45 protein-coding genes (1 of these 45 running past the window's edge) are annotated in these 57671 nt (G+C 71.6%); 25 read left to right on the forward strand and 20 right to left on the reverse strand.

Annotated elements, in window-relative coordinates; genetic code table 11:
• Positions 1-134: 134 nt before the first annotated feature.
• The 5 genes from ABZ208_RS21185 to ABZ208_RS21205 all read right to left on the reverse strand — a co-directional run bounded on the left by ABZ208_RS21185 (position 135) and on the right by ABZ208_RS21205 (position 4718).
• Positions 135-1424 carry an aldolase/citrate lyase family protein gene (locus ABZ208_RS21185; RefSeq protein WP_356911007.1) on the reverse strand — a complete coding sequence of 430 codons (1290 nt, stop codon included), beginning with the start codon at positions 1422-1424 and terminating at the stop codon, positions 135-137.
• A 158-nt stretch (positions 1425-1582) separates the two neighbouring features.
• Positions 1583-2545: an electron transfer flavoprotein subunit alpha/FixB family protein gene (locus tag ABZ208_RS21190; protein WP_356911008.1), complete on the reverse strand. Its 963-nt coding sequence runs from the start codon at positions 2543-2545 to the stop codon at positions 1583-1585.
• Positions 2546-2603: 58 nt separating this feature from the next.
• Entirely contained in the window at positions 2604-3389 is a 786-nt protein-coding gene (locus ABZ208_RS21195; protein ID WP_328403433.1) for an electron transfer flavoprotein subunit beta/FixA family protein, read from the reverse strand.
• A 209-nt stretch (positions 3390-3598) separates the two neighbouring features.
• Entirely contained in the window at positions 3599-4105 is a 507-nt protein-coding gene (locus ABZ208_RS21200; RefSeq protein WP_356911009.1) for a flavin reductase family protein, read from the reverse strand.
• A gap of 199 nt (positions 4106-4304) precedes the next feature.
• Complete coding sequence (locus tag ABZ208_RS21205) at positions 4305-4718, reverse strand: thioredoxin family protein (protein ID WP_356911010.1); 414 nt, start codon at positions 4716-4718, stop codon at positions 4305-4307.
• Positions 4719-4793: 75 nt separating this feature from the next.
• Between ABZ208_RS21205 and ABZ208_RS21210 the strand changes: the two genes are divergently transcribed.
• Together ABZ208_RS21210 and ABZ208_RS21215 are read left to right on the forward strand one after the other, a co-directional pair.
• Complete coding sequence (locus tag ABZ208_RS21210) at positions 4794-5210, forward strand: DUF4395 domain-containing protein (protein WP_356911011.1); 417 nt, start codon at positions 4794-4796, stop codon at positions 5208-5210.
• Positions 5211-5370: 160 nt separating this feature from the next.
• On the forward strand, positions 5371-6093 hold the full coding sequence (locus ABZ208_RS21215) for a lysophospholipid acyltransferase family protein (protein ID WP_328403425.1): 723 nt from the start codon (positions 5371-5373) through the stop codon (positions 6091-6093).
• A 3-nt stretch (positions 6094-6096) separates the two neighbouring features.
• Here ABZ208_RS21215 and ABZ208_RS21220 read toward each other — a convergent pair whose 3' ends face one another.
• From ABZ208_RS21220 to ABZ208_RS21240, 5 genes are all read right to left on the reverse strand, one after another.
• Positions 6097-6789 carry a phenylalanine--tRNA ligase beta subunit-related protein gene (locus ABZ208_RS21220; protein ID WP_356911012.1) on the reverse strand — a complete coding sequence of 231 codons (693 nt, stop codon included), beginning with the start codon at positions 6787-6789 and terminating at the stop codon, positions 6097-6099.
• Positions 6790-6802: 13 nt separating this feature from the next.
• Positions 6803-7381 (reverse strand): transglutaminase family protein, encoded by a 579-nt coding sequence (locus ABZ208_RS21225; protein WP_356911013.1) that lies wholly within the window; start codon positions 7379-7381, stop codon positions 6803-6805.
• Between the two features lie 75 nt (positions 7382-7456).
• Positions 7457-8536, reverse strand: a complete 1080-nt coding sequence (locus ABZ208_RS21230; RefSeq protein WP_356911014.1) for a low specificity L-threonine aldolase — start codon at positions 8534-8536, stop codon at positions 7457-7459.
• Complete coding sequence (locus ABZ208_RS21235; RefSeq protein WP_328406068.1) at positions 8515-9264, reverse strand: SDR family oxidoreductase; 750 nt, start codon at positions 9262-9264, stop codon at positions 8515-8517. The genes ABZ208_RS21230 and ABZ208_RS21235 overlap by 22 nt, the downstream gene beginning before the upstream one ends.
• Before the next feature lie 26 nt (positions 9265-9290).
• Positions 9291-10688, reverse strand: a complete 1398-nt coding sequence (locus ABZ208_RS21240) for a DUF6421 family protein (protein ID WP_356911015.1) — start codon at positions 10686-10688, stop codon at positions 9291-9293.
• 371 nt (positions 10689-11059) lie between these two features.
• On the opposite strand from ABZ208_RS21240, the gene ABZ208_RS21245 reads away from it, so the two are divergent.
• Positions 11060-11743 carry a glycerophosphodiester phosphodiesterase family protein gene (locus ABZ208_RS21245; RefSeq protein WP_356911016.1) on the forward strand — a complete coding sequence of 228 codons (684 nt, stop codon included), beginning with the start codon at positions 11060-11062 and terminating at the stop codon, positions 11741-11743.
• A gap of 256 nt (positions 11744-11999) precedes the next feature.
• On the opposite strand, the gene ABZ208_RS21250 is transcribed toward ABZ208_RS21245, so the two are convergent.
• Positions 12000-12551 (reverse strand): GNAT family N-acetyltransferase, encoded by a 552-nt coding sequence (locus tag ABZ208_RS21250; RefSeq protein WP_356911017.1) that lies wholly within the window; start codon positions 12549-12551, stop codon positions 12000-12002.
• A 194-nt stretch (positions 12552-12745) separates the two neighbouring features.
• On the opposite strand from ABZ208_RS21250, the gene ABZ208_RS21255 reads away from it, so the two are divergent.
• From ABZ208_RS21255 to ABZ208_RS21275, 5 genes are all read left to right on the forward strand, one after another.
• A complete protein-coding gene (locus ABZ208_RS21255) occupies positions 12746-13306 on the forward strand; it encodes a DUF5134 domain-containing protein (protein WP_356911018.1) in 561 nt (186 codons plus the stop codon).
• A gap of 131 nt (positions 13307-13437) precedes the next feature.
• Positions 13438-14373 carry a M56 family metallopeptidase gene (locus ABZ208_RS21260; RefSeq protein ID WP_356911019.1) on the forward strand — a complete coding sequence of 312 codons (936 nt, stop codon included), beginning with the start codon at positions 13438-13440 and terminating at the stop codon, positions 14371-14373.
• Positions 14374-14404: 31 nt separating this feature from the next.
• Positions 14405-15103 carry a phosphatase PAP2 family protein gene (locus ABZ208_RS21265; protein ID WP_356911020.1) on the forward strand — a complete coding sequence of 233 codons (699 nt, stop codon included), beginning with the start codon at positions 14405-14407 and terminating at the stop codon, positions 15101-15103.
• 19 nt (positions 15104-15122) lie between these two features.
• Positions 15123-15860 carry an HAD family hydrolase gene (locus ABZ208_RS21270; protein ID WP_356911021.1) on the forward strand — a complete coding sequence of 246 codons (738 nt, stop codon included), beginning with the start codon at positions 15123-15125 and terminating at the stop codon, positions 15858-15860.
• Between the two features lie 141 nt (positions 15861-16001).
• On the forward strand, positions 16002-16655 hold the full coding sequence (locus tag ABZ208_RS21275) for a helix-turn-helix domain-containing protein (RefSeq protein WP_328403407.1): 654 nt from the start codon (positions 16002-16004) through the stop codon (positions 16653-16655).
• Here the strand turns inward: ABZ208_RS21275 and ABZ208_RS21280 are convergent.
• Positions 16631-18142: a hypothetical protein gene (locus ABZ208_RS21280; RefSeq protein ID WP_356911022.1), complete on the reverse strand. Its 1512-nt coding sequence runs from the start codon at positions 18140-18142 to the stop codon at positions 16631-16633. The two genes, ABZ208_RS21275 and ABZ208_RS21280, sit on opposite strands and share 25 nt — an antisense overlap.
• 177 nt (positions 18143-18319) lie before the next feature.
• On the opposite strand from ABZ208_RS21280, the gene ABZ208_RS21285 reads away from it, so the two are divergent.
• The 6 genes from ABZ208_RS21285 (at position 18320) to ABZ208_RS21310 (ending at position 24493) form a co-directional block, all read left to right on the forward strand.
• A complete protein-coding gene (locus ABZ208_RS21285; protein WP_356911023.1) occupies positions 18320-18979 on the forward strand; it encodes a DUF305 domain-containing protein in 660 nt (219 codons plus the stop codon).
• 91 nt (positions 18980-19070) lie between these two features.
• Positions 19071-20423, forward strand: coding sequence for an FAD-dependent oxidoreductase (locus tag ABZ208_RS21290; RefSeq protein WP_356911024.1), 1353 nt, complete (start codon positions 19071-19073; stop codon positions 20421-20423).
• 256 nt (positions 20424-20679) lie between these two features.
• Entirely contained in the window at positions 20680-21765 is a 1086-nt protein-coding gene (locus tag ABZ208_RS21295) for an exo-alpha-sialidase (protein WP_356911025.1), read from the forward strand.
• Positions 21766-21813: 48 nt separating this feature from the next.
• The gene (locus tag ABZ208_RS21300) at positions 21814-22491 is read left to right on the forward strand and encodes a uracil-DNA glycosylase (protein WP_356911026.1); all 678 of its coding nucleotides are present in this window, start codon (positions 21814-21816) and stop codon (positions 22489-22491) included.
• Positions 22488-23477, forward strand: coding sequence for a BadF/BadG/BcrA/BcrD ATPase family protein (locus tag ABZ208_RS21305; protein WP_356911027.1), 990 nt, complete (start codon positions 22488-22490; stop codon positions 23475-23477). The genes ABZ208_RS21300 and ABZ208_RS21305 overlap by 4 nt, the downstream gene beginning before the upstream one ends.
• A 95-nt stretch (positions 23478-23572) precedes the next feature.
• The gene (locus ABZ208_RS21310) at positions 23573-24493 is read left to right on the forward strand and encodes a hypothetical protein (RefSeq protein WP_356911028.1); all 921 of its coding nucleotides are present in this window, start codon (positions 23573-23575) and stop codon (positions 24491-24493) included.
• A 512-nt stretch (positions 24494-25005) separates the two neighbouring features.
• Here the strand turns inward: ABZ208_RS21310 and ABZ208_RS21315 are convergent.
• The 3 genes from ABZ208_RS21315 to ABZ208_RS21325 form a co-directional block, all read right to left on the reverse strand.
• Entirely contained in the window at positions 25006-26055 is a 1050-nt protein-coding gene (locus tag ABZ208_RS21315) for a lactonase family protein (protein ID WP_356911029.1), read from the reverse strand.
• A gap of 79 nt (positions 26056-26134) precedes the next feature.
• Positions 26135-27283: a nitric oxide synthase oxygenase gene (locus ABZ208_RS21320; RefSeq protein ID WP_356911108.1), complete on the reverse strand. Its 1149-nt coding sequence runs from the start codon at positions 27281-27283 to the stop codon at positions 26135-26137.
• Between the two features lie 278 nt (positions 27284-27561).
• Positions 27562-29070, reverse strand: coding sequence for an FUSC family protein (locus tag ABZ208_RS21325; RefSeq protein ID WP_356911109.1), 1509 nt, complete (start codon positions 29068-29070; stop codon positions 27562-27564).
• A 438-nt stretch (positions 29071-29508) separates the two neighbouring features.
• Here ABZ208_RS21325 and ABZ208_RS21330 point away from each other — a divergent pair, with 438 nt between their 5' ends.
• Positions 29509-29991: an Lrp/AsnC family transcriptional regulator gene (locus ABZ208_RS21330; protein WP_356911030.1), complete on the forward strand. Its 483-nt coding sequence runs from the start codon at positions 29509-29511 to the stop codon at positions 29989-29991.
• Between the two features lie 115 nt (positions 29992-30106).
• Here ABZ208_RS21330 and ABZ208_RS21335 read toward each other — a convergent pair whose 3' ends face one another.
• The 4 genes from ABZ208_RS21335 to ABZ208_RS21350 all read right to left on the reverse strand — a co-directional run bounded on the left by ABZ208_RS21335 (position 30107) and on the right by ABZ208_RS21350 (position 33637).
• A complete protein-coding gene (locus ABZ208_RS21335) occupies positions 30107-30799 on the reverse strand; it encodes a class F sortase (RefSeq protein ID WP_356911031.1) in 693 nt (230 codons plus the stop codon).
• 129 nt (positions 30800-30928) lie between these two features.
• Positions 30929-31984 (reverse strand): hypothetical protein, encoded by a 1056-nt coding sequence (locus tag ABZ208_RS21340; RefSeq protein WP_356911032.1) that lies wholly within the window; start codon positions 31982-31984, stop codon positions 30929-30931.
• Between the two features lie 289 nt (positions 31985-32273).
• The gene (locus tag ABZ208_RS21345; RefSeq protein ID WP_356911033.1) at positions 32274-33488 is read right to left on the reverse strand and encodes a helix-turn-helix domain-containing protein; all 1215 of its coding nucleotides are present in this window, start codon (positions 33486-33488) and stop codon (positions 32274-32276) included.
• Entirely contained in the window at positions 33485-33637 is a 153-nt protein-coding gene (locus ABZ208_RS21350; RefSeq protein ID WP_356911034.1) for a hypothetical protein, read from the reverse strand. Before ABZ208_RS21350 ends, ABZ208_RS21345 begins: the two co-directional genes overlap by 4 nt.
• A gap of 184 nt (positions 33638-33821) precedes the next feature.
• On the opposite strand from ABZ208_RS21350, the gene ABZ208_RS21355 reads away from it, so the two are divergent.
• From ABZ208_RS21355 to ABZ208_RS21395, 9 genes are all read left to right on the forward strand, one after another.
• Positions 33822-34805 carry a DUF3068 domain-containing protein gene (locus ABZ208_RS21355; RefSeq protein ID WP_356911035.1) on the forward strand — a complete coding sequence of 328 codons (984 nt, stop codon included), beginning with the start codon at positions 33822-33824 and terminating at the stop codon, positions 34803-34805.
• 171 nt (positions 34806-34976) lie between these two features.
• A complete protein-coding gene (locus tag ABZ208_RS21360) occupies positions 34977-36143 on the forward strand; it encodes a glycosyltransferase family 4 protein (RefSeq protein ID WP_356911036.1) in 1167 nt (388 codons plus the stop codon).
• Positions 36140-36859, forward strand: a complete 720-nt coding sequence (locus tag ABZ208_RS21365; protein ID WP_356911037.1) for a class I SAM-dependent methyltransferase — start codon at positions 36140-36142, stop codon at positions 36857-36859. Before ABZ208_RS21360 ends, ABZ208_RS21365 begins: the two co-directional genes overlap by 4 nt.
• Positions 36856-41073, forward strand: a complete 4218-nt coding sequence (locus tag ABZ208_RS21370; protein ID WP_356911110.1) for an alpha-(1->3)-arabinofuranosyltransferase family protein — start codon at positions 36856-36858, stop codon at positions 41071-41073. Before ABZ208_RS21365 ends, ABZ208_RS21370 begins: the two co-directional genes overlap by 4 nt.
• Positions 41070-42380: a condensation protein gene (locus ABZ208_RS21375; RefSeq protein ID WP_356911038.1), complete on the forward strand. Its 1311-nt coding sequence runs from the start codon at positions 41070-41072 to the stop codon at positions 42378-42380. The genes ABZ208_RS21370 and ABZ208_RS21375 overlap by 4 nt, the downstream gene beginning before the upstream one ends.
• Positions 42377-43093 carry a class I SAM-dependent methyltransferase gene (locus ABZ208_RS21380; protein ID WP_356911039.1) on the forward strand — a complete coding sequence of 239 codons (717 nt, stop codon included), beginning with the start codon at positions 42377-42379 and terminating at the stop codon, positions 43091-43093. Before ABZ208_RS21375 ends, ABZ208_RS21380 begins: the two co-directional genes overlap by 4 nt.
• A 4-nt stretch (positions 43094-43097) precedes the next feature.
• Entirely contained in the window at positions 43098-43979 is an 882-nt protein-coding gene (locus ABZ208_RS21385) for a hypothetical protein (protein ID WP_356911111.1), read from the forward strand.
• A 25-nt stretch (positions 43980-44004) separates the two neighbouring features.
• Entirely contained in the window at positions 44005-44214 is a 210-nt protein-coding gene (locus ABZ208_RS21390; RefSeq protein WP_356911040.1) for a Trm112 family protein, read from the forward strand.
• 305 nt (positions 44215-44519) lie between these two features.
• Positions 44520-56531, forward strand: a complete 12012-nt coding sequence (locus ABZ208_RS21395) for an amino acid adenylation domain-containing protein (protein WP_356911041.1) — start codon at positions 44520-44522, stop codon at positions 56529-56531.
• 391 nt (positions 56532-56922) lie between these two features.
• Here the strand turns inward: ABZ208_RS21395 and ABZ208_RS21400 are convergent, their stop codons facing one another.
• Complete coding sequence (locus ABZ208_RS21400; protein WP_356911042.1) at positions 56923-57312, reverse strand: helix-turn-helix domain-containing protein; 390 nt, start codon at positions 57310-57312, stop codon at positions 56923-56925.
• 59 nt (positions 57313-57371) lie between these two features.
• On the opposite strand from ABZ208_RS21400, the gene ABZ208_RS21405 reads away from it, so the two are divergent.
• Positions 57372-57671 carry the beginning of an NAD(P)H-binding protein gene (locus ABZ208_RS21405; RefSeq protein ID WP_356911043.1) on the forward strand. It continues 306 nt past the right edge of the window, so 300 of the gene's 606 nt are visible here — the first part of the coding sequence; its start codon is at positions 57372-57374; its stop codon lies beyond the right edge, outside the window.

Here is a 57671-nt window from a genome sequence, read left to right on the forward strand (position 1 = left end):
CGACCTTCCAGGAGAAGGACGAGTGTGCGCACCGCTTCGTGCTGGCCCCCCGCGGCAAGGAAGTACGCGGCCAGGGCACGGCGAGTGCGGCCGTGCTCCCGTGCTGCGCGGCCGCGTTGATCAACAGACGGTTGTCACCGTGCTGTTGCCGTCAGGTCTCCGCGGCGAGGTGCGGCGTACGCGTCGAGCTCCGCGCGCGACAAGCCGGTGAGCCGGGCGACTTCGGCGGTGTCGAGTGCGCCGCAGTCGATGCCGCGCAGCAGATAGGAGCTGAGCGCCTTGGCGGTCGCCGGCTCGTCCATGACGTCGCCGCCGGCCTGGTTGGCGTAGGCGGCGAGGCGCGCCGCGGCCTGCTCGAAGCCTTCGCGGTAGAAGGCGAACACGGCGGCGTAGCGGGTCGGGAGATGCCCCGGGTGCATGTCCCAGCCCTGGTAGTAGGCACGGGCCAGCGCCCGCCGGGTGAGGCCGTAGTGCAGCCGCCAGGCGTCGTGGACCTTCTCGGCCGGGCCGACCGGCAGCACGTTGGTGGAGCCGTCGCTGACCCGCACGCCGGTGCCGGCGGCGGCGACCTGCATGATCGCCTTGGCGTGGTCGGCAGCGGGGTGGTCACTGGCCTGGTAGGCGGCGCTCACTCCGAGGCAGGCGCTGTAGTCGAAGGTGCCGTAGTGCAGCCCGGTGGCGCGGCCTTCGGCGGCGTCGATCATCCGGGCGACGGTGGCGGTGCCGTCGGCGGCAAGGATGGACTGGCTGGTCTCGATCTGGATCTCGAAGCCGATCCGGCCGGCCTGGAGGCCGCGGGCCTTCTCGAACTCCTCCAGCAGCCGCACCATCGCGGTGACCTGCTCGACGTAGGTGACCTTGGGCAGGGTGAGCACCAGCCCGTCCGGCAGGCCGCCGGCCTCCATCAGACCGGTGAGGAAGATGTCGAGGGTGCGGATCCCCCGGTCGCGTACGGCGGCTTCCATGCACTTCATGCGGATGCCCATGTACGGGGCGGCAGTCCCCCGGTCGTACGCGTCGGAGATCAGATGTGCGGCGCGCGCGGCGTCGGCGTCCTCCTCACGCCCCGCGTAGCCGTCCTCGAAGTCGACGCGGAGATCCTCGACCGGCTCGCGCTCCAGCTTGGCCCGTACGCGTGTGTACACGGGCCCGGCGAGTTCGTCGGACAGGCCGAGGACGCGGGCGAGCGAGGCCGCGTCAGGAGCGTGCTCGTCGAGCGCCGCGAGGGCCGCGTCGCCCCAGGAGCGGATGGTGTCCGCCTCGAAGGCGTTGCCCGGTACGTAGACGGTGTGGACCGGCTGGCGAGTGCCGGGGTCTCCCGGGTAGCGGCGGGCGAGCTCGGCGTCCACCGGCGCGAGGGAGGCGCTGATGCCTTCGCTGACCGCACCGGCGAGGCTTGTCGCCACCTTCTCCTGCTGCCCCATGCCCGCACCCTCCGCACACTCTGTTTCCGCTCAGCGGAATCAACATTCTGTTGAACGAAGTTAACGGGCGGCTATGACCTGCGTCAATGGTCCCTCACAACGGCCAGGGGCCGCGCGGTGAAGATCACCGTGCGGCCCCTGTCGCGGACATGTGCGGGTCAGCCCTTGCGGGTGTTGACCTCGTCGGTCAGCTGCGGGACGACCTCGAAGAGGTCGCCGACCACGCCGTAGTCGACCAGGTCGAAGATCGGGGCCTCGGCGTCCTTGTTGATGGCCACGATGGTCTTCGAGGTCTGCATACCGGCCCGGTGCTGGATCGCGCCGGAGATGCCGGAGGCGATGTACAGCTGCGGCGAGACCGACTTGCCGGTCTGGCCGACCTGGTTGGTGTGCGGGTACCAGCCGGCGTCGACGGCGGCGCGGGAGGCGCCGACGGCGGCACCGAGCGAGTCGGCCAGCGCCTCGATGATCGCGAAGTTCTCGGCACCGTTGACGCCACGGCCGCCGGAGACCACGATCGCGGCCTCGGTCAGCTCGGGGCGGCCGGTGGACTCACGCGGGGTGCGCGAGACGACCTTGGTGCCGGTGGCCTTCTCGGAGAACGACACGGCGAGCGCCTCGACCGCACCGGCGGCCGGGGCGGCCTCGACGGGAGCCGAGTTCGGCTTGACCGTGATGACCGGGGTGCCCTTGGAGATGCGGGACTTGGTGGTGAAGGAGGCCGCGAACGCGGACTGCGTCGCCACCGGGCCCTCGTCGCCAGCCTCGAGGTCGACGGCGTCGGTGATGATGCCGGAGCCGATGCGGACCGCGAGACGGGCCGCGATCTCCTTGCCCTCGGCGGAGGACGGCACGAGCACGGCGGCCGGGGAGACGGCCTCGTACGCGGCCTGCAGCGCGTCCACCTTCGGCACGACGAGGTAGTCGGCGAACTCGGCGGCGTCCGCGGTCAGGACCTTGACCGCGCCGTGCTCGGCGAGCGTGGCGGCGGTGGCCTCGGCGCCGGCGCCCAGGGCGACGGCGACGGGCTCACCGATGCGGCGGGCCAGCGTCAGCAGCTCCAGGGTGGGCTTGCGGACGGCGCCGTCCACGTGGTCGACGTAGACGAGAACTTCAGCCATGGGACTTCTTCTCTCCTGCTTGCGAAGTGTGAGGGGCGGTTGGGGTGATGACCGAAGCTCAGATGAACTTCTGGCTCGCGAGGAACTCCGCGAGCTGCTTGCCGCCCTCGCCCTCGTCCTTGACGATCGTGCCGGCGGTGCGGGCCGGACGCTCGGCCGCCGAGTCGACCTTGGTCCAGGCGCCCTCGAGGCCGACCTCGTCGGCGTCGATCTCGAGGTCCTCGAGGTCCAGGGACTCGACCGGCTTCTTCTTGGCGGCCATGATGCCCTTGAAGGACGGGTAACGGGCCTCACCCGACTGGTCCGTCACGGACACGACGGCCGGCAGGGACGCCTCGAGCTGCTCGCTCGCGGTGTCACCGTCACGGCGGCCCTTGACGACACCGTCCTCGACCGAGACCTCGGACAGCAGGGTGACCTGCGGGACACCCAGACGCTCGGCGAGGATCGCCGGCAGCACGCCCATGGTGCCGTCGGTGGAGGCCATACCGGCGATGACCAGGTCGTAGCCGGTCTTCTCGATCGCCTTGGCCAGCACCAGCGAGGTGCCCATCACGTCGGAGCCGTGCAGGTCGTCGTCCTCGACGTGGACGGCCTTGTCGGCGCCCATCGACAGAGCCTTGCGCAGCGCGTCCTTGGCGTCCTCGGGGCCGACGGTCAGCACGGTGACCTCCGCGTCGTCCGCCTCGTCGGCGATCTGCAGCGCCTGCTCGACCGCGTACTCGTCGAGCTCGGACAGAAGGCCGTCCACGTCATCACGGTCGACGGTCAGGTCATCGGCGAAGTGCCGGTCGCCGGTGGCGTCGGGCACGTACTTCACACAGACAACGATCCTCAGGCTCACGCCGGCTCTCCTACTGCATCGTCTCTACTGGAATGCCTTGTGAACGCAGCATAGGCGTCCGATGGGGCGGATCCCGGTCGGGGCGGGCCGCGCTCCGATCGAAATATTACTCGTCAGTACATCGGGTGTTTTCAAGGTAAGCAAGCGCTTGGCGCTGTGACCTTGCCAACGCCCCCAGCGTGCCATTCTCCGGCGCCGCGGGGGAACTTTCAGTCCCTCAGCGCGTTGAAGCGTCCTTGGTGGTAGAGCAGGGGCCGGCCCGCCCCGGCGGGGTCGCCGACGACGGCCTCGGCGATCACGAGCCGGTGATCCCCGGCAGGTACGCGGGCGACGACACGGCACACCAGCCAGGCGAGCACGCCGTCGAGCACCGGTACGCCCTCCGGGCCCGTACGCCAGGTCGTCGGCGGAGCGAACCGGTCGGCCCCGCTGCGCGCGAAGGTGGCCGCCAGCTCCTGCTGGTGCTCGCCGAGTATGTGGACGCCGATGTGCTCGGCCTCGGCGAGCACGGGCCAGCTGGAGGAGGAGGTCCCCACCCCGAAGGACAGCAGCGGCGGGTCGGCCGCGACGGAGGTGAGCGAGGTGGCGGTGAACCCGACCGGGCGGGCGCCCTGGGCCGTGATCACCGCGACGCCGGCGGCGTGCCTACGGAAGACCGACCGGAGCAGATCGGGCGAGGCGAGCTGTGTCGTGCCGAGATCGGGCGAGGCCGTCATCGAGGAGTCCTTCTGCGGGAGATGCGAACGGGGTGGCTGCGACTGCCCGGTCAGCCGGACAGCGCGCACTCGCGTTCCGGGCGAGGTCCACATGAGCCCGCCCGTGGAGAAGGAGAATCGGTGGCACAGCGTCAGACTGACGATTGCCCGCGTGTGCAGTCAAGTGCGCACCGGAATGTGGGACCAGGGTCACGCAAAGTCAGAACACCCGGCCGAGGGCGGCGATCACATCCGCCTTGCGCGGCTGGCCGGCGGCCCTGGTGACGATCCGTCCGTCGGCGTCGAGCACGAGCACGGTGGGTGTCTTCATGACTCCCAGCTCCCGTACGAGCTCGAGCCGGTCCTCGGCGTCCAGCTCCACATGGGCGACGCCCTCGACCATGCCGGCGATGTCGGCGAGGGTGCGCCGGGTCGCCCGGCACGGCTGGCAGAACGCGCTGGAGAACTGCACCAGCGTCGCCCGGCGTCCGAGCTCCGCACCCAGTTCGCCCACGCCCAGACACCGCTCCGCGTCCCGCTCCCGCACCTTCAGCCTCCCGTTGCTGCGCCGCTGCCACAGCCCGAAGGCGCTCGCCGCCGCGAGCACCGCCACACACACCATGAGTCCGGACATCCCCAGCTGCAGCGTTCACAGGACCGCAAAGATTCCCGGCGCCCGGGCCGGATCCGGTGCGCGATGCTGTGCGGCATGGACATCGACGTCAGGGGGCCGCGCTTCGGGGCCGCCGTCACCGCACTCGTACTCGCCGTCGTACTCGTCACGGGCAGCGATCTGCTGCTGGCCTGGCAGACGCTCTGCTTCGCCGTGGGCACGGCGCTCGGCGTGCAGCGCACTCCCTACGGGTGGCTGTTCCGTACCGCCGTGCGCCCCCTCATCGGTCCGCCCACCGACGTCGAGTCGCCGGCGCCGCCACGTTTCGCGCAGGCCGTCGGACTGTTCTTCGGCGTGCTCGGCCTCGCCGGTCCGGCCCTGGGAGCCCAGTGGCTCGGGCTCGCCGCCGTCGGCTGCGCGCTGGCCGCGGCCTTCCTCAGCGCCGCCTTCGGGTACTGCCTCGGGTGCGAGGTGTACCTGCTGCTCAGGCGGGCGTCGCAGATGAGTCGGTGAGGTGAACTAACGTGAAGTGACAAGAATCTCGCCCACACAGGGCGCCAGGACTGGTCTACGCGCCGTACATGGGGCACGATCGGCCCGATGCCGAAAACCTACGGCTGCGTAACTTCCGCCGGGAGAACCCCCCCGGGCACGACGAAAGGGTCCTCTCCAGATGGCAGAGCTCGTCTATCGGCCGGTCGTCGGTGCCGCCCTCACGATGTTCAAGGCGCTCGACCTGAAGATCGACATCCAGGGGTCACAGAACATTCCGCGGTCCGGCGGGGCGGTGCTCGTCAGCAATCACATCAGCTATCTGGACTTCATCTTCACCGGTCTGGCCGCGCTGCCGCAGAAGCGCCTGGTCCGCTTCATGGCGAAGGAGTCCGTGTTCCGGCACAAGATCTCCGGTCCGCTGATGCGGGGCATGAAGCACATCCCGGTGGACCGCAAGCAGGGTGAGGCGGCCTACGCCCATGCCCTCGACTCGCTGCGCTCGGGCGAGATCGTCGGTGTCTTCCCCGAAGCCACCATCTCGCAGTCCTTCACGCTGAAGTCCTTCAAGTCGGGCGCCGCCCGGCTGGCCCAGGAGGCCGGCGTGCCGCTGATCCCGATGGCGCTGTGGGGCACCCAGCGACTGTGGACCAAGGGCCGCCCGCGCAACTTCTCGCGCTCCCACATCCCCGTGACGATACGAGTCGGCGAGCCGGTCGAGGCCCCGACGGACCAGTACGCGGGCGCGATCACCCGGCGGCTGCGCGAGCGGGTGCAGGAGCTGCTCGAGGCCGCGCAGCGCGCGTACCCGGTACGTCCCAAGGACGCCCACGACACCTGGTGGGTACCGGCGCACCTCGGGGGTACCGCGCCGACGCCTGCCGAGGTGCGCGAGGCGCGGTAGCGGCTACCGCGGGACGTGGACGGTGATCTGCGCCCCGGGGCTCAACTTCTCCAGCGACTCGGCGAGTTCGGCGGCTGCGGCCTCGAGCTCGCCGGTTGTCGTCGGGGCCATGCCCTCCAGCAGGAACAGCGCGTTCACGGAGTGCTCGGTGAGCCGGGTGCGTACGCCCTGGCGCCAGTTCCAGCGGCGGCAGGTCACACCTTCCTCGTCGCACCACACGACCTCGCCCGGCTCGGGGTGGTCCACGGCCTGCTCGCCGCCCGCCGTGGTGACGAACGGCTCCTGCCCAGTGGCCCGTACGAGCCGCATGCCGCCCACGATGTGGTCGGTGTCCTCGCCGCCGACCGGAATCAGGTGGGCCACGCTGATGGCGTTGTAGAGGTCGACGAGCGCGTTGATGCGCGGCAGCCCGCCGTCGGCGAGGGCGCGCCTGGCGAGTGCCTCCGCGGAGTTGCGGGTACGGGACGGCTTGGCCCCGAAGGCCGCGTAGGCCTCACGCCATGCCGCCATGTGGGGGTCCTCGTGCGGGGCGCGGCCGTCCAGGCGCGCGGCCAGCCGGCGCGCGGCGCCCTCCAGCAGGGCCGAACTGTCGTCACTGCTGGGCCCGTTGACCACCCCTCGGGCCACAACGGCGACATGCGCGAAGCCTGGCGCGATCGCCTTGACCTCGTCGGAGACGGTGAGCATGGGTGTCATGGCCGGCCTTGCCTCACAGTTCGGCGGGGTAGCGGAGCCACAGGGACTCCAGGTCCGACGCACTCCGGAGCGCTCGCAGCACCGCCGGGTGCGGTGCATCATATGCTACCGGATAGTCCATCTCACTGAACTCCGGTCGCACGGGAAAAGCCAGCTGCTCACCGTCGAGCGAGAACTGCGCGTCGATTCCGGGCCTGTTGCCGCGCGGATCCTGCCGCACCCACCGCCCTGACCCCGGCAGCCGCACGGCGACCAGCCCATGGACCACACCCAGCCGCTGGTAGCACAAGGCAGTGGGGATGCCCTCCGCGCGCAGCAATGCCGTGAGCGCGTGCGCCTTGGCGCAGCAGATACCGGTCCGGTGCCGCAGCACGTCCGAGGCCCGCCAGGTGACGCGCGGATCTTGAGTGTCGAGCGAGTGCGGGATGGTGTCGCGCACGAACTCGAAGGCCGCTTTGGCGTATGCACATTCATCGACCACCCCGGCTCGAAGAGCGGCGGCCGCCTCCCGCACCAGCGGATGTTCATGGTCGATCGACTCGTCAGCGGCGAGATACGCAGAGAGTTGAGGGACGCGCTGGATCATCTCCATGCCCGCCGACCTTAGAAAAGCGACCGGCCGGAAGTCAATGACTTTCCGGCCGGTCGCATGTCTATGCATCGCGCGTCAGTGCGCCATCTCTTCCTTCAGCGCCTGGACGAAGGAATCCACATCGTCCTCGGTGGTGTCGAACGAGCACATCCAGCGCACATCACCGGCCGCCTCGTCCCAGAAGTAGAACCGGAACCGCTTCTGCAGCCGCTCGCTCACATCGTGCGGCAGGCGGGCGAAGACGGCGTTGGCCTGTACCGGGTGGAGGATCTCCACGCCGTCGACGGTGCGCACGCCGTCGGCGAGCCGCTGGGCCATGGCGTTGGAGTGCTGTGCGTTGCGCAGCCACAGATCCTTGGCCAGCAGCGCCTCGAGCTGCACCGACACGAAGCGCATCTTGGAGGCGAGCTGCATCGACAGCTTGCGCAGATGCTTCATATGGCTGACCGCGCCAGGGTTGAGCACCACGACGGCCTCACCGAAGAGCATGCCGTTCTTGGTGCCGCCGAAGGTCAGGACGTCGACGCCGACGGCGTTGGTGAAGGCCCGCATCGGGACGTTCAGCGACGCCGCGGCGTTGGCTATCCGGGCTCCGTCGAGATGGACCTTCATCCCGTGGCCGTGCGCGTGGTCGACGATCGCGCGGATCTCGTCCACGGTGTAGACCGTGCCCAGCTCGGTGTTCTGGGTGATCGACACGACCTGCGGCATGGCCCGGTGCTCGTCCTCCCAGCCCCACGCCTGCCGGTCGATGAGCTCGGGCGTGAGCTTGCCGTCCGTGGTCGGTACGGTCAGCAGCTTCAGCCCGCCCATCCGCTCCGGCGCGCCGCCCTCGTCGACGTTGATGTGCGCCGTCTCGGCGCAGATCACCGCCCCCCAGCGGTCGGTCAGCGCCTGGAGCGCGGTCACATTGGCGCCCGTGCCGTTGAAGACCGGGTAGGCCTGCGCACCCGCCCCGAAGTGACTGTGCATCAGCCGCTGGAGATGGTCGGTGTACTGGTCCTCGCCATAGGCGACCTGGTGGCCGCCGTTCGCCAGGGTGAGCGCAGCGAGGACCTCGGGGTGGGCGCCGGCGTAGTTGTCGCTGGCGAAGCCCCGTACGTCGGGGTCGTGGTGACGCCGGGCGTCGGTCTTCACGGTTTGGGGGTCAGCCACAGACGCTGTCCATTCGCTTCCTTGGCGGGCCGGTCCCACACTCCGGCGATGGCCTCGGCCAGTTCCTTCACGTCGGTGAAACCCGCGAACTTCGCATTCGGGCGCTCGGCGCGCATGGCGTCGTGCACCAGTGCCTTGACGACCAGGATGGCAGCCGCCGCCTTGGGGCCTTCCTCGCCCCCCGCCTTGCGGAAGTCGTCGGCGAGCGCGAGCGTCCACGCCTCGGCGGCCGACTTCGCGGCAGCGTAGGCGGCGTTGCCCGCGGTGGGCTTGCCGGCACCGGCCGCGCTGATCAGCACGAAGCGGCCCTTGTCGCTGCGCAGCAGACCGTCGTGGAAGGCGAGCGCGGTGTGCGCCACCGTGCGGACCAGCAGCTTGTCCAGCAGATCCCAGTCGGCCATGTCCGTCTCGGCGAACGAGGCGCTGCCGCGCCAGCCGCCGACAAGGTGCACCAGTCCGTCGATCCGGCCGAACTCCTTCTCGGTCTTGTCCGCCCACTCACGCGTGGCGGCCAGATCGAGGAGGTCGACGGTGTCCCCGGTGACGGTGGCGCCGCCGTGCGCGTACCTCGCCGCGTCCACGGCCTCCGCGAGACGCTCCGCGTTCGCGTCCGATGCGACGACCGTGGCGCCGGCCTCGGCCAGCCGCAGCAGGGCGGCGCGGCCCGCAGGCCCCGCTGCTCCGGCAACCGCAATCACTGCGCCGTCCAGGGTGCCGTTCGTGTTCATGGTCGTCGCCTCCTGGGTGGAAAGGTTCACGCGGCTGCTCCGGAGGCGCTGTGTCCGGTGATCCCCTTGGTGGAGGCGATCACGTTCTTCAGCTTCTTGGACAGCGCCTCATAGAACATGCTCAGCGGAAACTCGTCCGGAAGCACATCGTCCACGAGCTTGCGGGGCGGCTGGTCCAGGTCCAGGGCCTCGGGACCCTTGGCCCAGCGGGAGCCGGGGTGCGGGGCGAGGTAGGTGGAGACCAGCTCGTACGCGGCGAACCAGTGGACCAGCTTGGGGCGGTCGATGCCGTCGCGGTAGAGCTTCTCGATCTCGGCGCAGAGCTGGTTGGTGACCTGCGGCGCCCGCTGCCAGTCGATCTTCAGCTTGTTGTCGGTCCAGCGCACCACGTCGTGCTTGTGGAGGTACGCGAAGAGCAGCTGGCCGCCCATTCCGTCGTAGTTGCGCACCCGGTCGCCGGAGACCGGGAAGCGGAACATCCGGTCGAAGAGCACCGCGTACTGCACGTCGCGGCCGTGCTGGTTGCCCTCGGACTCCAGCTTCACGGCCTCCTTGAAGGCAGTGAGGTCGCAGCGCAGCTCCTCCAGGCCGTACATCCAGAACGGCTGCCGCTGCTTGATCATGAACGGGTCGAAGGGTAGGTCACCGTGGCTGTGGGTGCGGTCGTGGACCATGTCCCACAGCACGAAGGCCTTCTCGCAGCGCTCCTGGTCGCCGACCATCTCGCGAATGTCGTCGGGCAGCTCGAGACCGAGGATGCGAACGGCCTCGTCGGTGACGGCACGGAAGCGGGCGGCCTCGCGGTCGCAGAAGATGCCGCCCCAGGTGAAGCGCTCGGGGGCCTCGCGCACGGCGATGGTCTCAGGGAAGAGCACCGCGGAGTTGGTGTCGTACCCCGCGGTGAAGTCCTCGAAGGTGATGCCGCAGAACAGCGGGTTGTCGTAGCGGGTGGCCTCGAGCTCGGCGAGCCACTCAGGCCAGACCATGCGCAGCACGACCGCTTCCAGATTGCGGTCCGGGTTGCCGTTCTGGGTGTACATGGGGAAGACGACCAGGTGCTGCAGGCCGTCCACGCGGTTCGCGGCGGGCTGGAAGGCGAGCAGGGAGTCCAGGAAGTCAGGGACGTCGAAGGCGCCGTCAGCCCACTTCTTCAGGTCGCCGACGAGCGCGGCGTGGTACAGGGCGTCGTGCGGGAGCAGGGGGGACAGCTCCTCGACAGCGGCGATCAGCCGCTCGACCGCGTACTCGGCCGCGGCGCGCACCGGGGCGCCCTCGGCGTCGAAGTCGATCGAGCCATCCTTGGACTGCCAGGGCCGGATCTCCTCGACGGCGCTCTTGAGCTGGGGCCAGCTCGGGTGATCCACCACGCGGGTGGCGTGGGATATGCCCTTCGCAGCCACGTCCTGCACAAGAATTTCCGTCATGTCACTTCCTTCACGGGAGAACCTCGCGTCAAGACACCGTATCCATCGCGCGTTCTTTCATACAAGTACGACCAGGGGAAATTATCCTGCCTGTTCCCCTGATCACAATAATTCTTGCGGCAGGATCCCGGGGCGGCGGTGGCTTCCTTGCTCGCGCCGAGGTGTCAAGAGCGGGAGTGACGCGCCCACGGGCGAGTGACACAGCAAGCGGCTGTGAGGGCCGCGGGGCCGTGCGGAGCCCGGCCCCGCGGCCTCGACAGCTCTGCGCAGGGGCGGTTCCATCGCCGGTGCGGGCCACTAGGCTGCGTCCTTGCCGCGTGGGCGCCGGGCGCGCCCGCGCGCGAGCCGCCGTCGACGGAAGCGAGAGAATCTTGACTTTCTTCACCATCGGTCATCGCGGGGTCATGGGCGTCGAGCCGGAGAACACCCTGCGTTCCTTCGTCCGCGCCGAGCAGTGCGGCATGGACGCCATCGAGCTGGATCTGCACCTCAGCAAGGACGGCGCGCTCGCCGTCATGCACGACGCGGACGTGGACCGTACGACCGACGGAAAAGGCCCCATCGCCGAGAAGACTCTCGCGGAGCTGCGGGAGCTCGACGCGGGCAAGGGCGAGCGGGTTCCGGTCTTCGAGGAGGTGCTCGATGCGGTCCGCTCCCCGCTCCAGGCCGAGATCAAGGATGTGGCGGCGGCCCGGGCGCTGGCCGACGTGATGCACCGCCGCGATCTCGTGCACCGCGTCGAGGTGTCGTCGTTCCACGACGAAGCCGTCGCCGAGATCGTGTCCCTGGTGCCGGGTGTGCGCACGGTGCTGATCGCCAGCCGCTGGGGCTCGGACATCGTGGACCGTGCGAAGGCGGTGGGCGCGCTCTCGGTGGCGCTGAACATCCGCCGGCTGACCCTGGAGACCGTGGAGCACGCGCACGCAGAAGGGCTCAAGGTGATCGGCTGGGTGGTGAACACCCAGGAGCACCTGCGCCTGGTGCGCGCCTTCGAGCTCGACGGAGCGACCACCGACTTCCCCGAGATCAGGCGCACGGGGCGGTTCACGGCGTAGCAGCCGTCGCGCGGCGGGGCGGCCGGACCCGGGGCCGCGCACGGTCCCCCGGCCGGGTGCCCTGGGCCGTGTCCGACACATGGCGCCGTCCGCCCGCAGGGGCGGGGTGCGCGGCGTCCGGTGCGTGCAGTCGCAAGGCGGAGGGGCATCCTCGTACTGGACGTACGTGGATGACTCCGACAACGCAGCTGGGGGTACCCCCAGGCGAAGCTCCGGGGCGTGCCGGGCATCGCGCGCCGGGCGGGACAGACACGGCCTAGGGCAGTTCCTTGACCAGCAGCTCGAAGGCGAGATCGTCGCGCCGCGGGACGCCGAAGCGCTCGTCGCCGTACGGGAACGGGCTGAGCTCTCCCGTACGGCGGTAGCCGCGCCGCTCGTACCAGGCGATCAGCTCGTCCCTGACCGATATCACCGTCATCTGCATCTGCCGCACGGCCCACCGCTCGCGTGCGCTGCGCTCGGCCTCGGCGATGATCCGGCGGCCCAGGCCGGCGCCCTGGAGTTCGGGGCGCACCGCGAACATCCCGAAGTAGGCTGCGTCGCCGCGGTGTTCGAGCTGACAGCAGGCGATCGGCACACCGTCGCTCTCGACGATCATCAGCCGGCTGCCGGGGGCGGTGATCACCGTGCGTACGCCCTCGGGGTCGGTGCGCTGCCCGCCGAGGATGTCCGCCTCCGTGGTCCAGCCGGCCCGGCTCGCGTCGCCGCGGTAGGCCGACTCGATCAGCGGGACGAGCACCTCCACATCCGCCTCGACTGCGTCGCGGTAGATGAGTTCGGCGGTGTCCCGGGGCGGGGCGGTGTCCATACGGTGCGTCTCCGTTCCACTGGATGCGGCTCCGTCGAGAGTAACGGGGCGTTCCTCGGGCCTTCGGGGCGGTACGCCCCGTCGTGCGGGCGGGTCTGTGCCCCCGCCGCGCTCCCCCCGTACACCCGTGCGCTCGCGTACGACGCGCGGCGCCGGGCATCGACACCTCGACGGCGTTGTCGGGGGAGGTGCCTGTGCACGGACCTGCGATGTCCGGCTGGCTGCTCGTGTCGCTGTGCGCCGCGAGCGGGGCGTACTGCCTGGTGCGGATGCGCAGTTGCTCGGGCGAGGCGCGCGAGGCAGCGGCAGGCGAGGCGCTGATGGGCTTCGGCATGGCCGCCATGGCCCTGCCCGTGGCCGTGCTCGCCCTGCCGCGGTGGTGCTGGGTGCTCTTCGCGGCGCTCTTCGTCGCCGCAGGGGTCCGCACCGCCTGGCCCGGCCGGCGCAGTCACCGTCATCTGCACCATCTCGTCGGCTGCCTGGCCATGGTCTACATGGCGCTGTCGATGGCCCCGGGCGGCGCGGGGCACCCGGCGCCGGGGCACACCACCGCGGGCGTGCCACTGCTCACCGGCGCGCTGCTGGTCTACTTCGCCGGCTATGTGCTGCGCTCCGGAGTGCGGCTGATACCGCTCCCCTCCCCCGCGGGCGGCCCGGTCCCGCCGGCCGTCGCCTGGGGAGCCCGTCCCGAACTGGCGCTGGCCTGCAGACTCTCCATGGGCATCGCCACGGTGGCGATGCTGCTCGCGCTCTGAGCGGCGGCACAGCGCTCTCGCCCCGGCCCCGCGCGGCCGAAGCATGGCGCAGCACGGCCGAACCGTGGCGTGCATCACTTGACGCGCGCGGCCATACCCGTGAGTAGCCCCGCGCTCATAGGCTGGTTCCCATGGTGGTCTCCCTGGCACTGCTGCTGCTCGGCGCACTTCTCGCCGTGGCGGCCCCGCGTCTGGTGTCACGGGGAGACTGGCGGGAGCGCGAACCGGTGGTGGCGCTGTGGGTGTGGCAGTGCATGGTGGCCACCGTGCTGCTCTCGTTCGCCCTGTCCATGACTTTCAGTGCGGCAGCCGCCTGGCAGCTCGTGCGCGGCCATGTCTTCGCGCCTGCGCCGCACGGCGTGGTGGAGGCCTACGCGCTGGGCGCGAACGGGCCCTGGTCCGCGGTGCTCGCGGTGGCGCTGGCATGCTGCGGCCTGTGGACCGGCGCGATGCTCACCCGGGAGATCCGCCGGGCCCAGATGCGGCACCGCAAGCGCCGCGCGGAGCTGCTCGTACGCGCCCCGCTGCTGCCGGGCGAAGAGCCGGGCGGCGAGCCGCTGGTGGTCCTGGAGGGGGAGCGCCCCGACGCCTGGTGGCTGCCCGGCAGCACACCGCAACTGGTCGTCACGACGTCCGCGGTGCGCCGTTTGAAGGGGCGCCAGCTCGATGCCGTGCTGGCGCACGAGGAGGGTCATGCGCGGGCGCGCCACGACTGGCTGCTGCACTGTTCCGCCGCGCTGGCCAACGGGTTCCCCCAGATTCCGGTGTTCGCCGCGTTCCGTGACGAGATGCACCGGCTGGTGGAGCTCGCGGCGGACGACGTGGCCTCACGGCGCTTCGGCCGGCTGACGGTCGCGCTGGCGCTGGTCGAACTCAACGAGGACCGCGGAGTGTTCGGACCGTGCCCCACGCCGGACGCCGAGCTTCCACAGCGGGTCAACCGGCTGCTGACCCCGGTGCCCCGGCTCACCACGGGCCGCCGCTTGCGGCTGACGGCGGCCGCGGCGCTGGTCCCCGTCATTCCGTTGCTGGTGGCCTTCGTACCGGGCCTGCGCGCGCTGGGATAGATCCGGGACGGCGATTGGGCAGGATCGGTGCATGCACTCCGCTCGCCCGGCCGCCGCGCGGCCCACACCGTCCCCGCCGCCGCACTCCCCGGTCACCGTCCCGGCCCGTACGGCCCTCGTGATCGCGGCCCTTTCCGTGGTTCTGGTGGTACTGGTCGCCGTCGAGTGGTTGCCGCTGGTCTCCTTCGACCGGGCCGTGAGCGACGCCCTGCACCGCTCGGCGGTGGCCGAGCCCGGCTTCACGCGGACCAATCGGGTGTTCTCGGACTGGGTGTGGGACCCCTGGACGATGCGCGCGCTCGCCGCGCTGGCCGCCGTGTGGCTCTGGCTGCACCGTGAACGGCTGCTCGCGATGTGGGTCGTCGCCACCAGTGCGATCGGCACCGCCGCCCAGCAGGGTCTGAAGGCCGCCGTGGGGCGGGAGCGCCCCTCCTGGCCCGACCCGGTGGACTCGGCGCGCTACGCGGCGTACCCGTCCGGTCATGCGATGACCGCGGCGGTCACCTGCGGGCTGCTGCTGTGGCTGCTGCGGCGCCACGGGGTGGACGGTCAGCTGTGGGGCTGGTGCGTCGCGGTCGCCGCGGTCTCGGTGGCCGGGGTGGGTTTCACCCGGGTCTATCTCGGTGTGCACTGGCCGACGGACGTCCTGGGCGGCTGGCTGCTCGGGGTGTGCCTGGTGGCCGCCGCCGTCGCCTCGTACGAACGGGTGGCCTTGTCCCGGGGCCGCTGACCCCGAAAGGATCGACGGCATGACGATCAAGGCTGTCCTCTTCGATTTCTCCGGCACGCTGCTACGCATCGAATCGACGCCGTCCTGGCTGCGGGCCACGCTGGCCGCGCGCGGCGAGACCTGGCCCGAGGCGGAACTGGTCCGCTGCGCCCATGAGTTGGACGTCGCGGGTGCGCTGCCGGGCGGGGCGTCGCCGCAGTGGCTGCCGGAGCGGCTCGCCGCCCTGTGGGCGACCCGGGACGAGAGCTCCGAGCGTCACCGGGCCGCCTACACGGGCCTGGCCCGCCAAGTGGCGCTGCCGGACGAGGATCTGTACGACGCGCTCTACGACCGCCATATGACGCCCGCGGCCTGGCGGCCCTACCCCGACGCCGCCGAGGTGCTGCGCGGACTGCGGGAGCGCGGGGTGGGCGTCGGGGTGGTGAGCAACATCGGCTGGGATCTGCGGCCGGTCTTCCGTGCCCATGGGCTCGACGCCCTGGTCGACGGCTACACGCTGTCGTACGAGCACGGGGTGCAGAAGCCGGACGCCCGGCTGTTCCGCGCCGCGTGCGAGGTGCTGGGCCGCAATCCGGGCGAGGTGTTGATGGTGGGTGACGACCGGCGGGCGGACGGCGGAGCGGTGGCCGTGGGATGCGCGGTGCACTTCGTGGACCATCTGCCCGTCGACGAGCGCCCCGCGGGGCTTCGCCCGGTGCTGGAGCTCGTGGACCGAGGCGGGGCCGCCGCGTCCGCGGATGGCACGGGAGCACACTGAAGGCATGAGAAGCACACCCGAACCGGACGATCCCCCGCGTCGCCCGGTTCGGGCAGCAGCCCGCCTCACCGGACCCTGACGGGCCCTGGACGGGATGCGCTGAATATACTGGCTCAGAGCCAGTCAACGCAGGAGTCCAGCATGTCCCCGCGGAGCGCATCGGTCAATGAAGAACTTCGTCGGCGTTCCCGGGAGCGGCTTCTGCAGGCGACGTGGGAGCTGGTCGACCAGCACGGATACGAGGCCACGACGCTCGGCGACATCGCGGACCGGGCGGGCTGCGCCCGCGGACTGGTCTCGTACTACTTCCCGGGAAAACGTCAGCTGCTGCAGTCCGCCGTGCACCGGCTCATGCATCTGACGCTTCAGGCCGCCCTGGAACGCGAACCGCGCACGGACGACGGGCGGGAGCGGCTGGCGCGCGCCATCGACGCCATCCTCGGACTCGCGGCCGACCGCCCGGTGCTCATGCGTACGCATATGGCGGGAATCCTGCAGGCCGACGGATTCGTCCAGTGCCCGGAGCAGCAGCGGCTGGCACATCTGCTGCGGGACACCGTGGAGCGCTACGGATCGCGGGACATCGACACCGACTATCCGCTGCTGCGCGCCCTGCTGATGGGCGCGGTCGTCGCGGTCCTGCTGCCCGGTGCGCCGATGCCCCGCGCACGGCTGCGCGCGGAGCTGTTCCAGCGGTACGGGCTGGACTGGGAGCTCGGCGTGCCACCGGGTGGACCGCCACCCGGCGGCACGCCTGTTCAGCGCCGGAATCAGTCGTCGAAGTCGTCGAAGTAGTCCGGCTGGGTCTGCACATTGAGCTCGTGCATCCGTACCCACCTGCCGGCGTCGGTGCGCCGGTCACTGATCTTGAGTACGTCGAAGCCCTTGGCGATGTCGTTGGAGTAGATGTAGCCGTTGTAGTAGTACGCCGACCAGGAGCCCCCGGTGGTGAGCGTGGTCGCGCTGACCGGCCCGCGCTCGAAGTAACCGATCTCCTTCGGCTTGGCCGAGTTGGTGAAGTCCCATACCGAGACGCCGCCCTGGTACCAGGCCTGCACCATGATGTCGCGGCCCCTGACCGGGATCAGCGAGCCGTTGTGGGCCACACAGTTCTCGGTGTCCGCCTGGTGCCGGTCGATCTTGAAGTAGCTGCGGAAGACCAGCTTGCGCCGGTCGCCCTTGCCGACGATGTCGTAGATGCCGTCCGCACCGCGGTTCGGGCCGATCTCGGCGTTGCAGGTGGCACCGACGCCGCCACCGAGCTCGTCGGTGAAGACGACCTTGTTGGCCCGCTGATTGAACGTCGCAGAGTGCCAGAACGCGAAGTTGACGTTGTCCTGGACCTGGTCGATGACCCTCGGGTGCTCCGGGTCCTCGATGTCGAACAGGATGCCGTCACCCATGCACGCGCCCGCGGCCAGGTCCTTGGAAGGCAGGACCGTGATGTCGTGGCAGCCGGTGGTCTTGGAGACGCCCGGGTTGGCCGGCCCGCCGGGATTGCCGCCGCCGTCGGGACCCTCCCCCGGGAAGAGCACCGGGAAACTCACGATCGCGGCCTTCTCGGGGGCCTTGCGCGGCACCTTGATGACGGAGATCCCGTCGTGGGGCGGCTGACAGTCCGGGAAAGCGGCGTTGGGCGAGTACGAGGAGACGTAGACGTAGACGTTCCTGCGCTGGGGCACGAGGGTGTGCGTGTGCGAGCCGCACGCGGTCTCGACAGCGGCGACGTACTTCGGGTTGCGCTTGTCGCTGATGTCGAAGATCTTCATGCCCTCCCACGACGACTTCTCCGTCGCGGGCTGCGACACGCTGTTGCACGAGTTGTCGCTGCGTGAGGAGTCGGTGGACAGGAAGAGCAGGTCACCGGAGACGCTGATGTCGTTCTGCGATCCGGGGCACAACACCTGCGCCACGGTCTTCGGGGCCCTGGGGTCGGAGATGTCGAAGATCCGGAAACCGTCGTAGTTGCCGGCGAAGGCGTACCTGCCCTGGAAGGCGAGGTCCGAGTTGGTGCCCGGCAGCGCCTCCTTGGGGATGTTGGCCAGATGCTGGATGTTGTCGCTGTGGACGACCTCGTCCACGCCCGGTATCTCGCCGCTCGTGAGCGCCGCTCGGGTTTCGGCCGCCTGGCTCGAGGAGACCTTGCCGCCGGCCGCGGTGTCACCGGGGTCCGGGATCGCGGCCGCGGGTCCCGCGGTCAGCAGTGTGGCGAGCAGCCCGGCCGCGGCTGCGGCCACGCCCAGACGTCTGCGCCGCACTCGGGTGGTGTGCAACAGGGTCACTGCGTCCTCCCTTGTATCCGTTCGTAGTTGAACGGTTCACGGACCCCGGCAGTATGTTCCCTTGCATGCACATCTCAACAGATGGCAACACAGACGTAATGAAGGTTTTTGATCAACTCCACTCGCAGGCATGCTAGGACGGTCACCGAAACACCCCAAGTGCCACAGGAGGTCTCCGTGTTGAACCGCAGCAAGACCCCATGTGTCCGCCGGTCGGCCGTCGCAGCCGCGGTCGCCGGCGCCGTACTCGCCCTGGCGGCCTGCGAGTCGGGATCCGGCTCTGACGCCAAGGCCAAGGAGGGTGCCGGCCCCGCCGTGGTGGCGCCGGGCAAGCCGGGTGAGCCCGCCAGGACGCTCTCCGCCGAGGAGGCGGCCAAGGCCGCCCCCGACGACAGCCCCAACTCCGCCGACTTCACTTACGCGCGCATGATGATCACTCACCATCGGCAGGCGATCGAGATGACCGCCCTTGCGACGGATCGCGCAGAATCCACGCAGGTCAAGCGGCTGGCGGCGCGCATCGCCGCCGCTCAGCAGCCGGAGGTGGATGCGATGGAAGGTTGGCTGAAAACCAACGGTGGGGAGAAGGCAGGGGGTGGGCACGACCATGGCGCGATGCCCGGGATGGCCACAAAGGCCCAGCTGGCCCAGTTGCGCGCGGCCAAGGGCGAGGCCTTCGACCAGCTCTTCCTGACGCTGATGATCACCCACCACCAGGGCGCCGTCACCATGGCGGTCGAAGTCCTCTCGGACGGGAACAACGTGCTGGTCGAGGAGATGGCCAACGAGGTGATCGCGCAGCAGACGAGTGAGATCGGCCGGATGCAGAAGATGTGACACGACGTGGGCGTGACGACACGGCCCGGCATCTGCCCAGCGCCGCGCGCCGGTGCGATGCTGGAATCCCCTTCGGGAAGGAGCGCCGGCCGTGCTTCGTGTCGCCGTCGTCGGATCGGGACCCAGCGGGGTCTATGCCGCCCAGGCCCTCACTCAGCAGTTGCGGGTGCCCGAGGTGCGCGTGCACATCCTCGACCGGCTCCCCTGCCCGTACGGTCTGGTGCGCTACGGGGTCGCGCCCGACCACGAGAAGATCAAGTCGCTGCAGAACAATCTGCGCTCCGTACTCGAGGACGAGCGCATAGAGTTCATCGGCAATGTCGAGGTGGGCGCGCACGGCATCGGCCCCCGGGAGCTGCTCGAGCTCTACCACGCGGTCATCTACTGCGTCGGGGCCGCCCAGGACCGCAGGCTCGGCATTCCCGGCGAGGATCTGCCCGGCAGCCACTCGGCGACCGAATTCGTCGCCTGGTACAGCGCCCACCCCGATGCCGTCGCCGGCGACTTCGCTCTCGGGGCACGTTCCGCGGTCGTGATCGGCGTCGGCAACGTGGCCGTCGACGTGGCCCGGATCCTGGCGCGCGGCGCCGACGAGCTGCGGCCGACCGATGTCCCGCAGGGCGCACTCGGCGCACTGGAGGCCAGCCAGGTGCGCGAGGTGCACATGGTGGGCCGACGCGGCCCCGCCCAGGCCAAGTTCACCACCAAGGAGCTGCGCGAGCTCGGCTCCCTGCCGTCCGCCGATGTCCGGGTGGAGCAGTCGGACCTGGCCCTGGAGCCCGCGTACACGACACAGGACACCACCTTGTCCGCGGCCGCCCGGCGCAATCTGGAGGTCGTACGGGGCTGGGCCACGCGTCCGCCGCAGGTACGGCCGCGCACGATCCGGGTGCGCTTCTTCCTGCGGCCGGTGGAACTGCTGGAGCGGGACGGCCGGGTGTCAGGGGTGCGTTTCGAACGGACCGCGCCCGACGGCGAGGGCGGAGTGCGGGGCACGGGCAGCTACGAGGACATCGAGGCGCAGCTGGTGCTGCGGGCGGTGGGGTACCGGGGCGTGCCCATGCCCGGACTTCCCTTCGACGCCCCCCACGGCACGGTCCCGAATGCCGGGGGCCGGGTGCTGCGGGACGGCGAGCACGCGCCCGGCGAGTATGTGGCCGGGTGGATCAAGCGCGGCCCGACCGGTGTGATCGGCACCAACCGCCCGTGTGCCAAGGAGACCGTGTCGGCGCTGCTCGACGACGCGCCGGAACTGGCGCTGCGCACGGTTGCCGACGACCCGCTGGCGCGGCTGCGCGAGGCGGGGCACCACCCGGTGCAGTGGCCGGGCTGGCTGGCCATCGAACGGGCCGAGGCGGAGCTCGGGCGCACGCTGGGCCGGGGTTCGGTCAAGATCGCGGACTGGCCCGGCCTGCTGGCCGCCGCGGACGCCGGCAGCGGGTGACGTCGCCGACCCCGAAGGGCCGGCGGCGGGTCCGGGGCGTTGGTGCCGGCCGACTGCCCCGGGGTTTCGCGGCCGCCCTGCCCGGGTTTCCCGCGCCCGATGAATTCCGGCTCCCCCACAACCGATGAATTCCGGCCGCGCGCCAGGTCTGACATGCCGGGCCGATCTGCGCCAAGAGGCTGCCCGCAGGCCGCTGTCAGTGGCCGGGTGCAGACTGACCCGTATCCAGACACCGGCGTCCTGGAGGCATGAAGCCATGACTGACGTACTTCTCACCGTGGGCACGCGCAAGGGGCTCTTCATCGGCCGCAGAAGCGGCGGCGTATGGGAGTTCGACGGCCCGCATTTCAATGCGCAGGCCATCTATTCGATCGGTATCGACACCCGTAGGACCGTGCCCCGGCTGCTGGTCGGCGGCGACAGCGCGCACTGGGGTCCGTCCGTGTTCCACTCCGACGACCTCGGCACGACATGGGTGGAGCCCGGGAAGCCCGCGGTCAAGTTCCCCAAGGACACCGGCGCCTCTCTGGAGCGGGTCTGGCAGCTGCATCCCGGCCCCGATGCCACACCCGACGTGGTCTACGCAGGCACCGAGCCCGCCGCGCTGTTCCGGTCCGAGGACGGCGGCGAGAGCTTCGAACTCGTACGGCCGCTGTGGGAGCACCCCACCCGCTCGAAGTGGGTGCCGGGCGGCGGCGGTGAGGCGGTGCACACGGTGGTGACGGACCGCAGGGATCCCGAGTCCGTCACTGTCGCCGTCTCGACGGCCGGCGTCTTCCGCTCCCGGGACGGCGGGGCCAGCTGGGCGCCGTCCAATCACGGGGTCTCGGCGGTCTTCCTGCCCGACCCCGACCCGGAGTTCGGGCAGTGCGTCCACAAGATCGCGCAGGATGCGGGCGATCTGGACCGGCTCTACCTGCAGAACCACTGGGGCGTGTACCGCAGCGACGACGCGGGAGCGAACTGGACGGACATCGGGGAGGGCCTGCCGTCCGACTTCGGCTTCGCGGTGGCCGCCCATCCGCACCGCACGAACACGGCGTACGTCTTCCCGATCACGGCGGACGCGGACCGAGTCCCGGCCGGGCGCCGCTGCCGCGTCTACCGCACCACGGACGCGGGAGGCAGCTGGGAGGCGCTGTCGCACGGGCTGCCCGAGGGCGACCATTTCGGGACGGTGCTGCGGGACGCCATGTGCACGGACGACGCGGACCCGGCAGGCGTGTACTTCGGCAATCGCAACGGCGAGGTGTACGCGAGCGCGGACGACGGGGACAGCTGGCAGCAGCTCGCCTCTCATCTGCCGGACGTACTGTGCGTACGGGCTGCCGTGATGCGCTGAACACGGACGGTCCGGGAGCGCCCCCGTGCACCAGTAGAGTGACGCACCGTGGCACCACGACCATTGAAAGAAATTGTCGAGCCCGGATGGGCCGAAGCCCTGGCTCCCGTGGCCGAACGCATCGCAGCGATGGGCGACTTCCTGCGTGCGGAGATCGCCGCGGGCCGCACCTATCTGCCGGCCGGACCTCATGTGCTGCGCGCGTTCCAGCAGCCGTTCGACGAGGTGCGTGTCCTGATCGTGGGGCAGGACCCCTACCCCACACCAGGGCATGCCGTGGGGCTGAGTTTCTCGGTCGGGCCCGAGGTGCGTCCGTGGCCGCCGAGCCTGGACAACATCTTCCGGGAGATGAACGCGGATCTGGGGCATCCCCGTCCCGCCAACGGGGATCTCACCCCCTGGGCCAGACAGGGCGTGCTGCTCCTCAACAGGGCGCTCACGACGGCGCCCCGCAAGACCGGCGGGCACCGTGGCAAGGGGTGGGAGGAGGTCACGGAGCAGGCGATCCGGGCGCTGGTCGCCCGGGGCAAACCTCTGGTGTCCGTGCTGTGGGGCCGCGATGCCCGCAATCTGCGGCCGCTGCTCGGCGATCTGCCGGCGATCGAATCCGCGCACCCCTCCCCCATGTCCGCGGACCGCGGCTTCTTCGGCTCGCGCCCGTTCAGCCGCGCCAATGACCTGCTGTTGCGCCAGGGCGCCGAGCCGGTCGACTGGCGGCTTCCATGAGCTGGGTGCTCGGGGTCGATTCGGGCGGCTCCGGCCTGCGGGTGGCACTCGCCGACGCGAAGGACCCGCAGCGCGTCGAGACCGTCGTGTCGCGTACGCCGGTGCGTACGGGCCCTGGTGGGATCGACGCCGGGCACCTGCTCGAGGAACTGCTGCCGATGGCGCGCGGCCTGCTGGAGCGCGCGGGTACGGGGAAGGACGCACCGGCTGCGATGGTGATCGGCGCCGCGGGTATGGCGACGCTCGGTGCCGGCTTGCGGGCCGAGTTGCCCGGCGCGCTGCGTGGTGCGCTCGGGGTCCGGCGTCTGGGCCTCGCCGCCGACGCAGTGACGGCGTACGCGGGCGCTCTCGGCCAGTCTCCGGGTGCCGTGGTCGCCGCGGGCACCGGCATGGTCGCCCTGGGGACGGATCTGGCTGTCTGGCACCGTGCCGACGGCTGGGGCCATCTGCTGGGCGACTGCGGCGGCGGCGCGTGGATCGGCCGGGCGGGTCTGGAGGCGGCGTTGCGTGCCCACGACGGGCGGCGGGGCGGCTCGCCGGCGCTGCTGGCCCGGATGGAGTCGGTGTTCGGGCCGGCGGCTCGGCTGCCGGGGCTGCTGTATCCACGCACCGACCGGCCCGCGATGCTCGCCTCGTTCGCCCCCGAGGTCGCGGGGTGCGCGGGCGAGGATGCGGTGTCCGCCGGCATTCTGGCGCGGGCGGCCGGACATGTCGCGGAGGCCGCCGCTGCCGTGTGTCCGCCCCCGGACGAGGTGCCCGGCGGCTGTGAAGTCGCGCTCACGGGCGGGCTGTTGAAGCTCGGCGAGCCGCTGCTCGCCCCGCTGCGGGCCGAGCTGGCAGCCCAACTGCCGTATGCGCGGCCGGTGTCGGCGGCGGGGGATCCGCTCTCCGGCGCCCTGCTGCTCGCCGCCGCACTCGCCTCGGACGGGCTGCGGCTGCCGTCGCACCCGACGATGCTGTGCGTCCCGGCAGAACCGGCGGACTGAGATGTACCGCACCCACGGGATAAATATGGACAGATGACACGTGACCGCCCCCTCCCCGAACAGTCCCGCCGGCAAAACCAGTAGCATGCGGCGCCATGAGCTCCCCCACTGGGCCGGCACCCGGCCTGCCTGTACGAATGCCGCGACCCCGCCAGTCCGGTCGGCACCGCCGACCGGAACCCGTGGCGGCACCTGAGGGCGCGCCCGTGCTCGTGCTCGCCGTGCCCGGCGCGGCCGCGCCCGCCACGCGCAGCCTGGCCGAAGAGGTTGTCAGCATCGCGCGGTCCGAGCTGCCCGGCCTCGAGGTCGGCATCGGCTACCTCGACGGCGACGATGCCGAGTACCCCACGCTCCAGTCCGTGCTGGCGCACACCGCCGCCCGGCGCACCGAGCGGTTCGAGATCGCCAAGGCGGCAGGCCGGGAGGTGGCCGAGCCCGAGGGTCCCGCCGCCGTCGTGGTGCCGCTGCTGGCCGGCCCGGACAACGCCACGATGCGCCGTATCCGTCAGGCCGTCATGGACAGCCGTGCCACCGCCGAGCTGACCGATGTCCTCGGCCCGCACCCGCTGCTCGCCGAGGCGCTGCATGTGCGCCTCTCCGAGGCCGGTCTGGCCCGCGCGGACCGTGCCCGCCTGTTCACCGTGGCCACCGCTGCCGACGGCATCATCCTGGCCACGGTCGGTGGCGAGGAGGCGGTCCAGGCCGCAGGGATCACCGGAATGCTGCTGGCCGCGCGTCTGGCGGTGCCGGTGATGGCCGCCGCGCTCGACCAGGAGGGCGCCGTGGGCGCGATCGCCGAGCAGCTGCGCGGCTCGGGCTCGGCCCAGCTGGCGCTCGCACCGTACCTGGTCGGCCCCGAGGTCCCGGATGGGCTGCTGGACGCCGCCTCCAAGGAGGCGGGCTGTGCGGCCGCCGATGCGCTGGGCGCGTACCCGGCGATCGGCAAGCTGGTGCTGGCGCAGTACTCGACGGCACTCGGCATCGCGCCGCAGCCGCACGGCGGCCAGCAGCGCTGACGCTGCTGGGGCAGATGTACGAAGGGCCCGGGCCGGCCGGCGGACATACGGCCCGGGCCCTTCGCACTGCCGCGGCAGCTCCGCGGACTCCTGCCGCACCCGACACAGGGGCGTGTCCGACACATGGCGCCGTCCGCCCGCAGGACGGGGTGCGCGGCGTCCGGTGCGTGCAATCGCAAGGCGGTGGATGACCTCCCCCTGCCGGAGGCCGGGGGAGGTCATCCACGTACCGGACGTACTGGGATGACTCCGACAACGCAGCTGGGGGCACCCCCAGGCAAGCTCCGCGAGAGGGCGTGCCGGGCGGCGCGCGCCAGGCGGGATTGTCGGGCACGGCCTGGCGGCGCGGAGCAACCACGAGCAGCGCGGAGCGACACGGAGACCCGTGCGGACCACGTGACAGCCGGCACGCGCAGCCTGGATGCCCGGGCGCTCGCCGCGGCCGGGGACTGCCGTGAAGGCTGTGACCCGCGGGTTCACGGGCGGGGCCGTCAGGCGAGCGGCCCCCGCCGTCAGACGAAGATCACGCGGGATGCGGCGGGCACGGCCAGCGAGCCGGCGCGGTGGGGAATGCCGGTGGCGGGGTCGAGGTCGAACCATGTGACGTCACCCGAACGCTCGTTCGCCGCGTACAGCCGGGTGCCCGCCGGGTCCAGGGTCAGATCACGCGGCCAGTGCCCCCCGCAGGGCACCGAGGCGACCGTCTCCGCCTTCTCCCCGGTCTCGTCGAGCGCGAGGACAGCGATGGTGTCGGTGCCGCGTACGGCCGCCCACAGGTGGCGGCCGTCGTGCGAGACGACCGGCGCCGAAGGGTAGGCGGGGTCACCGGCGCCGTCCGGGAACAGCCGCCGCTCCCCCACCGGCTCGAGCGCCCCGGCCGTCGCGTCCCAGCGGCACAGGGTCACCGTCGGTTCGAGTTCGCCGAGCACATAGGCGTGGCGCCCGGAGGGATGGAAGGCGAGATGCCTCGGGCCGGTGCCGGGCGGCAGCGCAGTCTCGCCGTGCAGCGTCAGCTGTCCCCGCTGGGCGTCGAGTGAGCAGACGCGCACCGAGTCGGTGCCCAGGTCGACGCTGAGCACCCACCGCCCCGACGGGTCGGGCAGTACCTGGTGGGCGTGCGGGGCGAGCTGGCGGGCCGGGTCGGGGCCCGTACCCTCGTGGCGCAGTACGGCGCTCGCGGGCAACGGGGTGCCGTCGGCGGCGAGCGGCAGCACGGTGACACTGCCGGAGCCGTAGTTGGCGGTCAGCAGGTGACCGCCGGCCACCGCGAGATGCGTCGGTGCGTCCCCGCACACGGCCACGGGTGCGCAGATCGGGCGCGGTACCGGCCCGGCGATGTCGTAGGCGGCCACCGTCCCCTGTGCCGTCTCGGAGACCGCGTAGAGGACCGGGCCGTCCTCCGTGGGCCCGGCGGCGAGACACGACGGGTCGGGGACGGCATCGCCGGCCCCGGTCTCGGTCAGTGCTCCCGTCCGTGGATCCACCTCGGCCGCGACGATCCCCCGCCCGCCCGCCGAGGTGAACGATCCGATGAAGGCCCGCCCCGTACCTCTGTCGCCCACAGCGTCCTCCCCTTCGCCGCCCGCGTCACGTGCGCGCGCACGAAGCCCGACGGTAGCAGGCGGTCTAGACCAAATTGGATCACAGGTCGAACTCGCCGCGGGCGCGGGCAGCCGCCTCGGGGTGGTGGACGTAGGCCGGACGCGACTCGGCAATGTCGTACGTCCGGTGGAAGACGGGGGTCGCCGAGCCCGAGATCGGCGGCACGATCCACGACCAGTCCGCCCCCACGCCGCGGCCGTACCTTCCCTCCCGGTCGATATGAGTCAGGAAGCGGCGCGATTCGGTGTGGTGGTCGGTGACCGTGACGCCTGCACGGTCGAAGGAGTGCAGCACCGCACGGTTCAGCTCCACCAGCGCGCGGTCCTTCCACAAGGAACGGTCGCTCGCCGTGTCGAGGCCGAGGTGTTCGGCGACACGGGGCAGCAGGTCGTAGCGGTCGGTGTCGGCAAGGTTGCGGGCTCCGATCTCGGTGCCCATGTACCAGCCGTTGAACGGGGCTGCCGGATAGCAGACACCCCCGATCTCCAGGCACATGTTGGCGATGGCGGGCACGGCGTGCCATCGCAGCCCGAGGCCTTCGCACCAGCTCTCCTCCGGGTGCTGCAGCTCCACTTCCATGACGGAATCGGGCGGCAGCTCGAACAGCCGCGGCTTGCCGTCGCCGTCCTCGATGACCAGAGGCAGCAGATCGAAGGGGGTACCGGGCCCGCCCGGCCAGCCGAGCCGGAGGGCGAGGTCGGTGAGTCCGGCGTTGCGCGGGTCGCCGACGACGGACCCGGGCTCGGTGCCCGTACCGGGGCCGCCGGCGTAGCCCGCGTAGCGGACCAGCTGTTCGTTCCAGATGCGGGGGCCGGGGTGGTCGGGGGCGTCCGGTGCGAAGACCGTGATCAAAGGGCGGATCCGGCCGCCGTTGGTGGCCTGGCGCAGATGCCCGACGGCTTCGGCCGCCACGCCGTCGGCGTCGGATATGTGCCGCCGGTCGCGCACGTGCAGCGAGCGCCAGTACAGGCGGCCTATGCAGCGGTTGCTGTTGCGCCAGGCGACGCGGGCGCCGTGGGCGAGTTCGGCGGGAGTGTGGACGTAGGTGCCGGTCGCCTCGATCTCGGCCAGTACGGCGGCCGTCCGGACCTGCGGGTCCCCCGCCGCGGGGTTCTCGGTGTGGTGCAGCCGGATGAACTCCTCCGCTTCTGCCCGCAGCCGCTCGGGGTCCGCCGTCGCGGTGTGCAGAGCGGGGTAGGGGACGGCTTCCGGCGCACGGTCCGCCGGGGCATGGCCGGCGGGGCACCGGGCAGCGGGCACGGACCCGTCCGCGACCCGATCGGACGCTGGGCTCGGGGTCAGCGCCCGGCGAAGGGCTCGAAGCAGGGACTTCCGCATGATGCCGCACCTCTGAGGTCCTGGGGGACAAACAGGATGCCGCTGTGGCTACCCTTCGCGCAGGCAGATCCACCCTCTGTATGCAGAGTAAAACCACCTCATACGCCACGTTCTGCGCATGTCGCTGGTCAGGCAGGCACCAGAGGGGCTCGCGGAGGAGTGCGAAGGGGCGCATCCAGCCCGGCGAGCGCCCTCTCCAGCCCGTGCAGGTGGCTCAAGGCCGCCTCCGCGCCGGGGTGATGCCGTGGGACGGACACGGGGACGACCTCCACCACCGTCGTGGCGGTCACCGGGCTCGGCGGCACGAGGGCGTGCACGGCCGCTTCCACCCGGGCGCACGCCGCCGCGAGGCGGGCATCGTGCGAGGCCTGCGGGTCCGCGGCGACACCGGCCAGCCCGCGCACCTCGCGCGCGCAGTCGTCGAGCAGCGCAATGACCTGCCGGGCGCGCGCCTTGCGGGCCCGCAGCGGGCTGAGCGGGTGGACCAGGGGTGCGAGCGAGAGGCGTACCCGGCCCAGCAGCAGCTCCAGTTCGGCCGCGAGGGGTGCGGGGTCCGCGCTCTCGTCCCCGGCGAGCCGCCGGGCCGCCGCGGTGGTACAGCCGTGCACACAGCTCACCGCGCGCCGGATCCAGGCGTCGGTCGCGGCATGCGTGGTGACGGGCAGGATCAGCGCGACGCCGAGAGCGGCGCCCAGTGCACCGACCGCGGTCTCCTGGAAGCGCAGCAGGAGCAGCCCGGGGTGGAGCACACCCAGCAGGCCGTAGAGCAGCCCGGCCATGACGGTCACGAAGAACATCATCCAGCTGTACGAGGGGGCCGCCGTGTAGAAGATCCCGAAAACACACACCGCGACGAGCACGGCGGTCGGGGCGGGGGCGCCCGCGACGGGAATCGCGATCAGCAGGCCGGCGGCGATGCCGGTGACCGTGCCGAGGACACGCCGGAAGCCGCGCACGAGCGTCTCGCCGCGCGACGCGGTGTTGACGAAGATCCACCACGCCGTTCCCACGGCCCAGTACCAGCGCTCGGGAGAGACCAGCTGCCCAACGGCCAGTGCCACGGCGCAGGCCGCCGTCGCCTGGAAGGCCTGCCGGGTGGTGAGCCTGGCCAGTCCGCGTCCCGGCAGCGGGGCAGGCTGCGCGGGCGGCGGCGTACGGCGCTCGATGCACCACAGACCGAAGCGGACGGCCGATGAGGCCGCCAGGGCGAGCGCCACCGAGGCGTACAGCTCCGGCAGCTGGGCCGGCAGCGCCTGCAGGAACTGGGTGACGAAGAACATCATGAACGCGAAGATCCCGAGCGCGTGCCCGCGTGGGCCCCAGCGCCTGGCGTAGACACCGCAGAAGATCACGGCCAGCCAGGCGGCGGCGCGCAACAGCGGCTGCCCGTGGAGGGCGGTGGCGACGGCGAGCACGGGAAAGCCCACGGCGGGAAGCAGTGCGGTGGTGCCGGCCTGGCGGCGCACGGTGGGGTCGCCCACGGTGAACAGTGCCAGAAGGGCCGCGAGGCCGCCCGTGACGGACGCGATCAGGGAGAGCCCGGCCAGCTCGGCAGCGGCCACGGCGAGGCCGACCCCGAGTACGGCGCGCGCCGACACCCGCAGGCGCAGGCGGCCCGGGTCGGGCGCGCTGAACATCTTCTTCACGCCGGTCACACTCCACACGACGGTCGCCCCGCCTCCTTCTGATCGATGCGCCGTGCGGCGCTCCCCACGACATGGCAAAGGCGCCGCGGGTCCGGTCCGGCTCCGTCGCCGGTCCGGCGCTGCGCAGCGCCTGTCTCCGAAGAGGAAAGCATCCTTCCGGTCAGTGGCTCAACCGGGACGGATCCTGCTGTGCCATTGGTACAGCAGGAGGCTGCGGATCAGGACCAGGAGAGGACCAACGGACCACAGCAGCTCGACCCGTCCGGTCCTGGCCCGATCCCGCCTCCCGATCGCATCCTCGGGACGGTCCCGCCTCAACGGCTCGGCGAGCGAAACGATGGCGAGGCCAGTGGCTGACCGGGGGCACAGCAACTGTGCCATCGGTACAGTCGAAGACAGCTCATCGGGACCAGGGAAGGCCGCCTGACCATGGCAGTGGACGCGCTCGACACCCGCATTCTGCGACTGCTGATCGAACAGCCGCGCACCAGCGTGCGCGAGTACGCCCGGATACTCGGCATCGCCCGCGGCACACTCCAGGCCAGGATCGACCGGATGGAGCGTGAGGGGGTGATCACGGGCACGGGCCCGTATCTCTCCCCCGCCGCACTCGGGCATCCGGTGCTCGCCTTCGTCCATATCGAGGTGACCCAGGGCCACTTGGACGAGGTGGGCGACGCACTGGCGGCGGTGCCCGAGATCATCGAGGCGTTCTCGATCACGGGCGGCGGGGATCTGCTGACCCGGGTCGCCGCGCGGGACAACGGGCATCTCGAGGACGTCATCCAGCGGCTGATCAATCTGCCCGGCGTGGTGCGTACCCGCACGGAGATGGCGCTGCGTGAGCGGGTGCCGCACCGGCTGCTGCCGCTCGTGGAGTCGGTCGGCCGGGCGGCCGGACCATCGCGCTGAACCGGCGCTCGGCATGGCGGCCGGCATGGGCACCGCACACACCACGTCGGTCAGAGGGCGCGCCCCGGACCGCCTGACGGCGGCCGGGGCACGGCGTCGGCCCGTCGACCGAGTGTCAGACTCCGGCCCGCTTGACCTTGTCGAGATGGGCGAACACCACCACGTTGTCCGTGTAGCCGTTCTTCTTGTCGTACGAGCCGCCACAGGTGAGCACACGCAGTTGCGGAGAAGCGGTGTCTGCGTACACGCGCTCGTTGGGGAAGTTCTTCTTTTCGAACGTCTCCACGGAGTCGACCTTGAACGTGGCGACGGTGCCGTCCGTGCGGGCGATGTCCATCGTGCTTCCCGGCTTGAGAGAGCTGAGTTCGAGGAACACGGCCGGTCCGGTCTTGGTGTCCACGTGGCCGGCGACGATCGCGGTGCCGCGCTCACCGGGGGTGACGCCCCCTTTGAACCAGCCGGCGAGGTTGCTGTCGTTCTCGGGTGGTGCGTCCAGCGCCCCGGACTTGCCGATGGACAGCTGGGTGAAGGGAGCGTCGACGTCGATCTCCGGGATCAGGATCCGCTTCGGCACGGACCGCGGCAGCAACAGCGTGGGCGATGCGCTGGGCGCGGCACTCGTGGGTCCGGCGGGGGCAGGTGCGACGGAGGCGGCGGCCGCGGCGGCCGGAGGCTTGACCTGTCCGGAGGGGTTGAGGGAGTTGAAGACAAGGAGAAAGCCCAGCCCGACCGCTGCAGCGGGCCACAGCAGGGCGCGGCCGATGGAACGGGTGACGGGCGGTGTGGCGGGCGGCTGCTGAGCGGCCATGCGAGCGTGCCTTTCGGGTGAGGGGCGCGGGCGGGCGAACCGACTGGGGCGCAAATGCCAATGGCCGCGGCCACCGCCCGTGAGGGCGGCGGCCGCGACAGGAATCGGACTGATGGTGGACGGATCCGATCAGGCCGCCGAAGCGCCCGAGCGACGGCGCATCCGGTAGGCGCCTACACCGAGACCGCCGATGAGGAGCGCCGAGCCTGCTGCCATGCCACTGCCGGAGAGGGCAGTGCCACCGCCGCCGTAGTCGCCGCCACCGTTCGGCTTGTCGTGGTCGTCCTTCTTGTCCCCGTAGTCCTTGTCGTGGTCGTCCTTCTTGTCCTTCCAGGACTTGCCGTAGTCCTTGTCCTCGTCCTTCTTGTCGTCCTTCCAGGACTTGTCGTAGTCCTTCTTGTCGCCGTGGTCGTCCTTCTTGTCGTCGTCGTAGTCCTTGGTCACAACGCCGGCAAGGGCACCGCCGCCGTAGTCGCCGCCACCGTTCGGCTTGTCGTGGTCGTCCTTCTTGTCCCCGTAGTCCTTGTCGTGGTCGTCCTTCTTGTCCCCGTAGTCCTTGTCGTGGTCGTCCTTCTTGTCCCCGTAGTCCTTGTCGTGGTCGTCCTTCTTGTCCCAGTCCTTCTTGTCGTAGTCCTTCTTGTCCCCGTGGTCGTCCTTCTTGTCGTAGTCCTTCTTGTCCCCGTGGTCGTCCTTCTTGTCGTCGTCGTAGTCCTTGGTCACGAGGCCGGCAAGGGCACCGCCGCCGTAGTGGCCGCCACCGTTCGGCTTGTCGTGGTCGTCCTTCTTGTCCCCGTAGTCCTTGTCGTGGTCGTCCTTCTTGTCCCAGTCCTTCTTGTCGTAGTCCTTCTTGTCCCCGTGGTCGTCCTTCTTCTCGTAGTCCTTCTCTTCGTCCTTCTTGCCGTAGTCCTTCTCTTCGTCCTTCTTCTCGTAGTCCTTCTCTTCGTCCTTCTTGCCGTAGTCCTTCTCTTCGTCCTTCTTCTCTTCGTCCTTCTTCTCGTAGTCCTTCTCTTCGTCCTTCTTCTCGTAGTCCTTCTCTTCGTCCTTCTTCTCGTAGTCGTGGCTGCTGGAGGAGGAGCTGTCCTTCTCCCAGTCATCGGCGGAGGCGATGGCGTATGCGGCCGGAGTCGTAATCGCAAGGACCGCGGTGACTGCGGCCGACGCGAGGAGGGTGCGGGCAGAGCGCATGGATGCACATTCCTTTCGCCGCGACTGCGGAGACCGACACTTCATCGGCTCATCGGATCGCAGGGGCGACATGATTCACCGTCAGCCCGATTCAGCCCGCGCACCACTCGAGAGACCGGCATTCGAGGGACGTCTTGGGCCCATGGAGTGAGAAGCGACGGATAGTCACCCGTTGGACGGCACGCCACGCCGAGGGGAGGTTTGGCCTGTCACCACACACTTGGGCGCACTGACCGTGCCTCAGCCACGGCTGCCCGATCGCTCCGCGGTACGTCCTCACGCCGCCCGGCTACAGCGCTCCCGTCACGTCCGAGAGCCCGCCCCGCAGCCTCTGGGCGCGCAACACGAGCAGCATCTCGAAGCGTCGGTCGGGGTCGTCGATGACATCCCCCCACAGCTCCCGGATCTGGCGCAGCCGGTAGCGCGCGGTCTGCGGGTGGACCCCCAGGCGGTGCGCCACCTCGGGCGCCCCGCCCGAGGTCTCGATCCAGGCGAGGAGCGTCTCGGCCAGGCGCCGCGCCTGCACGGGGCCTGCGCCCTCCAGCGGTGCCAGGCAGCGCCGCGCCACCGCGTCGATCAGCTCCTCCGACGGCAGCAGCACCAGTTCTTCGGTGCGCTCGGTACAGTGCAGGACCTCACCGCCGGGCAGCAGGTCGTCCTCGATCAGCTGGACCGCCGCCTCGGCCCAGCGCAGCGACTTCGCAGCGGCTGCCAGCGGGACCGGCGGGCCTATGGCACCGGACCAGCCGGCCGTGGCCCGGCGCAGCATGTCCGAGCGGCCCGCGGTGTCCGGCTCAGGGATGACGATGCGGGGCTGCTCGCTCTCCATGTCGAGAAGGATGCCCTGGCCCACGGCCGGCGCGACGGCCTCCCTCGCGGGCCGCACGAGCACACCCACGGCGATGGTCGCGGGAAGCTCCCAGCCGATACGGGCAGCCCGCTCGGCCAGTGTGCCGACCGGGTCGGTGCGGTGTTCCACGAGCAGGAGGTCGATCAGCTGCCTCTGAAGACGCAGACGTTCGCTCGCCCGGCGGGCCGCGGACTCGGCGTAGCCCCGGACCGACTGTTCCACCAGCCCGTCCAGATATTCGAATCCTGATTCTGCGAGTTCATACATGGCAGGGGCGGCGATGTCGACCTGCTGACCGATTTCGGCGAACCGACGCCAGGCGAGCCGGACACCGAGCCGGTAGATGGCCTGGAGCGAGTCGAGGCTGCGCCCGCTCACGCCTTCGCCCCGGCCGAACTCCTGGAAGACCTCGGTCGGCACGCGTGGCTTGCCGGTCCCCGACGTGAGGTTGTGGACGAAGCCTTCGATGGCGCGATGGATCCCGACGAGCGCCATGGGTTCGCCGGACTCGTCCTCCACGAGCTTGAGATGCGGGTACTCGTGGCGTATCTCGCGGAGGATCTCCTGAGCCAGGTCGCCGGCACCGGCCAGGGCGAGGGCTGCGAACTGCTCGACCTGCGGCTGTGGCACCTCGCGCCAGGCGGGGCGCGTCATCGGGACGGCTGTGCGGTGTCGTAGCTGATCAACGGGACGTTCGGCTGGTCGGGGGTGGCGTCGAGCAATGCCACGATCCCGAAGGCCGTGCCCACGGCCAGCACAGCGGCGATCCCTGCGGTGGCCACGGCTGCGAACAGTCTGCGCATAGTCGGGTCAGCTCCTCGCTGGAGACGATCCCCACCCCGGCAGCCGGCCCCACCGGCTGAACGCACAGTGTTGACAGTACATTGACATTCCGTCAAGTAGCCGCCTACTGTCGTGGCGCTTGAGGGCTGACCGGCCCGGGTCCGTGCGTCTCCAGACGAAGTTCTTCGACTCAGGAGTGCCCGGATGCGCCGTACCGCTGCACCGTCGTCCCTGTTCCTGCTGGGAGCAGGCGTCTTCCTGCTCGTCCTGGCCCCCCTTCTGGCGTGGTACGTCCAGCCGCAGGCCAAGCGCACACCCATCGATGTCGACACCACCACGGTCTTCACGGGGACCGGGAGCTACTTCGACACCTCCAAGGTGAAGACCGTGCACGGCAGGACCATCACGGTGACCCGTCAGGTGCGGGGTGACGTGGCCGACAGCGAGAAGAGCGGTTACGCGGTCTGGGACCTGTCCACCTCCGTCGACAGCGACAGCACCCTGCCCGCTTCCGACACACGGGACTCCTTGCAGTGGACGCTGGAGCGCTGGGTGACGGACCGCTCCAGCAATGAGCCGGTGCACTGCTGCCAGGAGACGCCGGTCTTCGACGGAGAGGCGTACCTGAAGTTCCCCTTCGATGTGGAGCGGCGCTCGTACCGCTGGTGGGACAGCACGCTCGGCGGGGTGGTGCAACTCCGCTTCGCCGGAAGCAAGAAGGTGCAGGGGTACGCGGGCTACCGTTTCACCGGCACCGTGCCGCCGACCAGGACGGGGGTGCGCCAGGTACCGGGACGGCTGGTCGGGAAACCGAGGACCCCGCAGATACTCGCCGAGGAGTGGTACGCCAACAGCGGGATCGAACTGGTCGTGGACCGGCGCACCGGCCGCATCATCTACGCGGCCATCGGGCCGAAGAAGACCCTGCGCGCGCCGGGGGCGGACAAGGACGCGGTGGTCCTCCTGGAGAGCGAGCGGATCGCGTTCACGCCCGCGACGCAGCGCCGGCAGGTCGATCTCGCCTCCGCGGACAGCAGGCAGCTCGCCCTGCTCGGCACGACCGCTCCCGTGGGCGCGGCCGCGGCAGGAGGGGTGCTCGCTCTGGTGGGCGGTGTGCTGGTGGCGCGAGGGCGCCGTCCGGACCCGGCTCGTCCGCATGCTCACTTGGTGACGAGTCAGGGCGTCTGAGGTCGCCAGAAGTTGTCATACCTGTGAGTAGCCGCGCGCCGAACACGTGCCGAAAACTGTCTACCCCCACCAGAGCACGGCCCCCCGGTCGCCCTTTCCCCTCACTCCCCCCACTCCCCCCACTCCCCCCACCTCTTTCCCCTCCGCACCCTGACACGAGTTGGAGCACCCATGCCCCAGCACGTACCTCCCCCGCTGCTCGAAGCAGAGCATGACCCCCACAGATCTCGTCACCACGGCAGGCCGCCCGCCGTACCGGGAGTCCCCCCGTCCCCCCGACGTATCGTCTTCCTCGCCCACCGGGACCTGGGCAACCCGGCAGCCGGCGGCTCCGAGCTGCTGATCGACCAGCTGGCCCTGGGCCTCACCGCTCACGGCCACGAAGTCACCCTGCTGTGCGGCGGCCCGGCCGTGCACCGGCCCTACCGTGTCGTGTCCGCGGGAGGCCCGCTGGGGCACTACGTGAACGCACGGTCCGCCTTCGCCCGGCAGGTAGGCGAGTGCGACCTCCTGGTCGAGGTCTGCAACGGAATGCCGTATCTGGCTCCGCTGTGGCATCGCGGCCCCACGCTGTGCCTGGTCAACCATGTGCACACCGAGCTCTGGGACATGCGCTTCCCGGCTCCCGTCGCCCGCGCCGGCCGGCTGCTGGAGCACTGGGCCCTCGCGCGGGCCCACCGGGGCAACCTCCTGGTCGCCGTCTCCCCTTCCACGGCCGGCGCCCTGCGGGCGATCGGGGTCCCGGACCGGCAGATCCGGGTGGTGCACAACGGGGTCCACGAGCCGGGCGTCCAGAGCCCCCGGTCCAGGACCCCGCTGTTCCTGGCTCTGGGCCGGCTGGTCGACTACAAACGCATCGATCTGCTGCTGCACCTGTGGGAGCGGGTCCGGCCCGTCACCGGCGGCAGGCTCGTCATCGTCGGGGACGGCCCCGAGCGCACGCGGCTCGAGCAACTCGCCGGTCCTGACGTGGAGTTCGCCGGACATGTGTCCGAGCTGGAGAAGCACCGCCTGCTCTGCGAGTCCTGGATGCTGCTGCACCCGGCGGCCGTCGAGGGCTGGGGACTCGTCGTGACGGAGGCCGGCGCCCGGGGGACACCCACCCTGGGTTTCGACGTACCCGGTCTGCGCGACTCGGTCGAGGACGGTGTCACCGGCGTCCTGGCCAGAGGCGAGTCGTCGTTCGCCGCGATGTGGTGCGCACTGGCACTGGACGACGAACGGCGCGAGGGTATGGGCAAAGCCGCGGCGGAGCGCGCCTCCGCGTACCGCTGGAGCAGCACCGTACGGCAGTTCAGAGCGGTCGCCACCGAAGCGATGAACGGCGCGCGCACGTGAAGGACCCCTCCTTCCGCCGCTCCCTCACCCTCTTCCGGGCGTTCATGCGGGAACAGGCCGACCCGGCTTCCGCATACGGACTCCTCGCCCGCGACGCGGCCGACCAGGTGGAGCGTTACGTCAGACTGAAGGGCCGCGTCGTCGTCGACATCGGTGGCGGCAGCGGGTACTTCACCCGTGAGTTCCGGCGGCGCGGAGCGCAGAGCTATCTGTTCGAGCCGGACCCGGCGGAACTCGCCGCGGAACCCGCCGACGGAACGGTCGTCGCCGACGGCTACCTGCTGCCGCTCGCCGACGCCACGGCCGATGTCTGCTTCTCCTCCAATGTGCTCGAGCATGTGTCGGATCCACGGACCTTCCTCAGCGAGATGGCGCGGGTGACCCGGCCCGGGGGCCTGATCTACGTCTCGTTCACCAACTGGCTGTCTCCGTGGGGCGGCCACGAGTGGGCACCGTGGCACTATCTCGGTGCCGAGCGGGCCCGCGCCCGCTTCGAGCGCCGTACGGGCCGTCCGGCCAAGCACCGGCTCGGGGAGAACCTCTTCGCCGTCGATGTCGGATCGACGCTGCGTCACATCAGGGGCCGCGAGGACGTCGACATCGTCTCCGCGCGCTCCCGGTACTGGCCCGTCCTCCCGGAAGTCGTCCCTCGCGTGCCCGTGCTGCGTGAGTTCGCCACATGGAACCTCCTCCTCATCCTCCGGCGGTGTTCATGACCAGCGCTGTCCACGCACGACCGCCGGCCTCTCCCAGCGCCGCAGGTCCTCCGCCCGGCCCGTCGCCGCAGCCGCGGTCCAGGCGCTGGCTCCTCGGGTTCTGGGCAGCCGTGTTCCTGGCCTTCCTTGCGGTGTCCCCGGGGCGCATGACGTTCGAGACGAAGCTGGGGGTCGTCGCCGACCCCTGGCAGTTCATCCGCGATCTGGGCGGGCTGTGGCACGACCGAGCGGGCTTCGGCGGGATCGCCGACCAGTACATCGGCTACGCCATCCCCATGCTGCCCTTCCATGCCACTGCCGACCTGCTGCAGGTGCCGGTCTGGCTCGCGGAACGGCTGTGGCTCTCGCTGGTGGTCGCCACCGCCTTCTGGGGCGCGCTGCGGCTCGCCGAGCGGCTGGGCACCGGCTCCGACCGCGGCAGGCTGCTGGGCGCGGCCGTGTACGCCCTGTGGCCGACGTACACGATCGTCGTCGGTTCCACGTCGGCGGCAGCCCTTCCGGGTGCGCTGCTGCCGTGGGTGCTGCTGCCGCTGACGAACCCACAGACCGGCCCGAGGATCGCGGCGGCGCGCTCGGCGGCGCTGATACCCCTCATGGGCGGGGTGAACGCGGCATCGACCCTGGCTTCGCTGCTGCCGGTCGGTCTGTACCTCCTGAGTCGCCCGGCCGGCCCGCGTAAACGTGCGCTCATCGCGTGGTGGGTTCCCGGCGTGATCCTCGCGACCGCCTGGTGGATCGTGCCGCTGCTGCTGCTCGGGACGTACGGCGAGAACTTCATGCCGTACGTGGAGTCCGCGCACACCACCACCGCCACGATGTCGGCGACGGAAATGCTGCGCGGGGCGGGCAACTGGGTCGGCTATCTGAACTTCGGCGAGGCCTGGCTGCCCGCCGGCTGGACCGTCGCCACCTCGGGCGTCGTCATCGTGTGCTCGGCGCTCGCCGCCGCGTTCGGTCTCGCCGGCCTCGCCCGGCGGGACCTGCCCGAACGCCGCTGGCTGGTGCTGACCGCACTCTCCGTCGGTCTCATCACTCTCGCCGGATACGGGGGCGCGCTGGGCGCCCCGTTCCACGCGAGTGTCGAGGGCTGGCTCGACGGATGGCTGGTGCCGTTCCGCAACATCTACAAGTTCCAGACGGGTCTGGCGCTCGCCCTCGCGCTCGGCCTCATGCACCTCACGTCCCTGGCCTCGCGCCCCGCCCTCGGCCTGCCCGCCCGTGCGCGCCGCTTCGCGCCTGCGGTGGCCGCCGCGCTCGTGCTGCCGGGTCTGTGCTGGCCCTACGTCAACGGCTCGATCCTGCAACCGGGTTCGTTCCAGAAGCTGCCCGCGTACTGGCGGACGACCGCGAGCTGGCTCGAGGAGAACTCGGCCGACGACCGCGCACTCGTCGTGCCCGCGACCGCGCACGGGATCTACACCTGGGGCTCGCCGATCGACCAGCCGCTGGACGTCCTCGCCCGCTCCCCGTGGGCGCAGCGCGACTACGTGCCGTTCGGCACCCCGGGCAACCGCAGGGCGATGGACGCGGTCGAGCAGGCGCTGACGTCCGGCGGTGAGGTTCCCGGACTGAGCGGGTATCTGCACCGCGCGGGACTGCACTACGTCGTCGTACGCAACGACCTCGACCCTGACCAGCTGGGTCATGTGCCCACCCCCACGGTGAAGCGCACCCTGGAGGCGTCGGGGTACCGGCGGGTCACCGGCTTCGGTCCGGTGATGACCGGCGGACGGATCGCGGACGACACGCCCGTGCAGGTCGAGGGCCTGTTCCCGCGCCAGCGTGCCGTGGAGGTCTACGAGCCGCCGGCCGGCACCACGCGTCCCGGAAAGGCGCGGCTCACGCCCGTTGGGTCGACGGCCGTCGTCAGCGGCGGCCCCGAGTCGCTGCTGCCGCTGTCCGCCGACGGTTCTCTCGCCGGGCGTCCTGCCGTCCTGGCCGGCGACGCCCATCCCGGGACGGACCGGCCTTCGCTGTATGCGGCAGGAGACGGATTACGCCGCGCCGACACCCGGTTCGGCCTGGTCAACTCCAACACGTCGCACACCTACACCCGCGACGAGCGCAATGCGCCCGGGGCGGCGCAGGATCCGGGGGCACGGCCGCGGCAGATACTTCCGGCGTCCGATCCACGGCACCAGACCACGTCCGTGCTGCGCGGCGCCGCATCCGTCAGCGCCTCCTCCGTCGGCAACTGGCTCTTCCACCTCCCCCAGTACGACCCCGTCAACGCGTTCGACGGCAATCCGGACACCGGGTGGGCGGAGGGGTCCCCCGGGTCCCCGCAGGGCGAGTGGATCAGGATCGCCTTCGACGGACCGACCCGGATTCCCGCGTCACTGCAGCTGACGCCGCTGCCCAGCGCCAATGTGCGGGCCGCTCCGACAGTCGTGCGCGTCGAGACCGACAGCGGCAGCCGGGTCAGCCCCCTGCAGCCGAACGGGGCGGCACAGCAGGTGGCGGCGCCCGAAGGGACCGCGACCTGGCTGAAGGTGACCATCCTGGGCTCGCAGCAGGGGCGCCCCGGGCTGACCGGTGCCGGGTTCACCGAGATCACCGTCCCCGGTGTGCAGGTCACCCGGATGCTGGACCTTCCCTCGGACGCGCCCCGCGACGGCGCCGACTCCGACTCCGTCGTCTACTCGCTGCGCCGGGGCAGCGACCCGGGCGGGCTGTCCGCGGTGCCGGCCGAGGTGGGGCTGCACCGGCAGTTCACGGCGGCACGCTCCGGCGACTACACCGTGAAGGCCACCGCCCTGCCCGTACCGGGCGAAGCGCTGGACCGTCTGCTGTTCGACCTCACGGGACAGCGCGAGAAGATTCTCGTGAGCGCGGAGTCCACCGCGCGCCTGGGGACCAATCTGAGTCCGCGCAACCTGACGGACGGCGATCTCACCACGGCCTGGATCGCGGGCGAACGTCCCGTACTCCATCTGGCCTGGCCGAAGAAGACATCGGTCGGCGAGATCGTTTTCGCGGCGGCCGGCGGGCTGTCGACACGGCCCGAACAGGTGCAGATCAGCTCGCCCGACGGGACCGCGGTGGCCACGGTGGACGAGAACGGTATGGCGCGCTTCTCCCCCATCACCACCGACCGCTTCGACATCACGATCTCCCGCTCGGCGCCACTGACCCTCCACAACCCGGTCGCGGACGAGCAGTTGCAACTGCCGGCCGGGCTGAGCGAGGTCTACGTCCCGGCGCTCGAGAAGTTCCGCGCGCCCCAGCCCGACCCGGACAAGCCCTTCGCCCTTTCGTGCGGCAAGGGGCCGGTCGTCTCCGTCGACGGGCAGTTCCTCGAGACCCGTGCCGAGGGCCGGGTCCGGGATCTGACCGAGCGCCGCCCCGTGGAGATCTCGCTCTGCACGGACAGGAGCCGGGTGGCACTCGACCGGCGCACCCATACGGTCGAGGCGGGGGACACCGGTCCGCTCGCCGTCACCGACATCACGCTGACCACCGGCAGTGTGCGGGCCGCCGAGAGCGCCCCGCGCGAAGTCGATGTCGAGGACGGCGAAGGGGACGAGCGTGCAGTGCGGGTCGGGGCGGGCGACGCCTCGTACCTGCAGCTCCACGAGAACCACAACGCGGGGTGGAAAGCCACGCTGGACGGCCGGGAACTGACGCCGCTGCGGATCGACGGCTGGCAGCAGGCCTGGCTGGTCCCGGAGGGCAAGGGCGGCACGGTCACGCTGCTCTACGCACCGTCACGCGTGTACGACGCCGGTCTGATCGGTGGCGGGGCACTGCTGGTACTTCTCACGGGGCTCGCGCTCGTACGGCGTCGGGGCAGCGGGCCGGACCCGGCCCTCCAGGCGCCAGAGCCTCCCGGTCCCGGATTCCTGCTGGGCACCGTGGCGCTGACGCTGGTCGGTGTCGCGGTCGCCGGTCCGCTCGCCGCCCTGGTCCCCGTCCTGGCCGTCGTGGCCCGGCTGCGTCCGGCTGCGCTCGGGCCGATCGCCTTCACGGCGATGGCCGGCGCCGGTGCGGCCGCGGCGCTGGACAGCGGTGAGGCGGTGTCGCTGGGCAGGGGGGCATATGGGCCGGTGGCCCAACTCCTGGCCCTGACAGCCCTGTTCGCCGCCCTGGTCACGGTACGGCGGGAGCACGGCGCACATGTCCGGCAGGGGCCGGGCGCCGGTCCCGGCGAGCAGGGCAGCGGTGGGGAATCCGGTGTGCCGACGGCTCGGCCCCCGGAAGGGAGTGCCCGATGACGACGGCGCAGCAACCGTCCTCTCCCGACGCAGGTGCGGCGCCGCAGCTGCCCCGGGTGCCGTTCCCCGTCGTCGACGAGGTGGCCCGGCACTGTGCGCAGGACGCCGAGCCGAACACGGTCCACATCGAGATCCATCTGCCCGGCCTCCTCGAACCGGCCCGGATGCGCGCCGCGTTCGCCGGGGCACTGGCGCGGCATCCCCGCTCGCTCATGCGGGAGAGGGTCCGTGGCCCGCTCGCCCGGCGTTACGAATGGGAGCTGACCGGCGAGCCGGACAGCGAGGTGGTCACGTTCGTGCCGCGCACGGCCGGTGCTCTCGGCCGTGCCCGGGAACGCGCCCTCGCCGAGGCGCCGCCCCTGACGTCGTCCCCACCACTGCGGCTGGAGGTGATCGAGGATCCCGAAGTCCACGGCTGCGTGCTCCTGTTCACCATGAACCACACCGCGCTGGACGGTCCGGCGTGTCTGCGGCTGGCGGCGACTGCGGCGGAGCTCTACGGCGGGCACCCTGTCCCGGCGGTTCCGCCTCCCGCCCGTCAGGCGTCCGGGCCGCCGCACCGGACGGGCCGCGGGCCGGTGTTCGCCAGACCCGCGCGGGTCGCACCGGGTACGCCCGGTGCGGTGCCCGGGAACGCCATGCTCGTCGCCGAACTGCCCGTGCCCCGGCGCAGCCCCGGAGCTCCGTACACGGTCAACGACCAGTTGATGGCCGCCACCGCGCTGAGTCTCGCCGCCTGGAACCGGGCGCACGGGGCACCCGACCGCCCGCTGCGCATCACGATGCCCGTCGACGACCGCACCCGCGGGCCCGAGATGCCGATCGGTAACGGCACCCGCCTGGTCGAGGTCGGTTTCAGCGCCGCGGACGTGGCCGCCGGCACCGACATCGCCTCGCTGCTGTGCCGGATCGCGGAGCGGACACGGGCGCTGAAGGCGCAGCCACGTCCGCAGCTGGGCCATGGTGCCTCGCTGCTGACGAGCCCGGTGCTGCCCGTCGCCGTCCGGGCGGGCATCACCCGGGGGCTGCGGGTGCTCGCCGCTCCGTGGGTGTCGACCACGCTGCTCAGCAACATCGGCCGGATCCCCTATCCGCTGGACTTCGGCGACGCCGGCCGGGCCACGGCGGTGTGGTTCTCGGCACCCGCCCGGATGCCGCGCGGGCTGACCGTCACCACCGCGGCGACGGGAGGCCGGCTGCATCTCGTCCTGCGCTGGTCCCGCACCCTGCTCGGCGACGAGGACGGGGCCCGCCTGCGCGACCTGTTCGCCCGTCACCTGGCAGCGACATCCCCGGAGGCCGTATGAGCAGGGCCGGTGGTCTGCGCGACTTCTACGAGGACCCCACCGTGCCCGTCGCGTCGGGTGACGCACGCAGCCGGCGCCAGGCGCAGTTGCTGGCGGCGGCGCTGGGGGCGTCACCGGGACAGCTGGTCGTCGACGTCGGCTGCGGCGACGGAAGCGCCGCCGCCACGGCCGCACCCCTCCTCGCCGGACACCGGATCGTCGGCGTCGACTGGTCCCAGGACGCGCTGCGCCGGGCGCGGCCGCGGCTGGGGCACGTGGTGCGCGGCGAGCTCGAGCACGGCGGGCTCCCCCTTGCCGACGGCTGCGCGGACGCGGTGCTGTTCAGCGAGGTCATCGAGCATCTCGTCGACCCGGACCGGGCCTTGGACGAGCTGCGTCGGATCCTGCGGCCCGGCGGTCATCTGATGCTGTCCACGCCGAACCTCGCCGCCTGGTACAACCGGGGGCTGCTGCTTGCGGGATGGCAGCCGGTGTTCTCCGAGGTGAGTCTGCGCGGCATCCACGGCCGGCCCGGCTCGCAGGTGGTCGGTCATCTGCGGCTGTACACCGCGCGAGCGCTGCGCTCCTTCCTGACCGCCTCCGGTTTCGCGCAGGTACGGATCACGGGCGCGCCCTTCCACGGCGTTCCGCGCGGGCTGCGGCTGCTGGACAGGGCTGCGTGTGCCGTGCCCGGCGCGGCCTCCATCCTGCTGGCCCATGCCCGGCGGGGGTAGCGCGATGTGGTGGGGTGTGGGCGCCGCTCTGCTGGCCAACGTGTTGTACAGCGTGGGCTTCGTGCTGGAGAAGAGGGCACTCGGGGATCTGCCTGCGCTGTCCACCCGCAGGCCCGTGCGCGTGGTCCTGGTGCTGCTGACCAGTCCGCTGTGGCTCGTCGGATCGCTGGCGCTGGCCGCCGGCTTCGCGGCTCAGCTGGTGGTCTATCGCGCGCTGCCGATCGCCGCCGCGCAGGGCATCTTCGTGTCCGGTCTGGTCCTGCTTCTGCTTCTGTCGTCGGCGGTGCTCGGCGAGCAGCCGTCGGGCCGGGAGCGCTATGCCCTCGGCGCCGTACTGGTCGCGCTGCTGATGGTGGTCGCCTCGGTGCGCGAGGGCGAGGACGTGGTGAGCAACGGAGCGCCGTGGACGCTGGTGCTCCTGGTGTGCGTGCCCACACTCGCGGCGGGGGTATGGCTGTACGGGCGGGTGGAACGGCTGGCCAAGAGACGTCACCGGGTGCCGACGAACGGCATCGGGTACGGCGTGGCGGTGGGACTGCTGTACGGGGTCAGCTCGCTGGCGATCAAGGGCGCCTCCAGCCGTCTGACCACTGCAGGCCTCGGGGAAGCGGCCCGGTCGCTGCTCGGGTCCCCGTACCCGTATCTGCTGCTCTTCACGGCGGTGGCGGGCCTGATCATGTCCCAGGCCGCGCTGCAGCGCTGCCGCGCCTCGCTCATCGTGCCCGTCTGCACCACGGTGACCTGCCTGTTCACGGCGGTTCTCGGGACTCTCACCTTCGGGGAGACGCTCCCGCAGGATCCCCTGCTGCTGACCCTGCGGGTGGCCGGTACGGCGCTGGCGCTCTCGGTGCTGCTGGCCATGCCGCGCCACGATCCCCGGACCTGACCCCCACCACCCGAAGGAGTACCCGATGGACCCCAGCGATCCGCTGCTCCGTATCCTCGTCTGTCCGCTCGACAAGGGCCCCTTGACCTTCCTCGCCGAGGAAGAGGTGCTGTACAACCCACGGTTGCACCTGAGCTACCCGATCGTGGACGGCATACCGCAGCTGCTCCCGGCGTCGGGCGACAGGGTCCGCGAGGACGTCCACGAGAAATATCTCCGGACGGCTGCTGATTGACCACTCATCTGCGAGGCCCCGGCTCTGTCGGCCTGCGGCCGTCCACCGCAGGCGCCTCGAACGCGCCCGCCGAGGACCGTGCGGCGCGGCTGGGCACGGGTGACCACACGTCGCCCCACTGAGGGGGCTCCACGACGTCGATCGCGACGGCGGGGCGCCCCGCCGTGACGGTCTGCTCGCACCCTGACTTCCGCGACCGCTCGCCCGATCAGTCATGATCTCGACAGAACAGGCGGTGGGCCGTCCTTCTCGCGCGGACGCCGCGAGCGGCCCAGCAGCGGACCGAGCGGGGAGCAGGGGCGCAGGTGCGGGGACCGAACGGCGAGACGGCGTTGCTGGATGTACTGGTGGGCGCGGCGGAGGAGGCGCCGGATCAGACCATCGTGCATGTACGGGGTGACGGCAGCGAACAGGTCGTCACCTACCGCGAGTTGCGGGACGAGTCGATGCGGGTGGCAGGAGGCTTCATCGCTGCCGGTCTGGCGCCCGGGAGTCCCGTGGTGTTGCTCGCCGACCGCAGCGACGAGTTCCAGCCGCTGTTCTGGGGGGCTGTCGCCGCTGGTCTGATACCGGTTCCGCTGGCGCCCGACGCGCGGCGGGTGCTCCCCGTGTGGGAGCTTCTCGACCAGCCCCCGGTCGCGGTCGACGAAGCCTGCGCGCCCCTGCTCCCGGCCCTGCCCGACACGGTACGTCCGCTGCGGCTGGCCGAGTTGCGCGAGAGCGCCGCGCCGCAGGCCCTGCCGGTGCCGGCCCCTGGCGACGTGGTGTTTCTGCAGTTCTCCTCGGGCAGCACCGGGTCCCCGAAGGGCGTCGAGCTGACCCATGCCGCCGTGCTGGCCAATCTGGAACAGATCCGCGTGGCCGCGGCGATCGGGCCGGACGACGTGGTGGCGAGCTGGATGCCGTACTTCCACGACATGGGCCTGATCGGCACCCACCTGGTGCCGCTCGCGGCACGGCTCAAGCAGGTGAAGCTGGGGCCGCTGTCGTTCGCGAAGCGGCCCGCGCTGTGGCTGGAGTCGGCCGCGCGTCACCGGGCGACCCTGCTTTCGGCGGCGAACTTCGCGCTGGCGCTGGTGGAGCGGCGGCTCACGGAGGATGCGCTCAGCCGGATCGATCTGACGAGCGTTCGGATGATCCTGGTGGGCGCGGAGCCGATCTCCCCGTCGGTGTGGCGTGCTTTCGCCCACAAGATGCGGCCCTCGGGGCTCGCCGCGGACGCGCCGCAACCGGTCTACGGCCTCGCGGAGGCGACGCTGGCCGTCGCCTTCCCGCCACCGGGAGAGGTGGCGCGGCCCCTCGTGCTGGACCGGGCCGCACTCGGCCAGGGGCGGGCGGAGATCGTCGAACCCGGGCCGGATGCCACAGAGTTGATGGACGTCGGACACCCGGTGCCGGGGTGTCAGGTGCGAATCACCGACGACGAGGGCGAGCCACTGGGCGACCGCCGGGTGGGACACATCGTGGTCCGCGGCCCACAGGTCGCGCGCGGCTATCACCGCTCCCCCGAGGCGACGGCGGCCGCCTTCGCCGGCGGGTGGCTGCGCACGGGCGACATGGGGTTCCTCGACGAGGGACGGCTCTGCGTGACCGGCCGGTTCAAGGACGTCGTCTTCGTCAACGGCCGTACGTTCCACGCCTTTGACCTGGAAGAGGTGGCGGCGGGCACACCCGGGCTGCCGCCCGGTCCGGTCGCGGTCGTCGGCTCCACCGATCCGGTGAGCGGCGGGGAACGGGTCGTGGTCTTCGTGGCGTCGGGGCCGTCTCGGGCGGCTGCGGCAGGTGATGTGCTCGACAAGGTCGCAGCCCGGGTGGGCGAGGCACTGGGCCACGACGACGTACAGGTCCTGGCGCTGCCCGCGCGGTCGTTCCCCCGCACGACGAGCGGGAAGTTGCGGCGGGCGGTGATGCGGGAGCGGTTCGAGGCCGGGGCGTACGGCCAGGCCGAGGCACATCGGGCGGCGGGGGCGACACGGACGGCGGGGACCGGACAGGCGATCGATGCGGCTACGGGGGCCGGTGAGCCCATCGAGGCGTCCATGCCCCGCTCCCGCGCGGACATCGAGTCGGCCGTCCGCTCCATCTGGGCGCGGGTGCTGGACCTGCCCGCCACCGCGATCGGCCCGCACGACGCATTCCTCTCCGTCGGGGGCTCGTCGCTCAAGGCCATGGAAGTGCTCGCCGCGCTGGAGGACACGTTCGGCATCACCCTTCGGCCGTCCGACGTGCGCGACCACGGCACGGTCGCCGCGCTCGCCGGCCATGTGCTCGCCTCCATCGGTGTCGCCCACGCGCACATCGACGCGCCGGAGCAGACGGGTGGGGCACCTGGCCGACCCGCAATCGCGATCACCGCCATGGCCTGCCGTTTCCCTGGAGCCGATACGCCCGAGGCCTTCTGGGCCCGGCTCGCCGAGGGCCACGACGCCGTCACCGGCGTACCCCCCGGGCGGTGGTCGACCGCAGTGGAGGCCGAGGCCCGGTGGGGTGCGTTCCTCGACGATCCTGCCGGATTCGACGCCGGCTACTTCGGCATCGGCGACGAGGAGGCCCGCGCGACGGACCCGCAGGCACGGCTTTTCCTGGAACTCGCGCACGAGGCCCTGGAGCGGGCCGGTTACGCGGGCCCGCGGAGGCGGGGCCGCCGGGTGGGTGTGTTCGCCGCGGCCGGGGACAGCGGGTACCGGAAGCTGCTCGAACAGGCTTACGGGGAAGCCGGGTTGTCTGCGTCTGCACTGACCGGAAATCTGCCGAACCTGCTCGCCGCGCGGGTCGCGCACTGCCTGGACCTGACCGGTCCCGCGCTCGCCGTCGACACGGCGTGTTCATCCGCCCTGGTCGCGCTGCACCTGGCCCGTCGCAGCCTGCAGCAGGGGGAATGCGACATCGCTGTCGTCGGCGGCGTCCATCTCAACCTCACCCCCACCGGGTACGCACTGCTGGAGAAGTCGCAGGCTCTGTCGCCGACCGGGCGCTGCCACGCATTCGGTTCCGCGGCAGACGGATTCGTCCCCGGGGAGGGCGGCGCGGCGATCGTGCTGATGCGCCTCGACGATGCGGCGGAGGCCGACGATCCGGTTCTCGCTGTGCTGCGCGGCACCGCGGTGAACAACGACGGCCGCTCGCTGAGCCTGATGGCCCCCAATCCCTTGACGCAGCGTGAGGTCATCACGCAGGCGTACCGCGAGGCGGGCATCGATCCCGACAGCGTGTCGTACGTGGAGGCCCACGGCACGGGTACGCCGATCGGCGACCGCGTCGAGATGCGCTCGCTCGCGCACGCCTTCCGGCCCCGCGCCGACGGGCGCCCCCGGCTGCTCGGCTCGGTGAAGTCAAATCTCGGGCATCTTCTCAACGCCGCCGCAATGCCGAGCCTGGTGAAGGTGGTGCTGGCGCTCGGGCACCGGCAGCTGCCCCCGTCCCTGCACCACACGCCGCCCGCGGCGAACCTGGACCTGGACGGGTCCGGCTTCGCGGTGGTCGGCGAGCTGTGCGACTGGGAGGCGCCCGGTCCGCTGACCGCGGGAATCAACGCGTTCGGTTTTGGCGGTACCAACGCCCATGCGGTCATCGAAGCGCCGCCCGCCCGGCCGCTGCCCGCTTCGCCTGTGCCCGAGGGCACGCGGCTGCTCACTCTGTCGGCGCGCAGTGCCGATGGCCTGCGCGCCGCCACGGCCGATCTCGTGAGGCATCTGCACGAGCACCCGGAGCTCGACGAAGGAGGCATCTGCGCCGCCGTCGCCGCCGCCCGCGACGAGGGGTCCCACCGTCTGGCCGTCGTGGCCGACGGGGACCTCGCCGCGCGGCTGGAGGCACAGCCGCCCGGCACCGAGATGCGGTCGCGGCCCCGGTTGGTCTTCCTCCTGCCGGGACAGGGTGCCCAACGTCCCGGACAGGCCCGCGCCCTGTACTCGCGAACGCCTGTCTTCCGGGAGGTCCTGGACGAGGCGTCCGCTCTGGTCGGCGAGGTCGACGGCCGCAGCCTCGCGGCCTGGTGCCTGGACCCCGACGTCTCTCCCGCCGCGCTCGCCCGGACCGATCTCGCCCAGCCGATCCTCGTCGCGTACGGGGTCGCTCTCGCCCGCCAGCTGACTGCGTGGGGCATCACGCCGGACGCCGTCGCGGGGCACAGCGTGGGTGAGATCGCCGCCGCCTGCGTCGCCGGGACGCTGACGCTTGCCGACGCCCTGCGGTTCGCCGCCGAACGTGGACGTCTGATGGCGGACCTGTGCGCCCCGGGCGCGATGGCCGCGGTGCGTGGCGGGGAAGAGGCCGTCGCCGCGCTGGTGGCCGGTTCGCGGGGCGCGCTCGGTGTGGCCGCGGTCAACAGCGCCCGTCAGGTGGTCATCTCCGGGACGCCCGAAGCTGTCGACCGTGCCGTGGACCACCTGACCGCCCTGGGTGTGGCGGTGCGGCGGCTGGACGTGTCCCGGGCGTTCCACTCGCCCCTGATGGGCCCGGCGCTCGGCCCGCTGGCCGACGCGGCTGCCACCCTCCGCCTCCACCCGCCGGTGACACCGCTGATGAGCACGGTCACCACCGAGTGGCAGCCGACACTCGACCCGGAGTATCTGCGGCAGCACGCGAGGCGGCCGGTCCGCTTCGGCGCCGCTGTCGAGCGTCTGCTCGACGACGGGTACGACACGTTCGTCGAACTCGGTCCCGCCGCCACCCTGGGCGGGTCCGTCCGCGCCGTCGTTGCGGCACACGCTCGGGGATCCGACGCGGTCGCGCTGACGGCAGGGAACGGGGACGGTGCCCGGGGCCTGCTGAAGACCGCCGGCCGGCTCTGGCAGCGCGGCGTGCGGCTGGACCGTACGGCGCTGGACGCCGGGCACGCCCGTGTCGCCGTACCCACCTACCCGTTCCAGCGCCGACGGTACTGGCCCGAGCCCGCGCCCCGGCCGCTGCTGCACCGCTTCGTGTGGGACGACGCGCCGCTGACCGTCGGCACCGGACCGCGCACGGTGCTGCTCGCCGGTCCGGACTCCTCGCTGTCCCGCGCTCTGACGGACCGGCTCACGGGCCGCGGCGTCACGGTGCACCGGTCCGGGGCTCCGCTGCCCGAGGGAGCGGCCCGGCCGGACGTGGCCGTGCTGCTCGCCGGGCCGGCGCCCGATCCGGACAGCGTGGCCGCTTTCGACGCCGTTCAGCACAGCTTGGTGACGGGCCTTCTGGAACTGCTGCCCCTGCTCGCGCAGGACCGGCCCCGCGTACTCGTCGTCACCGAGGATGTGCACGCCACGGGTGTCGTGCCCGAGCGCCTGCGCCCCGCGCAGGCGGTGCTCACCGGGCTGGTCCTCGCGCTGCCCGAGGAGCTGCCCGGTACCGTGGCCCACAGCGTCGACCTGTCCTCGCTGGACGATGTCGCCGCGCGGCTGAACGCGCTCGACCACGAACTCGCCGCGCGGGCAGGAACGCCGTCGGACGCCGTGGCCTGGCGTGCGGGCCGACGCCTGGGCCGGACCGTGAAGGCCGTCGCGACGTCGGCGTCGGCGTCGGCGTCGGCGTCGGCAGAGTTGCCGGCCGACGGCGTGTATCTGATCACCGGGGGCGCGGGCGGGATCGGTGGCGCGCTCGCCCGCGATCTGGCGGGGCGCGGCCGGCCGACGCTGGTGCTCACCGGCCGTTCCCCGATGCCTCCGGCCGGGCTGCTGTCCGAACTCCGGGCGCTCGGTGCCGTCGCCGAATACCGCGTCGCCGATGTATCGACCGAGGCCGGCGTCGACGCCCTGATGGCGGACCTGCCGCGGCTGGACGGACTGTTCCACGCGGCCGGGGTGGTGCGCCCCGGCACACTGCGGTCCAAGTCGCCCGAGGACGTGGCGCAGGTCCTGGCCGCGAAGACGCGGGGAAGCCTGCTGCTGGCGCGCGGACTGCGGCGGCACGGCCTGCGCCCCTCGGTGTGCGTGGCGTTCTCCTCGGTCGCCTCGGTCCTGCCGGGCCTGGCCGGAGCCCTCGGCGACTACGCGGCCGGCAACGCGTACCTCGACGCGTTCGCCGCCGCCGAACGCGCCGCCGGCCGGCCATGGCAGGCGCTGAACTTCGCCGCGTTCGCCGAGACGGGTCTGGCCGCGCGAGCGGAAGTGCCGACACGCGGCGTCGGCCGTGGGCCCGCGCCGCTGGGCACCAGCGCCGCGCTGGAGGCGCTGCGCCTCGCCTGCGGCATCGACGCCGCCCAACTCCTCGTCGCCGACCCGGACTCGGGCTCCGCGCCGCGTCCGCCGGCGACAGCTCGCGCCGTACCGGTACCTGCACCCGCCCCTGCGGCGGCCACCGCCGTGAACGCCTCCGGAGCAGCGGCCCGCTCTGCGCCCACTCCCCCGCCCACGGCCGGCGCTGCGGGGCGTACGACCGGGGAGGCGGACGGCGTTACGGCCGTTCTGCGGCGGCTGCTTGCCGTGTCGCTCCAGCGTGCCGCGGACGACATCGGTGTCGACGAGCCCTTCCTTGCCATGGGCCTTGATTCGCTCACGGCCGTCGATCTCGTCAAGCGCCTGGAGAAGGAGCTGGACCGGTCACTGCCGATCACGCTGTTCTTCGAACACCGGACTCTGGCCGAGCTCGCCGCCCACCTCCACGCCGAAGAGCCCCACCCGGGCCAGGTGCTCAGGCACCGCCAGGAGGCGCCGGCCGACACCCCGTTCCCCCTGACCCCGGTGCAGCTCGCCTTCATCACCCAGGGCCGGCTTCAGCCGGACATCACCCCCTACGGCTACGTACGGCAGACCATCAGCGGCCCGCTCGATGCCGAACTGCTCGGGCAGGCGCTCGGACGTCTCGTCGACCGCCACCCGATGCTCCGGATCCGCATCCGCCCCGGAAGCGACGCCGGCACGCCCGAACAGGCCGCCGTCCCACCCGGCCAGGGCGCGGTCCCCTCCTGGTACGAGGTACGCGACCTGCCCGGCGTACGCGCGGACGACGAGGAGCTGGAAGCCCTCGAAGAGACCCTGTGCAACCGCCCGTTCGACCTCACCGCCGAGGCGCCGGTACGCGCGGTGCTCGCCCGTACCGCGACGGGGCCCGCCCATCTCGTCCTGGTGGTCCACCACGCCGCCGCCGACGGCTTCAGCCTGAACATCGTCGGTGAGGAGCTGTGGACGGTCTACACCGCGCTGTCCGAGGGGCGGGCGCCGGACCTCGCACCCCTCGGAACCAGCTTCTCCGCCTACGTCGAACACCTCCGGGCGGAGCGATCGGGTGCCGCTTTCGCCGAGGACCGGGCGTACTGGCGCGCTGCGCTCGCCGGCATCGACGAGCCGCTCCGGCTGCCCTACGACGGTGATCCGCGAGGGGTGCCCGCGCCCCCGCTCCTCGCCCACCAGGTGGCCACCGATCCGGAGCTCTCGGCCGCGTTGCGCAACGCGGCGGCAGCACACGGCGTCTCGCTGTTCCATCTGCTGCTCGCCGCGTACGCGCGGTGTCTGTCCCGGTGGAGCGGGCGGCGTGACGTTCCCGTCAACGTCGCCCGGGCCAGGCGCGAGACCCGGCTGCCCGGCGTCGACCGGCTGGTCGGGCCGCTGGCCGACACCCTGCCCCTCTTCGCCTCGGTGGACCCGGACGAGCCGGTCCACGCCCTGGCCGTACGGCTGCGGGAGGCCTGGCTGTCCAGCGAGAAGCGCGCCCGGCTCACCAGCCTGGACCTCGCGCGGCTCCTGCCCTCGGGCGGCGCCGGGCCGCGTACGGTCAGCCCCGCGTCGTTCAGTTTCTCGCGCTTTCCGGTTTCGGTGGATCCGCACTGTCCCGTGGAGGTCCGGCCGACCGCTGCCGGAACCGCTTCGGCAGCCACCCGGCTGAGCCTGTTGTGCTGGGAGTCCGACGGGGCCTTGCGCTTCTCCTGGAACTTCCCTGCCCGGCTGTTCGACCGGACCACCGTGGACCGGCTGGCCCGGGAACACCTCGCCGAACTGACCGAACTCGCCTGGTCCACCGACCCTCAGGCACGGGCCCAGGCCCAGGCACCCGCACCCGCACAGGCACCACGGTCCGGCATCGTGGCGCGCCTGTGCGCCCAGTTCCGCGCGACCCCCGACGCAGTCGCCGTCGACACAGGCAAGGCCACGATCACGTACGCCGAACTCGACCGCGCGTCCGCCGCCCTGGCCGCCGGGTTGCGTGCCTCCGGCGTCACCGGCGGCGACCTGGTGGGACTGCTGACCGAGCCGGGCGCCGACACCGTGGTCGGAGTCGTCGGCATCCTCCGCGCCGGGGCAGGCTGGGTCCCCCTGGACGCCACTCACCCTCCGGCGCGCCTGACCGACCAGCTGGCACGGTCCGGTGCGCGGACCCTCGTCTGCCACGCCGCCACCTACGCGCCGGCTGCCGCACTCGCCGAGGCCGCACCGGTCTCTCTCGTCCTCGTCGACGACCCGTCACCTGCTCCCTGCCATGTCGACGCGGAAGCCGCCACCGACCCGGAATCTCTCGCGTACGTGATCTTCACCTCGGGTTCCACGGGGCGCCCGAAGGCGGTGCCGATCACGCACCGGTCGATGGCGAACTACCTGGACTGGGCTCTGGCCACGTTCGGGTACCACCGAGGCGACCGGCTCGCACAGACCGCCTCCGTGTGCTTCGACGCCTCGGTGCGCCAACTCCTCGCGCCGCTGCTCGTCGGCGCCACCGTGGTCACCGTGCCCTGGCATCTGGTCCGGGACCCCGAGGCGTTGCTGGACCGGGTCGAGAAGGCCCGGATCTCCGTGTGGAGTTCGGTGCCGACGCTGTGGTCCCGGTTGCTTGAGGCGGCGGAGACCCGTGTACGGGAGGGGGCGCCGCTGCCGGATCTGTCGGCGTTGCGCTGGATCCACGTCGGCGGCGAGGCCCTCTCGGCCGCCCATGTCCGCCGCTGGTACGACCTGTTCGGCCCCGGTCACCGCATCGCCAATCTGTACGGGCCCACCGAGGCCACCATCAACGCGACCTGCCACCTCGTCGAAGGCCGCCCCGCCGACGACGTACGAACGCTGCCGATCGGCCGCCCCCTCACCGGTACGGAGGTCGAGGTGGTGGCTGCGGACGGGCGCCGCTGCGCCCCGGGCGAGTCCGGCGAACTCCTCATTTCCGGGACCGGTCTCACCCCCGGCTATCTCGGTGAGCCAAAGCTGACGGCCGCCGCGTTCACCGAGCGCGGCGGACGCCGCTGGTACCGCAGCGGGGACCGGGTCCGCAGCCGCCCGGACGGGGTACTGGAGTTCCTCGGGCGCCTCGACGACCAGGTGAAGATTCGCGGGTACCGGGTCGAACCAGGCGAGATCGAGGCGGTGTTGGAGACTCATCCCGCTGTCGTCCGCGCCGCCGTCGTCCACCGCGACGACCGGCTGATCGCCTTCGTCGAATGCCGCCTCGGCGACCCGGCGCCGGAGCCCACGGACCTGCGGGCCCACCTGACCCGCACCGTGCCGGGATACATGCTCCCGGCCCGGATCCACACCGTCGACGCACTGCCCCTGACCGGCACCGGCAAGATCGACCGCAGCGGCCTCGCCGTACCCGCACCCCGGTCGCCCTCTGCCGATACCCCGGGGCCCGACCCTTCCGCCGCACAGGGCGATGTCCGCAGGACCCCTCCGGCGACGCCGACCGAGATCCTCCTGGCCCGGATCTGGTCCGAACTCCTCGACGTCCCACGGATCAGCCGGGAGGACGATTTCTTCTCACTGGGAGGGGACTCCCTTCTCGTCCTCCAGGTGTTCGCACGGCTCCGGGACGAGATCCCGGTGCTGCCCAGGCCCACCGTCATCTACGAGCACGGCACGCTCGCCGCACTCGCCGCCGCGGTGGACGGCACCCCGGCGGACGACAAGAGCCGCGTGGTCGACCCGGAGAGCACCGTCCGTCCGGTCCAAGCGGACAGCACCGTCCCCACCGCGTTCCCGCTCACGCCCAGCCAACGTGGCTTCCTGCTGGCCGAAACAATCTCGCCGGACGCCGCTTCGGCATGGCTGGCCTGTCTGCGGGTGCACGGTCCTCTCCGGCCCGACCTGTTCCAGCGCGCGGTCGACTCCTGCGTCGTACGCCACCCCATGCTGCGGACCGTCTTCCCCGCCGGCGCCCGGCCGCCGGTCCAGCAGGAACTCCCGCCCTCCCTGCGGATCCCGGTCGACTTCGAGACGCCGGCCGACCCCGGGCTGGTGCCGCTGCGGATCGCCGAGGAGCGCGAGCGCCGCCTCGAGCCGTGGGCGTGGCCGCTGCTGCGTCTTCGGCTGCTCACCCTCGCCCCCGACACACACATGCTCGTCGTCCACGCCCATCACCTGATCGGCGACGGGTACAGCGTGGCGCTCCTCGGCCGTGAACTGCTCGCCGCCTACGACCGTCTCGTACGCGGCGAACCGGCCGAACTCCCGCCGCTGCGCCGCACGTTCCGCGATCATGTGACCCAGCTGGAGCCTCCGGTGCCCGCACCCGGCAGCAGGCCGGAGGCCGAGGCACGGCGGGCCCGCCTGAACGCCCCGTACCACCGCCCGGCGCTCGGCCGAGGCGCCGAGTGCGGGAAGGCCGGTGCGGATCTCGCACCGCCGCCGTACCGGTCCACCGGGTTCACCCTGGACACCGGCCGGGTCGCGGCATTGCGCCGGGTCGCCGCCGAGGCGGGCACGACGCTCTTCGCCCCGCTGCTCACCGCGTACTACCGGACGCTGGCCGGGTTCACCGGGCAGGACGATCTGATTCTCGGCCTGGCCGTCACCGGACGCGACCACGCCCTGCCCGACGCGCACCTCGTCTTCGGTCCCTTCGCCACGGCCGTGCCCCTGAGGCCGGCCGCGCTGCCCGGCGCGGACGTGTCAGGCCGGTCCTTCGCCGACGACCTGCGGCGAATCGCTGCCGAGGCGGCGGACGCCCGTACCCATGGTGGCGAGGCCACCCGGACGGAGGGGGGTCTGCCCCCGGCCGTGCAGTTCCTCTTCACCTTCCTCGACTTCTCCGCTCTCGGGCCGCTGAGCGGGGACACGTTGAGCCTCACATGGGACGACAGCGATCCGGAACTTGCCCCGCCGCCGGTGGGCACCGACACGTTCCTTGCGGTGCGCCCGGTCGGGGCCGAGGGCCTGCGGGTGGTCCTTCGCGCCTCAGCGGCGGGCTTCACGGAGGCGGCCTTCGAGAGGTTCACGCGTGCGCTGCGCGACCAGCTCACCGAGGCCGCGGACGCGGTGCCTCCGGTCGTCACGTCCGCCGCGGCGGGCACGGTGGACGCCGCTCTCGTGGGCTACCTCCCCGCACCGGCGCATCTCGCCTCACTTGCGGGACCTCTGGCGGGAGCGTCGCTTGAACCGTCCCGTGAGCAACTGCGGGATCTGCTCTTCCCCCACGGGCGCCCGCGCCTGGTCGAGGTGATCAGCACGCCGCTGGGCCGTTCCGGATTCGTCTGCCTGCCACTGTTCGCCGATGAACTCCCGGCCACGTCCGACCTCGCCGGGCGTGCCGCCAGGGCCGTGGAGTACGCCGCTTCCCTGGGCGCCCGCTGCGTCTCGCTCGCCGGGATGATTCCCGCCCTCACCGGCTACGGCTTCGGGGTCCTGCGGGAGACCGACACGCAGGCTGCCGTCACCACCGGTCATGCGGCGACCACCGTGTCAGTGGTCAAGACCGTCCATGCCGCGCTCAAGGCATCCGGCCGTGAGCTCGACGAGCTCGCCGTCGCGGTGGTCGGCCTCGGCTCCATCGGCAGGTCCTCGCTCGAACTGCTCCTGACCCTCGCTCAGCGGCCGCCCGCACGGTTGATCCTGTGCGACGTCGCGGGCAGTGAACCGCGCCTCAAGGAGCTCGCCGAGGGGCTGCTCGATCGCGGTCTGGCCACGGCCGTGGAGGTGTACGAGTCCGATCCGGCGCTGCCGGCCGTCGTGTACGAGGCCGGTCTCGTCGTCACCGCGGTCAGCGGCGGCGACTCGGTGCTCGACGTGGAGCGGCTGCGGCCCGGTGCGATCGTCGTCGACGACTCGTTCCCCCACTGCTTCGACACAGCGAAGGCCTTGTCCCGGATGCGGGAGCGCCGCGATGTGCTGATCGTCGGCGGCGGCCTGCTCGCGATCGGTGACGCCGAGCGGCGGATCGCGGAGGGGCTCCCGCAGGCCGCGGCGGCGGCGTACGCGGCGCAGTCCTGGCTGCCCGGCACGATCGCCTCCTGCCGCCTCGAATCGCTGCTGCGTGCCGCTCGCCCCGGGCTGCCGTTGGTGCACGGCCTGGTGGACGGCCCGCTCGCCCTCGCCCACTGGAGGGAGATGGAGGCCGCGGGCGTGGAGGCGGGGCCCCTGCACCTGCTCGGGCACGCTGTCGCCATGGGCTGCCCGCCCGACGACCCGCACCCGCGGAGCTGAAGGGGGTCTCACCGGGTCACTCAGTGGTGACCTCCCCGCAGTCGCAGACCGAGCGGCCCTGGCCGAGCCGGGCCGAGGCCCACAACACGTGTCGTGGGCCTCGGTCCAGGAAACACGGCAGCGGGTGGAAACCGAAGCCGTGTTTGCAGGCGGCAGCTGCCTGCTCTTTCTCCGAGGAGCAGGTGACCAAGGTGGCGTCAAGGTCCAGGACCAGACCGGACACGTCACGACCGCCCGCCGGCGTTGGCGCATGACGTGGCCCGAAGGTCAGCGAGTCTCTCGCTGACCTGGCCGGGACGTCTGCGGGATACGGCCGGAAGAGAGAAGTCCCCTGCCAGGTGTTCGTAAGGGGAGAGTCCTTTCCGGCGTCTGTGTCTCGGACCGATCCAGGTCAGCCGCCCCCCGAAAGGCTCGCCTCCTGCGCGTCGATCAGCTCGTCCCAGTGCTCTCGCGTCCACTCGCAGGCTGCGTCCAGTGGGCCCAGCAGGCCCAGGCCGAGCGGGGTCAGGGCGTACTCGACACGGCGCTCGGTGCCCTCGTACTCCTCCCGTACGACGAAACCATCCCGCTCCAGCCTGCGCAGGGACTGGGTCAGCGACTTGGCCGTGACGCCACGCAGCGGGACCTTGAGCTCCGAGAACCGGCGCGGGCCGTCCTGCAGGCACCGCAGGATCAGCGTGGCCCACTTGTCGCCCAGGCGGAACGGCACCAGCGGGGACGGACAGACGGGATCGAACATCTCGGGGTCCAGCGGCGCCCGTTCGGCCTGCGGCTTCGTCATGATTCACACCGTAGGGCGGTATCCAATCGGAAACCAACCCTCGGCCTACGCTCCCGACCATGGAGACCAAGAGCAGCAGGATCATCGTGTTCGGGTCGGGGGGCCGGGTCGGCCGGGCGGCCGTGGCGGAGGCTGAACGGCGAGGGCACAAGGTGACGGCGGTGCGGCGGGCCGATGGTGAGGTGACGGACCCGGTGGCCGTGGCACGGCTCGCGGCCGGCCACGACGCGGCGATCGTCGCCGTGTACGACCCCGGAGCGCGGCCCGGTGAGTTCTTCCCCGCCGTCGCTCGCGCCCTCGCAGAAGGGCTCCCTGCGGCCGGGGTGAAACGGCTGGTGTCGGTAGGACTGGCGTCCGTA

The sequence above is a fragment of the Streptomyces sp. NPDC006208 genome (assembly GCF_040613775.1).
Classification (GTDB): Bacteria; Actinomycetota; Actinomycetes; order Streptomycetales; family Streptomycetaceae; genus Streptomyces.

Excerpts from the sequence above, each read along its gene's own strand:
- ABZ208_RS21375 (WP_356911038.1), top strand. The coding sequence starts at position 41,070 with ATGACGACGGCGCAGCAACCGTCCTCTCCCGACGCAGGTGCGGCGCCG.
- ABZ208_RS21400 (WP_356911042.1), bottom strand. The coding sequence starts at position 57,312 with ATGACGAAGCCGCAGGCCGAACGGGCGCCGCTGGACCCCGAGATGTTC.
- ABZ208_RS21325 (WP_356911109.1), bottom strand. The coding sequence starts at position 29,070 with ATGTTCAGCGCGCCCGACCCGGGCCGCCTGCGCCTGCGGGTGTCGGCG.
- ABZ208_RS21200 (WP_356911009.1), bottom strand. The coding sequence starts at position 4,105 with ATGACGGCCTCGCCCGATCTCGGCACGACACAGCTCGCCTCGCCCGAT.
- ABZ208_RS21190 (WP_356911008.1), bottom strand. The coding sequence starts at position 2,545 with ATGGCTGAAGTTCTCGTCTACGTCGACCACGTGGACGGCGCCGTCCGC.
- ABZ208_RS21355 (WP_356911035.1), top strand. The coding sequence starts at position 33,822 with ATGCGCCGTACCGCTGCACCGTCGTCCCTGTTCCTGCTGGGAGCAGGC.
- ABZ208_RS21205 (WP_356911010.1), bottom strand. The coding sequence starts at position 4,718 with ATGTCCGGACTCATGGTGTGTGTGGCGGTGCTCGCGGCGGCGAGCGCC.
- ABZ208_RS21220 (WP_356911012.1), bottom strand. The coding sequence starts at position 6,789 with ATGACACCCATGCTCACCGTCTCCGACGAGGTCAAGGCGATCGCGCCA.
- ABZ208_RS21265 (WP_356911020.1), top strand. The coding sequence starts at position 14,405 with ATGCACTCCGCTCGCCCGGCCGCCGCGCGGCCCACACCGTCCCCGCCG.
- ABZ208_RS21260 (WP_356911019.1), top strand. The coding sequence starts at position 13,438 with ATGGTGGTCTCCCTGGCACTGCTGCTGCTCGGCGCACTTCTCGCCGTG.
- ABZ208_RS21275 (WP_328403407.1), top strand. The coding sequence starts at position 16,002 with ATGTCCCCGCGGAGCGCATCGGTCAATGAAGAACTTCGTCGGCGTTCC.
- ABZ208_RS21240 (WP_356911015.1), bottom strand. The coding sequence starts at position 10,688 with ATGACGGAAATTCTTGTGCAGGACGTGGCTGCGAAGGGCATATCCCAC.
- ABZ208_RS21340 (WP_356911032.1), bottom strand. The coding sequence starts at position 31,984 with ATGCGCTCTGCCCGCACCCTCCTCGCGTCGGCCGCAGTCACCGCGGTC.
- ABZ208_RS21350 (WP_356911034.1), bottom strand. The coding sequence starts at position 33,637 with ATGCGCAGACTGTTCGCAGCCGTGGCCACCGCAGGGATCGCCGCTGTG.
- ABZ208_RS21370 (WP_356911110.1), top strand. The coding sequence starts at position 36,856 with ATGACCAGCGCTGTCCACGCACGACCGCCGGCCTCTCCCAGCGCCGCA.
- ABZ208_RS21210 (WP_356911011.1), top strand. The coding sequence starts at position 4,794 with ATGGACATCGACGTCAGGGGGCCGCGCTTCGGGGCCGCCGTCACCGCA.
- ABZ208_RS21215 (WP_328403425.1), top strand. The coding sequence starts at position 5,371 with ATGGCAGAGCTCGTCTATCGGCCGGTCGTCGGTGCCGCCCTCACGATG.
- ABZ208_RS21225 (WP_356911013.1), bottom strand. The coding sequence starts at position 7,381 with ATGGAGATGATCCAGCGCGTCCCTCAACTCTCTGCGTATCTCGCCGCT.
- ABZ208_RS21385 (WP_356911111.1), top strand. The coding sequence starts at position 43,098 with ATGTGGTGGGGTGTGGGCGCCGCTCTGCTGGCCAACGTGTTGTACAGC.
- ABZ208_RS21310 (WP_356911028.1), top strand. The coding sequence starts at position 23,573 with ATGAGCTCCCCCACTGGGCCGGCACCCGGCCTGCCTGTACGAATGCCG.
- ABZ208_RS21185 (WP_356911007.1), bottom strand. The coding sequence starts at position 1,424 with ATGGGGCAGCAGGAGAAGGTGGCGACAAGCCTCGCCGGTGCGGTCAGC.
- ABZ208_RS21380 (WP_356911039.1), top strand. The coding sequence starts at position 42,377 with ATGAGCAGGGCCGGTGGTCTGCGCGACTTCTACGAGGACCCCACCGTG.
- ABZ208_RS21295 (WP_356911025.1), top strand. The coding sequence starts at position 20,680 with ATGACTGACGTACTTCTCACCGTGGGCACGCGCAAGGGGCTCTTCATC.
- ABZ208_RS21335 (WP_356911031.1), bottom strand. The coding sequence starts at position 30,799 with ATGGCCGCTCAGCAGCCGCCCGCCACACCGCCCGTCACCCGTTCCATC.
- ABZ208_RS21235 (WP_328406068.1), bottom strand. The coding sequence starts at position 9,264 with ATGAACACGAACGGCACCCTGGACGGCGCAGTGATTGCGGTTGCCGGA.
- ABZ208_RS21330 (WP_356911030.1), top strand. The coding sequence starts at position 29,509 with ATGGCAGTGGACGCGCTCGACACCCGCATTCTGCGACTGCTGATCGAA.
- ABZ208_RS21305 (WP_356911027.1), top strand. The coding sequence starts at position 22,488 with ATGAGCTGGGTGCTCGGGGTCGATTCGGGCGGCTCCGGCCTGCGGGTG.
- ABZ208_RS21270 (WP_356911021.1), top strand. The coding sequence starts at position 15,123 with ATGACGATCAAGGCTGTCCTCTTCGATTTCTCCGGCACGCTGCTACGC.
- ABZ208_RS21390 (WP_356911040.1), top strand. The coding sequence starts at position 44,005 with ATGGACCCCAGCGATCCGCTGCTCCGTATCCTCGTCTGTCCGCTCGAC.
- ABZ208_RS21250 (WP_356911017.1), bottom strand. The coding sequence starts at position 12,551 with ATGGACACCGCCCCGCCCCGGGACACCGCCGAACTCATCTACCGCGAC.
- ABZ208_RS21345 (WP_356911033.1), bottom strand. The coding sequence starts at position 33,488 with ATGACGCGCCCCGCCTGGCGCGAGGTGCCACAGCCGCAGGTCGAGCAG.
- ABZ208_RS21360 (WP_356911036.1), top strand. The coding sequence starts at position 34,977 with ATGCCCCAGCACGTACCTCCCCCGCTGCTCGAAGCAGAGCATGACCCC.